The organism is Aestuariibacter sp. GS-14 (genome assembly GCF_006494365.1).
Classification (GTDB): domain Bacteria; phylum Pseudomonadota; class Gammaproteobacteria; order Enterobacterales; family Alteromonadaceae; genus Alteromonas; species Alteromonas mangrovi.
This window is the reverse complement of sequence record NZ_VHIP01000011.1, coordinates 1-57,671: the sequence shown is the minus strand read 5'-3', so window position 1 is coordinate 57,671 and position 57,671 is coordinate 1. Positions and strand designations below refer to the sequence as shown.

At 48.2% G+C, this 57,671-nt stretch carries 55 protein-coding genes (1 of these 55 running past the window's edge); 34 read left to right on the top strand and 21 right to left on the bottom strand.

Going from position 1 to position 57,671, the window contains the following annotated elements; translation table 11 throughout:
* From lon to FJ444_RS15490, 3 genes are all read left to right on the top strand, one after another.
* A protein-coding gene (lon, locus tag FJ444_RS15500; protein WP_140959742.1) for an endopeptidase La crosses the window boundary here: on the top strand, positions 1-1,707 show its 3' portion. The gene continues 651 nt to the left of window position 1, outside the view; the window shows 1,707 of its 2,358 coding nt (coding positions 652-2,358); its start codon lies beyond the left edge, outside the window; its stop codon occupies positions 1,705-1,707.
* Positions 1,708-2,034: 327 nt separating this feature from the next.
* On the top strand, positions 2,035-2,307 hold the full coding sequence (hupB, locus tag FJ444_RS15495; protein WP_140959740.1) for a nucleoid-associated protein HU-beta: 273 nt from the start codon (positions 2,035-2,037) through the stop codon (positions 2,305-2,307).
* A gap of 188 nt (positions 2,308-2,495) precedes the next feature.
* The gene (locus FJ444_RS15490; protein ID WP_140959738.1) at positions 2,496-4,382 is read left to right on the top strand and encodes a SurA N-terminal domain-containing protein; all 1,887 of its coding nucleotides are present in this window, start codon (positions 2,496-2,498) and stop codon (positions 4,380-4,382) included.
* A gap of 310 nt (positions 4,383-4,692) precedes the next feature.
* Here the strand turns inward: FJ444_RS15490 and FJ444_RS21410 are convergent, their stop codons facing one another.
* The 9 genes from FJ444_RS21410 to rpsT all read right to left on the bottom strand — a co-directional run bounded on the left by FJ444_RS21410 (position 4,693) and on the right by rpsT (position 11,741).
* Positions 4,693-4,866 (bottom strand): hypothetical protein, encoded by a 174-nt coding sequence (locus FJ444_RS21410; RefSeq protein WP_181405189.1) that lies wholly within the window; start codon positions 4,864-4,866, stop codon positions 4,693-4,695.
* Positions 4,867-4,963: 97 nt separating this feature from the next.
* A complete protein-coding gene (locus FJ444_RS15485) occupies positions 4,964-5,479 on the bottom strand; it encodes a DUF6265 family protein (protein ID WP_140959736.1) in 516 nt (171 codons plus the stop codon).
* A 9-nt stretch (positions 5,480-5,488) separates the two neighbouring features.
* Positions 5,489-6,628: an acyltransferase family protein gene (locus FJ444_RS15480; protein ID WP_140959734.1), complete on the bottom strand. Its 1,140-nt coding sequence runs from the start codon at positions 6,626-6,628 to the stop codon at positions 5,489-5,491.
* 325 nt (positions 6,629-6,953) lie between these two features.
* Positions 6,954-7,355, bottom strand: coding sequence for a VanZ family protein (locus tag FJ444_RS15475; protein ID WP_140959732.1), 402 nt, complete (start codon positions 7,353-7,355; stop codon positions 6,954-6,956).
* Between the two features lie 137 nt (positions 7,356-7,492).
* Positions 7,493-7,801: a DUF1272 domain-containing protein gene (locus FJ444_RS15470; RefSeq protein WP_140959730.1), complete on the bottom strand. Its 309-nt coding sequence runs from the start codon at positions 7,799-7,801 to the stop codon at positions 7,493-7,495.
* Between the two features lie 203 nt (positions 7,802-8,004).
* A complete protein-coding gene (locus FJ444_RS15465) occupies positions 8,005-8,427 on the bottom strand; it encodes a polyribonucleotide nucleotidyltransferase (protein WP_140959728.1) in 423 nt (140 codons plus the stop codon).
* A gap of 245 nt (positions 8,428-8,672) precedes the next feature.
* Positions 8,673-10,391: a lysophospholipid acyltransferase family protein gene (locus FJ444_RS15460; protein WP_140959726.1), complete on the bottom strand. Its 1,719-nt coding sequence runs from the start codon at positions 10,389-10,391 to the stop codon at positions 8,673-8,675.
* Between the two features lie 86 nt (positions 10,392-10,477).
* Positions 10,478-11,278, bottom strand: coding sequence for a UDP-2,3-diacylglucosamine diphosphatase (locus FJ444_RS15455; protein WP_140959724.1), 801 nt, complete (start codon positions 11,276-11,278; stop codon positions 10,478-10,480).
* A 199-nt stretch (positions 11,279-11,477) separates the two neighbouring features.
* Positions 11,478-11,741 (bottom strand): 30S ribosomal protein S20, encoded by a 264-nt coding sequence (gene rpsT, locus FJ444_RS15450; protein WP_140959722.1) that lies wholly within the window; start codon positions 11,739-11,741, stop codon positions 11,478-11,480.
* A gap of 341 nt (positions 11,742-12,082) precedes the next feature.
* On the opposite strand from rpsT, the gene FJ444_RS15445 reads away from it, so the two are divergent.
* The 7 genes from FJ444_RS15445 (at position 12,083) to ispH (ending at position 20,051) form a co-directional block, all read left to right on the top strand.
* Positions 12,083-12,535, top strand: coding sequence for an HPP family protein (locus tag FJ444_RS15445; RefSeq protein WP_140959720.1), 453 nt, complete (start codon positions 12,083-12,085; stop codon positions 12,533-12,535).
* 127 nt (positions 12,536-12,662) lie between these two features.
* Positions 12,663-14,231 (top strand): murein biosynthesis integral membrane protein MurJ, encoded by a 1,569-nt coding sequence (gene murJ, locus FJ444_RS15440; protein ID WP_140959718.1) that lies wholly within the window; start codon positions 12,663-12,665, stop codon positions 14,229-14,231.
* A 75-nt stretch (positions 14,232-14,306) separates the two neighbouring features.
* On the top strand, positions 14,307-15,242 hold the full coding sequence (gene ribF / locus FJ444_RS15435) for a bifunctional riboflavin kinase/FAD synthetase (RefSeq protein ID WP_140959716.1): 936 nt from the start codon (positions 14,307-14,309) through the stop codon (positions 15,240-15,242).
* A 50-nt stretch (positions 15,243-15,292) separates the two neighbouring features.
* Positions 15,293-18,115 (top strand): isoleucine--tRNA ligase, encoded by a 2,823-nt coding sequence (gene ileS / locus FJ444_RS15430; RefSeq protein WP_140959714.1) that lies wholly within the window; start codon positions 15,293-15,295, stop codon positions 18,113-18,115.
* Positions 18,108-18,632, top strand: coding sequence for a signal peptidase II (lspA, locus tag FJ444_RS15425; protein WP_140959712.1), 525 nt, complete (start codon positions 18,108-18,110; stop codon positions 18,630-18,632). The genes ileS and lspA overlap by 8 nt, the downstream gene beginning before the upstream one ends.
* Before the next feature lie 3 nt (positions 18,633-18,635).
* Positions 18,636-19,088 carry an FKBP-type peptidyl-prolyl cis-trans isomerase gene (fkpB, locus tag FJ444_RS15420; RefSeq protein WP_255439227.1) on the top strand — a complete coding sequence of 151 codons (453 nt, stop codon included), beginning with the start codon at positions 18,636-18,638 and terminating at the stop codon, positions 19,086-19,088.
* 18 nt (positions 19,089-19,106) lie between these two features.
* A complete protein-coding gene (gene ispH, locus FJ444_RS15415) occupies positions 19,107-20,051 on the top strand; it encodes a 4-hydroxy-3-methylbut-2-enyl diphosphate reductase (protein ID WP_140959710.1) in 945 nt (314 codons plus the stop codon).
* A 48-nt stretch (positions 20,052-20,099) separates the two neighbouring features.
* Here the strand turns inward: ispH and FJ444_RS15410 are convergent, their stop codons facing one another.
* Positions 20,100-20,474 (bottom strand): type IV pilin protein, encoded by a 375-nt coding sequence (locus tag FJ444_RS15410; RefSeq protein ID WP_140959947.1) that lies wholly within the window; start codon positions 20,472-20,474, stop codon positions 20,100-20,102.
* Positions 20,475-21,371: 897 nt separating this feature from the next.
* Here FJ444_RS15410 and FJ444_RS15405 point away from each other — a divergent pair.
* Positions 21,372-21,761, top strand: a complete 390-nt coding sequence (locus FJ444_RS15405; RefSeq protein ID WP_140959708.1) for a hypothetical protein — start codon at positions 21,372-21,374, stop codon at positions 21,759-21,761.
* A 45-nt stretch (positions 21,762-21,806) separates the two neighbouring features.
* Here the strand turns inward: FJ444_RS15405 and FJ444_RS15400 are convergent, their stop codons facing one another.
* From FJ444_RS15400 to FJ444_RS15380, 5 genes are read right to left on the bottom strand one after another with little or no spacing between them, the layout of a single operon-like run.
* Entirely contained in the window at positions 21,807-22,727 is a 921-nt protein-coding gene (locus FJ444_RS15400; protein WP_140959706.1) for an alpha-E domain-containing protein, read from the bottom strand.
* 1 nt (position 22,728) lies between these two features.
* The gene (locus FJ444_RS15395; RefSeq protein WP_140959704.1) at positions 22,729-24,180 is read right to left on the bottom strand and encodes a circularly permuted type 2 ATP-grasp protein; all 1,452 of its coding nucleotides are present in this window, start codon (positions 24,178-24,180) and stop codon (positions 22,729-22,731) included.
* 24 nt (positions 24,181-24,204) lie between these two features.
* Complete coding sequence (locus FJ444_RS15390) at positions 24,205-25,086, bottom strand: transglutaminase family protein (protein WP_140959702.1); 882 nt, start codon at positions 25,084-25,086, stop codon at positions 24,205-24,207.
* 3 nt (positions 25,087-25,089) lie between these two features.
* On the bottom strand, positions 25,090-27,585 hold the full coding sequence (locus FJ444_RS15385) for a circularly permuted type 2 ATP-grasp protein (protein WP_140959700.1): 2,496 nt from the start codon (positions 27,583-27,585) through the stop codon (positions 25,090-25,092).
* 12 nt (positions 27,586-27,597) lie between these two features.
* A complete protein-coding gene (locus tag FJ444_RS15380; protein ID WP_140959698.1) occupies positions 27,598-30,897 on the bottom strand; it encodes a DUF2126 domain-containing protein in 3,300 nt (1,099 codons plus the stop codon).
* A gap of 451 nt (positions 30,898-31,348) precedes the next feature.
* Here FJ444_RS15380 and FJ444_RS15375 point away from each other — a divergent pair, with 451 nt between their 5' ends.
* From FJ444_RS15375 to FJ444_RS21500, 4 genes are read left to right on the top strand one after another with little or no spacing between them, the layout of a single operon-like run.
* A complete protein-coding gene (locus FJ444_RS15375; protein WP_140959696.1) occupies positions 31,349-31,939 on the top strand; it encodes a hypothetical protein in 591 nt (196 codons plus the stop codon).
* Complete coding sequence (locus FJ444_RS15370; protein ID WP_140959694.1) at positions 31,929-33,071, top strand: hypothetical protein; 1,143 nt, start codon at positions 31,929-31,931, stop codon at positions 33,069-33,071. Before FJ444_RS15375 ends, FJ444_RS15370 begins: the two co-directional genes overlap by 11 nt.
* Positions 33,072-33,080: 9 nt before the next feature.
* Complete coding sequence (locus FJ444_RS15365) at positions 33,081-33,671, top strand: prepilin-type N-terminal cleavage/methylation domain-containing protein (RefSeq protein WP_140959692.1); 591 nt, start codon at positions 33,081-33,083, stop codon at positions 33,669-33,671.
* A 51-nt stretch (positions 33,672-33,722) separates the two neighbouring features.
* A complete protein-coding gene (locus tag FJ444_RS21500) occupies positions 33,723-33,890 on the top strand; it encodes a hypothetical protein (RefSeq protein WP_219993906.1) in 168 nt (55 codons plus the stop codon).
* A 347-nt stretch (positions 33,891-34,237) separates the two neighbouring features.
* Here the strand turns inward: FJ444_RS21500 and FJ444_RS15355 are convergent, their stop codons facing one another.
* On the bottom strand, positions 34,238-34,759 hold the full coding sequence (locus tag FJ444_RS15355) for a GspH/FimT family pseudopilin (protein WP_140959690.1): 522 nt from the start codon (positions 34,757-34,759) through the stop codon (positions 34,238-34,240).
* A 280-nt stretch (positions 34,760-35,039) separates the two neighbouring features.
* On the opposite strand from FJ444_RS15355, the gene FJ444_RS15350 reads away from it, so the two are divergent.
* From FJ444_RS15350 to FJ444_RS15325, 6 genes are read left to right on the top strand one after another with little or no spacing between them, the layout of a single operon-like run.
* On the top strand, positions 35,040-35,660 hold the full coding sequence (locus FJ444_RS15350) for a pilus assembly protein PilV (protein WP_140959688.1): 621 nt from the start codon (positions 35,040-35,042) through the stop codon (positions 35,658-35,660).
* Positions 35,657-36,505: a PilW family protein gene (locus FJ444_RS15345; RefSeq protein WP_140959686.1), complete on the top strand. Its 849-nt coding sequence runs from the start codon at positions 35,657-35,659 to the stop codon at positions 36,503-36,505. The genes FJ444_RS15350 and FJ444_RS15345 overlap by 4 nt, the downstream gene beginning before the upstream one ends.
* Positions 36,502-37,074 (top strand): PilX N-terminal domain-containing pilus assembly protein, encoded by a 573-nt coding sequence (locus tag FJ444_RS15340; protein WP_140959684.1) that lies wholly within the window; start codon positions 36,502-36,504, stop codon positions 37,072-37,074. Before FJ444_RS15345 ends, FJ444_RS15340 begins: the two co-directional genes overlap by 4 nt.
* Positions 37,074-41,144, top strand: coding sequence for a PilC/PilY family type IV pilus protein (locus FJ444_RS15335; protein ID WP_140959682.1), 4,071 nt, complete (start codon positions 37,074-37,076; stop codon positions 41,142-41,144). Before FJ444_RS15340 ends, FJ444_RS15335 begins: the two co-directional genes overlap by 1 nt.
* A 1-nt stretch (position 41,145) precedes the next feature.
* On the top strand, positions 41,146-41,607 hold the full coding sequence (locus FJ444_RS15330) for a type IV pilin protein (RefSeq protein ID WP_140959679.1): 462 nt from the start codon (positions 41,146-41,148) through the stop codon (positions 41,605-41,607).
* A 9-nt stretch (positions 41,608-41,616) separates the two neighbouring features.
* Complete coding sequence (locus FJ444_RS15325) at positions 41,617-41,940, top strand: hypothetical protein (protein ID WP_140959677.1); 324 nt, start codon at positions 41,617-41,619, stop codon at positions 41,938-41,940.
* A gap of 352 nt (positions 41,941-42,292) precedes the next feature.
* On the opposite strand, the gene FJ444_RS15320 is transcribed toward FJ444_RS15325, so the two are convergent.
* Positions 42,293-42,835: a GspH/FimT family pseudopilin gene (locus FJ444_RS15320; RefSeq protein ID WP_140959945.1), complete on the bottom strand. Its 543-nt coding sequence runs from the start codon at positions 42,833-42,835 to the stop codon at positions 42,293-42,295.
* A gap of 207 nt (positions 42,836-43,042) precedes the next feature.
* On the opposite strand from FJ444_RS15320, the gene nadE reads away from it, so the two are divergent.
* Positions 43,043-43,876, top strand: a complete 834-nt coding sequence (nadE, locus tag FJ444_RS15315) for an ammonia-dependent NAD(+) synthetase (protein ID WP_140959675.1) — start codon at positions 43,043-43,045, stop codon at positions 43,874-43,876.
* A 6-nt stretch (positions 43,877-43,882) separates the two neighbouring features.
* Positions 43,883-44,221 carry a P-II family nitrogen regulator gene (locus FJ444_RS15310; RefSeq protein WP_140959673.1) on the top strand — a complete coding sequence of 113 codons (339 nt, stop codon included), beginning with the start codon at positions 43,883-43,885 and terminating at the stop codon, positions 44,219-44,221.
* 61 nt (positions 44,222-44,282) lie between these two features.
* Here the strand turns inward: FJ444_RS15310 and FJ444_RS15305 are convergent, their stop codons facing one another.
* Together FJ444_RS15305 and FJ444_RS15300 are read right to left on the bottom strand one after the other, a co-directional pair.
* Complete coding sequence (locus tag FJ444_RS15305; protein WP_140959671.1) at positions 44,283-44,768, bottom strand: peptidylprolyl isomerase; 486 nt, start codon at positions 44,766-44,768, stop codon at positions 44,283-44,285.
* 35 nt (positions 44,769-44,803) lie between these two features.
* Positions 44,804-45,772, bottom strand: coding sequence for a folate-binding protein YgfZ (locus FJ444_RS15300; protein ID WP_140959669.1), 969 nt, complete (start codon positions 45,770-45,772; stop codon positions 44,804-44,806).
* Between the two features lie 256 nt (positions 45,773-46,028).
* Here FJ444_RS15300 and FJ444_RS15295 point away from each other — a divergent pair, with 256 nt between their 5' ends.
* Genes FJ444_RS15295 through FJ444_RS15285 form a run of 3 tightly spaced genes read left to right on the top strand, consistent with a single transcriptional unit; the run spans position 46,029 to position 47,538 of the window.
* The gene (locus FJ444_RS15295) at positions 46,029-46,280 is read left to right on the top strand and encodes a succinate dehydrogenase assembly factor 2 (protein WP_140959667.1); all 252 of its coding nucleotides are present in this window, start codon (positions 46,029-46,031) and stop codon (positions 46,278-46,280) included.
* Positions 46,258-46,686 carry a protein YgfX gene (locus FJ444_RS15290; RefSeq protein ID WP_140959665.1) on the top strand — a complete coding sequence of 143 codons (429 nt, stop codon included), beginning with the start codon at positions 46,258-46,260 and terminating at the stop codon, positions 46,684-46,686. The genes FJ444_RS15295 and FJ444_RS15290 overlap by 23 nt, the downstream gene beginning before the upstream one ends.
* Complete coding sequence (locus FJ444_RS15285) at positions 46,687-47,538, top strand: MaoC/PaaZ C-terminal domain-containing protein (protein ID WP_140959663.1); 852 nt, start codon at positions 46,687-46,689, stop codon at positions 47,536-47,538. It abuts the gene before it with no gap.
* 9 nt (positions 47,539-47,547) lie between these two features.
* Here FJ444_RS15285 and FJ444_RS15280 read toward each other — a convergent pair whose 3' ends face one another.
* Together FJ444_RS15280 and nadB are read right to left on the bottom strand one after the other, a co-directional pair.
* Positions 47,548-48,291 (bottom strand): sulfite exporter TauE/SafE family protein, encoded by a 744-nt coding sequence (locus tag FJ444_RS15280; RefSeq protein ID WP_140959661.1) that lies wholly within the window; start codon positions 48,289-48,291, stop codon positions 47,548-47,550.
* Between the two features lie 44 nt (positions 48,292-48,335).
* Positions 48,336-49,979, bottom strand: coding sequence for an L-aspartate oxidase (gene nadB / locus FJ444_RS15275; protein WP_140959943.1), 1,644 nt, complete (start codon positions 49,977-49,979; stop codon positions 48,336-48,338).
* Positions 49,980-50,261: 282 nt separating this feature from the next.
* Here nadB and rpoE point away from each other — a divergent pair, with 282 nt between their 5' ends.
* The 8 genes from rpoE (at position 50,262) to era (ending at position 57,573) form a co-directional block, all read left to right on the top strand.
* The gene (gene rpoE, locus FJ444_RS15270; RefSeq protein WP_140959659.1) at positions 50,262-50,840 is read left to right on the top strand and encodes an RNA polymerase sigma factor RpoE; all 579 of its coding nucleotides are present in this window, start codon (positions 50,262-50,264) and stop codon (positions 50,838-50,840) included.
* Positions 50,841-50,935: 95 nt separating this feature from the next.
* Positions 50,936-51,520 (top strand): sigma-E factor negative regulatory protein, encoded by a 585-nt coding sequence (locus FJ444_RS15265; protein ID WP_140959657.1) that lies wholly within the window; start codon positions 50,936-50,938, stop codon positions 51,518-51,520.
* Between the two features lie 8 nt (positions 51,521-51,528).
* Entirely contained in the window at positions 51,529-52,617 is a 1,089-nt protein-coding gene (locus tag FJ444_RS15260; RefSeq protein ID WP_140959655.1) for a MucB/RseB C-terminal domain-containing protein, read from the top strand.
* Positions 52,614-53,069, top strand: a complete 456-nt coding sequence (locus FJ444_RS15255) for a SoxR reducing system RseC family protein (protein ID WP_140959653.1) — start codon at positions 52,614-52,616, stop codon at positions 53,067-53,069. The genes FJ444_RS15260 and FJ444_RS15255 overlap by 4 nt, the downstream gene beginning before the upstream one ends.
* A gap of 194 nt (positions 53,070-53,263) precedes the next feature.
* The gene (lepA, locus tag FJ444_RS15250; RefSeq protein WP_140959651.1) at positions 53,264-55,060 is read left to right on the top strand and encodes a translation elongation factor 4; all 1,797 of its coding nucleotides are present in this window, start codon (positions 53,264-53,266) and stop codon (positions 55,058-55,060) included.
* Entirely contained in the window at positions 55,060-55,962 is a 903-nt protein-coding gene (lepB, locus tag FJ444_RS15245; RefSeq protein WP_140959649.1) for a signal peptidase I, read from the top strand. The genes lepA and lepB overlap by 1 nt, the downstream gene beginning before the upstream one ends.
* Positions 55,962-56,645: a ribonuclease III gene (gene rnc / locus FJ444_RS15240; RefSeq protein ID WP_140959647.1), complete on the top strand. Its 684-nt coding sequence runs from the start codon at positions 55,962-55,964 to the stop codon at positions 56,643-56,645. The genes lepB and rnc overlap by 1 nt, the downstream gene beginning before the upstream one ends.
* Positions 56,638-57,573, top strand: coding sequence for a GTPase Era (gene era / locus FJ444_RS15235; RefSeq protein WP_140959645.1), 936 nt, complete (start codon positions 56,638-56,640; stop codon positions 57,571-57,573). The genes rnc and era overlap by 8 nt, the downstream gene beginning before the upstream one ends.
* The last annotated feature ends 98 nt before the right edge of the window (positions 57,574-57,671 follow it).

Below are 57,671 nucleotides of genomic sequence, written 5' to 3'. Positions count from 1 at the left end.
AAAAAGCAAATGGAGAAGTCGCAGCGCGAGTACTATTTGAATGAGCAAATGAAAGCCATTCAAAAAGAACTGGGTGAACTGGACGACGCGCCTGACGAGTTTGAAGCGCTGAGCAAAAAAATTGAAGAAGCCAAAATGCCGGAAGAGGCAGAAGGCAAGGCCCGGGCAGAACTGCAAAAGCTGAAAATGATGTCGCCTATGTCAGCCGAAGCAACGGTAGTCAGAAGTTATATCGACTGGCTAACCAGCGTGCCATGGCATAAGCGGTCAGCAGTGAAAAAGAATCTGGCCAAAGCCGAAGAGATTTTAAACGCCGACCACTACGGGTTAGAAAAAGTGAAAGAGCGGATTATTGAGTATTTAGCCGTGCAACAGCGTGTGCGTAAGCTCAAAGGACCGATTTTGTGCTTGGTTGGGCCTCCGGGTGTAGGTAAAACGTCATTGGGGCAGTCTATTGCCAAAGCCACGGGTCGTAAGTACGTGCGTATGGCACTTGGCGGCGTGCGTGACGAAGCGGAAATTCGTGGCCACCGCCGCACCTACATTGGATCTTTGCCGGGTAAGCTGATCCAAAAAATGGCCAAAGTGGAAGTGAAAAACCCACTGTTTCTGTTAGACGAAATCGACAAGATGTCGTCAGATATGCGTGGTGATCCTGCGTCAGCGTTATTGGAGGTACTGGATCCGGAGCAAAACAGTAGCTTCAGCGACCATTACCTGGAAGTGGATTACGATTTGTCCGATGTGATGTTTGTTGCCACCTCTAATAGCATGAACATCCCGGGACCGCTGCTCGATCGTATGGAAGTCATTCGTTTGTCTGGCTACACCGAAGATGAAAAGCTTAACATTGCGAAGCGCCATTTGCTGAGTAAACAAATGGAGCGTAATGGCCTGAAGAAAAACGAACTGGAAATCGAAGACTCAGCCATTATTGGTATGATCCGTTACTACACTCGTGAAGCTGGTGTGCGTTCACTTGAGCGCGAGATTTCCAAAGTGTGTCGCAAGGCTGTGAAAGACATCCTGTTAAACAAATCTACCAGTAAAGTTGTGGTGAATCAGGACAACCTGAAAGACTACCTGGGCGTGCAGCGCTTTGATTACGGCAAAGCCGATAAGAACAACCAGATTGGACAGGTGACCGGTTTGGCGTGGACTCAGGTAGGTGGTGACTTACTCACCATTGAAACAACCTCTGTGCCTGGTAAAGGCAAAATGACATCAACCGGCTCATTGGGTGATGTTATGCAGGAGTCGATTCATGCAGCGATGACCGTCGTACGCTCTCGCGCTGAGAAGCTGCGAATCAACGGTGACTTCTACGAGAAACGGGATATTCACGTGCACGTTCCTGAAGGTGCTACTCCTAAAGATGGCCCCAGTGCAGGTATAGCCATGTGTACGGCATTGGTGTCGTCGTTAACCGGTAATCCGGTGAAATGTGATGTTGCTATGACCGGTGAAATTACCCTGCGCGGTGAAGTGCTGGCGATTGGTGGTTTAAAAGAAAAACTACTGGCGGCGCACAGAGGCGGGATTAAAACGGTGATTATCCCTAAAGATAATGAACGCGATCTGGAAGAAATTCCGGAAAATGTTAAACGCGACCTGTCTATTCACCCGGTCCAGTGGATTGATGATGTACTGGATTTAGCATTACAGGAACCTGTAGAAAGCTTTGAACCCGTTGCGTTAAACGGCTAAAACTTATCCATGTAAAAACCATGCCGCGCCAGTCTGCACAGGGCTTGCGTGGCTTTTTTGTTTGTATTTGTTTAAAAAGTGTCCAGATGGCGTATTAAAAGTCATTTTTTTTAACTTTAGGGGCTTCAAAGTCAGAAAAGTTGTGTTACCTTAACTGCTGTATTCGCTTGAAGCCTTGTCACTAAAGGGATGGCAGCGATTCAATAATAAGTTAAAAAATTGTAAAGCTTGGCTTGATGTTACTGATTAAGCTTGCTATAACGTCTGTGCATTGAATTAATGTTTTTGCGGACGAGAGCATAATAACAAACGAAGGGGATCTTAAAAGTGAACAAGTCTCAACTCATCGATAAAATTGCTGCTGGTGCAGATATTTCTAAAGCTGCTGCTGGCCGTGCATTAGACGCTTTTACTGACGCGGTAACTGACGCGCTGAAAGATGGCGATCAAGTAGCACTGGTTGGTTTTGGTACTTTCTCTGTAAGAGAGCGCTCTGCACGCAGTGGTCGTAATCCTCAAACTGGTGAGACTATCGAAATTGCTGCAGCTAAAGTGCCTTCTTTCAAAGCTGGTAAAGCACTGAAAGACGCTTGTAACTAATAAGCAGTCAGATTTTTGAAAAGGCGATGGAACTCCATCGCCTTTTTTATTGGTATCGACATAAGGAATGTCGTTCCAGCATTCTATCCGGGTGAATGTTAGGCTATAATCCCGGCTTATTTTGCCGAGACTGCAATCATTGTGGTGTGGACTCGGGTAGCGGTATGTAACGGAGTTAGAATCGAGTCATGCTAGAAAGAATCAGAGAAGGTTCTCAAGGCCCTTGGGCGATGGCTATCATTGTACTGATAGTGTTGAGTTTCGTTTTGGCAGGCGTTAGCAGTTATGTCACATCTTCAGGTGTGACTGCGGCGGCTGAAGTAAACGGTGAAGAAATTAGCCAACAAGATGTTGAGCGTGCCTACCAGTCGCAACGTGCGCGTCTTGAAGCGCAATTTGGCGAAGGTATTGGCGCCTTGTTTAGCGATGAAAATTACCTGCGTGATTTTCGCTTAAACGTGCTGGACCGCTTAATTGCCGATACGCTGGTATTGCAAAAAGCAGATGAGTTGGGCTTACGTGTATCCGACAAGCAAATTCGCGAAGCGATTGTGCAGATGCAAGAGTTCCAGACTGCGGGCACTTTCGACAACGAACGTTATTTAATGCTGTTGCGTCAGAATGGTTTCCAGCCTGCAACGTTCAGCGATTACATGCGTCAGCAGATGACCCGCGAGCAATTGGCTCGTGCAGTAAGTGCAAGTGACTTTGCCTTGCCAGCCGAGATTACACTGGCTAACGCGCTGCAACAGCAAACGCGCAACGCAGAATACCTGATTGTTGATTCCGCGCCATTTGCGTCATCGGTTGAAATCACCGAAGAAGATGTGAATACCTATTACGAATCGAATCTGGCTCAGTTTGACACCCAGGAAAAAGTGGATATTGCCTATGTGGTATTGTCTGTGGACGACCTGAAAGGCGATGTCACTGTAACTGACGGCGAGATTGAGCAGTATTACACTGAAAACAGTGCGTTGTATAAAACCACTGAAGAGCGTCGGGTATCACACATTCTAATTGAATTTGGCGACGACGAAGCGGCTGCGAAAGACAAAGTGGAAGCTCTGGCCGCAGAGCTGGCGAATGGGGCTGATTTTGCTGCATTGGCAATGGCTAATTCTGCAGATACATTCACTGCCGATAATGGTGGTGACCTGGATTTTCTGACTCAGGGTATGATGGACCCAGCGTTCGATGATGCGGCTTTTGCCCTTGCGAATGTAGGCGATGTATCAGACGTAGTTAAAACAGAATTTGGTTATCACCTGATTAAACTTACTGATATCAAGCCAGAAGAAGTTACTCCGCTGGCCGACGTAAGCGACGACATTCGCGCGCAACTGGCAACGGACAAAGCTACCGACCGTTTCTATGCCCTGCAATCTGAAATGGCGAATCTGGCCTTTGAAGTTGCTGATACGCTGGAAGATGTTGCTGGTGTGGCTAATAAGTCGGTGCAAAAAACCGGATTGGTAAATGCGCAGATGGTACCTGCGCCGTTGAATGTGCCTGCGGTAACCAGTCGCGTATTTGATCCCGCGTTTATCGAGGAAGGTTTGAACAGTGATTTGATTGAGCTGAACGATGACACAGTGGCGTTTGTTCGAATCGCTGGGCATGAACCTCAGCGCACTCAATCGCTGGATGAAGTGCGCACTCGTATTCTGGCGCAACTGCGTGCAGACAAAGCTCAGCAAGCGGCAGTAGAATGGGCCACTAATGTGGTTGAACAGCTGAAAGCTGGCGAGACGCCATCGTTGGAGCTGGGTGATGTTACCTTGTCATGGGAAAGCAAAGAAGCGCTTACCCGTAATAGTGGAGAGCTGCCTCGTGCCATGGTTGAAACCTTGTTTACGCTGGGCAACACCGCACCAAACAATATCGACATTGCGGAACTGGGTTCAGGTGATGTAGGCATTGTTAAGGTAACCGCGGTTAATCAGCCAGCAGCGCTCGCGGAAGAAGACAGCGCTGCATTAGCCCAGCAAATTGCTACCGCTAATGCGCAAACCGGCTATCAGGCGTTTATTGACGCACTGCGTAATGCCGCAGACGTGAAGATTAATTTATAATCGCAACACACGTGTTTAACAACAAAGGCCACCTTCGGGTGGCCTTTTGTTTTGGTGCTGTTCCCACTAATTTTAACCACACGCTTTTTTATCGTAGAAACTGCGCCAGAACACATGCGCCCAGCAAACTCATCCATATACAGGTAAGTAGCATGATTGGGCGGGCAAAGACGATGATAAAGGGAGCCCCGGTCAGGCTTGCTCACACCGGCTCCTTTATGTGCGCGGAAACACCGGTTTCCTGTTTAAAGCCCGGCATTGTACCTATAACCCTTGGCGAATCACCATATGCGGCGGTTATTATCTGGCGTTAACTTTGAGTAACGAAATACATCAACGTAAAAAAGGCTGCAATTACCGAAGAGAAAATAAAAATATATTTAAAACCCTGTTTGCCATCAGCCAGGCTGTAGCGGTTAAATTTCAAATAACCAATCCAAACCAGGCTTAATATTAATGGCAGCAGAATAATGATTCTTAACATAATTATGGATTAACCTTTTACCAGTGCTCTTTGTACGAACAATACGTTAATTCAGATTGCTAATGTGCAGTCTATTCTGCGCGATGCGTAACGCATTCTACGGCGTACTTACGCGCGTGTAGTGAAACTTATGTTCGGTTATTTTGTCATTATCTTCAATGGCAACATAGATATTCATGGTGTTGTCATCCATGCGCTCAAGGGTTAAACCATTAAAGTAGGCTGTGCTATCGGTAAGTTTAACCAGCCGAAAGTCGACCGACTCTTCTTTTTCTTCCCAGCCGGTCAGGTCGCCGCTGAAATGCTTCAGCCGAAACACCAGCGACCCTTCTTGCTCTACTATGGTCTCAAGTTCGTAGAATTCCACTGTGTCATCTACAACCAGCTTAAATGCGCCCATCATGGAGTCGCCAAGGGGAGTGGACCACACTTCTTCAACTACGCCACCAAACGCATTACCGCGCCAATGACCAGCCAGCCATGCAACTGCCTCTAATGTGGCAGCCGGAGAAGGGGTTTGATTGTCTACCTGCATCACATTGGGCAGCGGCTCGTGTGCTTCGGCATCGACGTTCAATAAACCGATAAACAACACAACCAGCAGGGCTCTCATTTTATTGTCCTAATGTTGAGCAGGGGGTAATGGTTTCATGCCAAATAACCTGCGTGTAAGTGTAAACGGTCGAATTATAACGTAACAGCTTGCAGCACAAATAGCGGATGAGACTACTAACAGCGTGATTGATTTAACGGAAATCGTAGTTGGCCATTGAACAATATAATAGGCCAGCGCCACAATAACGGTTTGATGCAATATGTAGAAAGGGAAGATGAGTGAATTGGCAGTACGAAGCCAGGCTGGCGAAGATGTGCAATACGCACTGGCATAGCCGGTGAGGGTTAGCATTGCTGACCAGGATACCAATGAACACATAACCCACCAAAGCGCCCAGCGGACTTCCAGAGACGCATAATTGCTAAAATCAATCAGGTAATAGGCATAGAATAAACAAGAACACACAGCCATTGCTGTGGCACTGGTTCGCCTGTGTAGTGCGAGAGATTGCCAAAGGTTGGGACTACTCATAAATAGCAATCCTGACAGGAAAAACAGACCGTAGAAGGCAGAGAGCGCCAGGTTGTCGATACCGTGTCCCTCATTGACTGTTGTTGCTTTGAGCCAGCAACGTATGGCTATAATGAATAATACCAAAGCAAATAAGCCTAATCGAAAGCGGGCTATACGCGCTATCCACATGGTAAAAGCACCTCCCATTGCACTCCTGAGCCAGGCATTCACCGGGATCGCAATGCACATAAACACGATTAGGAATTCGAGAAACCACAAGTGATTCGGCTCGAATGCCAGTAATCGCTGGCGGTAGGCATCCATTAAGCCGTCATACTGTTCAGGGTGTTCGAAGTATTCTTGAGGCGGCACAATCAACATCATGCCAACAAAAAACGGTACCACCAGCCGTAAGAGCTTATTTTTTAGAAACGCCCAGACGGATGCACGCTGCAACAATAAATAGCTTCCCGCACCAGCAATAAAGAACAGCACGGGCAATCGAATTTGCTCAAAATACACCATAATGTCGTCCAGTAATTTACTGGAATCGGTATTAGTAATGTGCCAGTCGTCTCCATTAAACGGCATAAAAACGTGATGAAGGAATACCGCCAGGATCAGTATTACCCGCAACCAATCCAGTTCGTAGTAGCGTTTGCTAGCCCGAATGGGCAGGGTATTGCTGCTCATATTCCAATCCTTGTGTTAACACTGATTCCAGGCTGTACTATACCCACTTTTAATTTACGGTAACGTATTGAATTGTTCGGAAATAATTCAAAAGTTCTGTTTTGCTGTTAAACAAGCGAATAACGCCACTATGCATCCGGATGAGCTACGTCTTATAAAGTGAATCATTATGCCGCTAAAACGGTAACATTGAAGCCAACGTTAGACATGGAATCTATTGGTTTGGCGGCAATGTCGATTTGGCGCTACGGATTTATTTGTAGGATGGCTAAGCAGGGGCAATCAACAAGCAAAACCGGAACCGCAGAACCCGAATAATCAGGCTTCATGACTGCCAGGGCGGTATGTTATCCCGACAGTCACGGTAGAGTGAATATGCCAATGATGCAGCGGCAATACCGGCTGCATCTGCAAGCCAGTCTACTATGTCGAATGTTCGGGTTGTAATAAACAGCTGGCTCAATTCTTCGCCGGTTACAAACAGTGTGACAATCGCGCTGGCAATAAATATCTCGCGTCCGGCCAGGAGAATAGTTCGCCCGCCTGATGCGGCTATCAGTAAAAATGACAAGGTGCCAAACAGCCCGAAGTGGCCAAGCTTATCTCCGAATGGAATACGCTGAACAAGTTCAAAAAACACGCTGTGTGCACCAGTGTTGGCTAAATAAATAACCCACACAATAAACCCTGTACCCAACACACTTAACAACGCAAAAAATTTACTCATAACTCACCTGTATAGCTGTTTATGCATGTCATACCAATTTGCATAGTAGGCAGTAAATCGGGTGCGTTTATGGCGCAATTCAGGCAATTCGGAGTGATTGTAGGGTCATGCGCGTAATATTATGAGTATGCGTGACATCACCTGTGTTCAGGGCGAATGTGCTTTATGCCAGATGCGAAATCCCTGAGCTCATCAATAGAATATTCGGTATGCACTCGCATTGTTGACGCGGGTTTGTGCGCAAGGCTTACGCCAGTCCTTCTGGCTATTGTCGGGCGAATGGGTCGTGGCATAAACCCGCCACCACAATTGGGACACACATTGGCTAAAATGTCAGTAACACAGCGAGTGCAAAATGTGCATTCAAAGCTACAAATCATTGCCTCTGTTGAATTTGGCGGTAGATCGATATCACAACACTCACAATTAGGACGTATTTCCAACATGGTTACTCCTTACCCAGGGTGATTAGCACGCAGTCGCGTCGAATGAATTCACATCATTATTTCGCGGTAATCAAGTGGGGTAAATCGTTGAAGCAGACAAATATCGATAACATTCGGACAGACATCCTGCCTCAGAGTCTGACTGGTTTGTGGGGGAGGGTGGTGGCGAAACGCATTCGCGCGTATCGCCAGTTAAACAAGCGTTACTGCATTGCAATAAGCTGAGGTGAGTATGTTTTCAATAAACTTGCAATATGGCTTGCATCATTGAGTGACGTTACTGTTAACGGTTCATCAGGGATGTTCAGAGCCGTCTTATTACCAATAACGGCTTTGAGTTTTTGTTCGTCAACTTTGCCGTTTGTGGTAACAGACTCAAGTTCGTCCTCGGTGAGTTGCTGCGTATAACCGTCAGGCAGGTAAATCGTTCCATTTGAAAAATCTACCGCAAACGCAATGACACCAGGTACAAAAAAGAAAAGTAAACCAACCGCATCGAGCAGTACAATACCCGCATCCAATCGGCCGCTCGACTGGCCCTTGCGCTCCGGGTGCAAAATTGTCCCGCAGGCGGTTAAATTAAGGATTAATCCTGTTGAAATCATCATCGCCATTAACTTTTTCATGTTGCATTCCTCGTTTACTTAATCACGCTGTCTATTATCTTTAGCAAATATCTTTAGCAAACGCAGTGCCAGTTGGTTTGTTGTGTAGGAATAAGTAATAAAAATCAATGCGTAGAACAAATGTAACGAGATGTCGTTAGATACGAATACACCGGGATACAGGCAGTAATCGGAGTATTTTTCACAGGATGTGTAATATTTGCGATACGCGTCAGGGCAGTACATGACTGCCCAATTGGGGATGACTAAGCGCTTTCAGCTAATTGGTGAGATTGCAGGTAGCGTTTGCGTTTTTTCGGCAGTAGCTTATCGGTATCAACTACCACTAACCCATCAATACAATCACAGAAGTCAGGATCAATGTTGAAATCGAGGAAGGCTACGCCATCGTGCTCGCATACTTCGGTGTATTGCTTGTAAAGAGTAGGTACGTTTACGCCCATGTTGGCTAGTAAGTGCTTGAGTTGAGTGAACTCTTTTTTGTAATCATTACCCGAAAATTCTTTAAGGCTATCGCCAGGCGGTGCAAATGGGATCCTGGCGGTTGCTTCCCCAAATTTTGCCGGGAAATAGGTTTGATAAAACTGCACTATTAAATGCTTGGCTGGCAGCGGATAGCTGTTGCTCAAACTCACCGGGCCGAACAAATACCGGTAGTGAGGGTAGCGGCTTAAAAACGCCCCAATACCAAACCACAGATAATCCAGGCTGCGTTTGCCCCAATAGCGCGGTTGCACAAAGCTGCGGCCAAGTTCCAGTCCCGATTCGAACAGGGCTGGGTTTTCGCTGGCGTAGTTGAATAATGTAGCAGAATACAGGCCGGTCTCGTGCCCTGGCTGCGATAATCGCTGAGCATCACCAAAGCGGTAAGCACCCACAATTTCAAGGTCCTGATCGTCCCACAATATCAGATGGTAGTAATGGTTATCGTATCGGTCGATATCGCGCCGTTGCAACGTACCTTCACCCACGGCCCGAAATGCAATTTCACGCAGGCGACCAATTTCGCGCATGATCACCGAACTACCTTTATGCAGGTACAAATAAATGTGTTTGCCGTCTGACGTCTCGCCCAGGTGCTCACACTGGCGAATCGCACGGGACAGCTCCTTTCTGTCTTCAGGCATGGCAATCGCTGCCTGCGTTGTGAATACCCCTTTTCTGTTAGTACCCACACTGTACAAATGGCGCTTAAACAATTTTACCTGGTCGGGCATTGGGATCGACATAGACTGGAAGCTGCTGTAGGGAATTAATTCGCCAATACGCATGGGCAGGGATTTACGACGCTGGTTAAACATTTCTTTTACCAACAACGCGGTTGCCAGTGGCTTATAAATCATGGATACACCGTAAAACAGCGGTGAATTCTTGGCATCTATGAAAATAGGCAGTATCGGCGCTTTGGCGTGGCGGGCTATGCGAAGGAAGCCACTGTGCCAGCGAGTATCCCGCACGCCCTGAGGACGTAAGCGTGACACCTCTCCGGCCGGAAAAATCAGCACTGCACCGTCATTCGCCAGGTGCTCGTGAATCGCGGAGAGATGCTGCTTTGGTGTGCCGCCTTGCATATTATTCACTGGTAACAACATGTTCCTGAGTGGCTCAATTGCCATCAGCATTTGGTTGGCAACCACCTTGAGGTCGTGACGAATTTCCGAAATTAGCTTAATTAAAGCCAGGCCGTCTATCGAACCAATCGGGTGATTGGCAATAATAACCACGCGACCTTCGCTGGGGATACGCTCCCGCTCGTTATCTCTGATGGAGGTACTTACATTGAAGTATTCCAGCACCTGTTCTACAAAATCGATGTCGTGATAGTGCGGATAGGTGCGTCCGAATTCTGAAATCTCTCTTTCGTGCAGCAGGTGACGTAGAACAAAACACAGGGGTTTGTTCAGGATGCGGTTGTTGGCAACCTGCGGATAATACTCATTGATTAGACCGTCTACAGTAAACATATTCAGTACACCTTTGCTATTTTCGCCACACGATATCAACCTAATGTGACGAAAAAAGCACAGTTGTATGTCACTTATTTTACAGCTTAAGCTGCCTGATTACCGTTCACAAAATCAGCAAGTACCGATACCGTCGCCTTTTGCTTGAGGTATTCGTTAAAGTGGATCAACGACAATTCTCCACTCATGTCTTCCACCAGTGCTGAACAGTTTTCAATCCAATCGCCATCGTTAATGTAATGAATGCCATTTACCATTAGCGATTCCGGGTGATGAATATGGCCGCAAATTATGCCATCCAGACCTTTTGCCTTAGCGTAATCACATCCTGCGGTGCGATAGCGTTCAATGGCTTTATTGGCCCCTTTAATGTGTTGCTTAATATAGCCAGCCAGTGACCAGTAATGCCTGTTGCGCCAGGCACGGAATCGGTTGTACCAACGGTTTAAAAACAGCAGTAAATCGTAGCCCTTATCGCCAATCCAGGCATGAAATTTACCCAGTGTCACATCGGTATCAAATTGGTCGCCATGCAACACCAGATATTGCTTGCCTTCAGCCGTTACGTGTACAATTTCCCGCTCTATTTGAATATCGCCAAATGTCATACCGGCGTATTTCTGTATAGGTGCATCGTGATTGCCTGGCAGATATATTACGCGAGTGCCATTGTTGCTCATGTACATGATTTTATGCATCACGCGGTTATGGGCTTCCGGCCAGCGAAACTGCTTTTCCATCTGCCACATGTCTACAATATCGCCCACCAAATACAGTGTATCAACAGAGATATTGTGAAGAAATTCAAGTAAGTATTCTGCTTTACAGTCTTTGTTGCCCAAATGAATATCAGACAGCCATACTGCTTTGTAATGGAGCTTTGGCATCACGTCACCCTGCTGGTTTAATGTGGTTTCGCTGGGTTTACTTTAGTGGAACCAATTTACAGTTAAGTGACGTCTGTTTGACGTTTCGGTGACGAGTTATTGAACGTTACGTGACACCGAATGGAAGGGCAGAATGGGTGGTAAACAGGCATAAAAAAAGCGCCTGAAGGCGCTTTTTACACTGTTCGTTAATCGTGGATTAACCCAACGCTTTAACTTGCGCAGCCAAACGGCTCTTGTAACGAGCAGCTTTGTTTTTGTGAATCAAACCTTTAGTAGCCATTCTGTCAAGAATTGGTGTGGCAGCAACCAGTGCAGCCTGCGCAGCTTCTTTATCGCCATTGGCGATAGCCGCTACTACTTTTTTAATACTTGTACGAGTCATGGAGCGACGGCTGGCGTTATGCTGGCGACGCTTTTCGGCTTGAATTGCACGTTTCTTAGCAGACTTAGTGTTAGCCAAGGTGTAACTCCCAGAAAAAATTCATGTCAAAAACGAGGGTGCGGATTGTGCCTAGCTATCGGCTATTTGTCAAACAATTTCTTAAATAAGCCTTGCATTAATCTGGCGGGCGTTACAATACCTGTACCGCGGCTAAAATAAAAGCCTTTAAACACGTGTACATAGCATTATGGCCCAGGAAAATGGCTGTTGTTCTGCGGAACGGGATTTTTTGTGAAATTAGCTGTGTTTCGGAACCTGCGGAATTGATACAGGTCACAACGTAAGAGTCTGTGTATGCGTACACTGTGGAACAGAAAAATACGTAGCCAGCAAGCGTTGAAATCTGGCTAACGAAAAAAATGAAAGGATTAAATATGCTTACTGTTGCCGATATCATGACCTGCCCGGTGCTTCAATTACACGAGGGTAATACCCTCCACGATGCCCATTACATTACGCGTCATCGGGGCATTCGACATCTGCCAGTGGTGAACAAGGACACCAAGGCAATTGTGGGAGTGGTTACGCAGAAAAGTCTGGTTGCAAAAGTCATGAGTTTACTGGTGTTATACGGTAATGACGCGCTGGAACAGCACGAAAAAGATACCAACATTATGGAAGTTGCTGTGTTGGATTTTGACACCGTGAAGGCAAGCGATTTCATTCGCGATGTCGCGCCGTTCTTTTTGCGTAATAAACATGGCTGTCTGCCGGTGGTTGATGATCACAAGCAGGTTATTGGTATCGTTACTTCTACCGATTTCGTAAATTTATCGATGATGTTGATCGACAAAATGGATAAGCTCGGATAATCCCATTCAATCTGGTTGATAAATGGCACTGCTTGCACAATGAGCATTAGCTTAACCTGCTGACTTTACGCTAGAATGGCGATACTTGTTGGTATTGGTTGGGCGCTTCGCCCTGAATGGAACTGCTGTGTCGAGGAAGTTAATTAAGTCAGGCCTGATTGTTAGCACGATGACCTTGCTGTCTCGTGTGCTGGGCCTGATCCGTGATGTGGTTATTGCAAAATTGATGGGCGCCGACGCGTCCGCCGATGTGTTTTTCTTTGCCAATAAAATCCCCAACTTTTTGCGACGACTATTCGCCGAAGGCGCATTTGCCCAGGCCTTTATTCCGGTACTGACTGAAGTACACGCCGAAAAAGACGATGCCAAATTAAAAGCGTTCGTAGCCTATGTTTCAGGAACGCTGGGCGCTATCGTTTTTGTAACAGCCCTTATTGGGGTGGTGTTATCGCCAGTGATGACCGCGCTGTTCGGTACAGGCTGGTTCATTGATTATCTCAACGATGAACCGGGTGGCGAGAAATTTGAACTGGCAAACACCATGTTAAAAATTACCTTTCCGTACATTGCGTTTATTTCGTTAACCGGTTTGTCGGGCGCCATTCTCAATACTCTCAATAAGTTCGCGGTAGCCTCGTTTACACCAGTATTACTGAACGTGTGTATTATCGGCTGCGCCTGGTTACTGGCTCCGCAAATGGAGCAACCCGCCTTTGCTCTGGCCTGGGGCGTATTCCTGGGCGGTATTGTGCAACTGGGGTTTCAGTTACCCTTTTTGTATCGTGCAGGCCTGTTGGTTAAACCTAAATGGGGATGGCATGATCCCGGTGTAATCAAAGTGCGCACCCTGATGATCCCTGCGCTGTTTGGTGTGTCGGTGGGGCAAATTAACCTGTTACTCGACACCTTCATTGCCAGCTTTTTGGTAACCGGTTCGATTAGCTGGTTATATTATTCAGACCGCCTGCTGGAATTCCCTCTTGGCCTGTTTGGCATTGCCATCGCCACGGTAATTCTGCCTACCTTGTCGCGCAATCACGTTGGCAAAGACGAAAGTGGCTTTTCCGGTAACATGGACTGGGCAGTGCGCATGATTTGTTTGCTGGGCATTCCTGCCGCCACCGGATTAGGGGTGTTAGCCGAGCCCATTCTGGCGGTGATTTTCCAGCGCGGAGCCTTCACTGCCGAAACAACCCGCATGGCGTCGTACAGTCTTACCGCCTATTCCTTTGGATTACTGAGCTTTATGTTAGTAAAGGTATTGGCGCCAGGTTATTACTCACGTCAGGACACCAAAACACCGGTAAAATACGGCATTTGGTGTATGGCAGCCAATATGGTGTTAAACCTGATTTTTGCTATTCCTTACGGTTACATTGGTCTTGCGATTGCTACCAGCTTGTCGGCAACGCTGAATGCGGGGTTGTTATATATGGGCCTGCATCGTCAAAACGTATACCGATTCAGTCGGTTAACCCGGGGATTTGTGCTGCGGGTGATGGTAGCTACCTTTGCGATGACGGGGGCTATAGTGTGGATGCAATACGGCGTGGCCTTTACTTCGCTGGTTTTCGAAGAGCAGGTTATCTCGCTGATCCTGACAATCTGTCTCGCCGTTGCGGTGTTTGGCGGCAGCCTGTTTGCGATGGGGATTCGCTTCCGTCATTTTAAATCCCGCAATTTTAACCCCGCTTAGCGATTGGTATTGCGGGCTGGGTAGTTTATAATCGCCGGCTTTGTAGCTTAGTCATCAATAAGGTTGTAGTGCATTGTGGAGCTAATTCGGGGCCTGAATAATCTGAAAGCCAGTCATTTTGGTTGTGCATTAACCATTGGCAAGTTTGACGGCGTTCACCTTGGTCATCAGGCGGTACTGAAAAACGTTATCCAGCAAGCGCGACGCCTCGGTTTGCCAGCTACCGTAATGGTGTTTGAACCGCACCCTGAGGAAGTATTTACACCCGCTATCGCACCAGCCCGAATCAGCCCACTGGCTGAGAAATATCAGTTGCTGAAAGCGCAAGGGGTTGATCGCTTGTTGTGTGTTCGGTTTAATGCGCAATTCGCCGCACAATCGCCCCAATTGTTCATTGAAAAATGGCTTGTTGGCAAGTTAGGCGTAAAGTTTCTGGTAGTTGGCGATGACTTTCGCTTTGGCAAAGCGCGTCAGGGCGACTTTGACATGCTGGCAGCGGCGGGCACTGAGTACGGTTTTGATGTGGTCAGCACGCAAAGCTTTCGCATGAAAGATTGCCGGATAAGTTCTACCGCCGTGCGTGAAGCGCTGGCCGACAGCAATTTTGAGTTGGCCGAGGATATGTTGGGGCGGCCGTTTTTTATCAGCGGGCGGGTTGTGCATGGCGAGAAAAAAGGCAGAACCATAGGCTTTCCAACCGCCAATGTATTGTTAAACCGTTGCCAAACCCCCATAACAGGCGTGTTTGCAGTTAAACTTACCGTTGCAGGACTAGCGTACAATGGCGTGGCAAACATCGGCTCACGTCCAACGGTGAACGGACAGCGCAAGCAACTGGAAGTGCATATATTTAATTTTAGCGGCCATTTGTATGGTCAGCGTATAACGGTAGTGCCGGTCGAAAAAATTCGTGACGAGCAACGGTTCGATGGATTGGCGGCGCTACAACAACAGATTGCCCGTGATGTTGCCCAGGCACAGCGGATTTTAAAAATGAATACCGACCTGTAAAGGTCTGAAACGGGAACCTCCCGATAACGCGGACGGAAATAACAAACGCTATGAGTGATTACAAAGCCACACTGAATTTGCCGGAAACCGAGTTTCCGATGCGTGGAAACCTGGCCCAACGTGAACCCGAAATGCTGAAAAGCTGGGAACAGCAAGGTTTGTATAAGCAAATTCGTGAAGCCAAAGCCGGTAAAACGCCTTTTGTGCTGCACGACGGCCCCCCGTATGCCAATGGTAATATTCACATTGGTCACGCGGTAAACAAGATCCTCAAAGATATTATTGTAAAGTCTAAAACCCTGTCTGATTTTGATGCGCCTTATGTGCCTGGTTGGGACTGTCACGGTCTGCCCATCGAATTGATGGTAGAGAAGAAAGTGGGCAAGCCCGACGTTAAGGTAACGGCGGCTGAGTTCCGTCAGAAGTGCCGCGACTACGCACAACAGCAAATCGACGGTCAAATGGCAGACTTCAAACGTCTGGGCGTTCTGGGTGAATGGGACAACCCTTACAAAACCATGGATTTTGCCTCAGAAGCCAATATTGTTCGTGCATTGGGCAAAATCATTGAAGCTGGCCATCTGGAAAAAGGGTTTAAACCTGTTCACTGGTGTACAGACTGCGGCTCAGCACTTGCCGAAGCGGAAGTGGAGTACAAAGACAAAACCTCGCCTGCCATTGACGTGAAATTCCCGTTGGCAGACGTAGCAGTATTTGCTGAGGCATTTGGCGTTAGCGCAGATGAACTGCAAGCGCATAACGCGGGTGTGGTAATTTGGACCACGACCCCATGGACACTGCCTGCTAACCTTGCGGTGAGCTTACATCCGGAATTAGAGTACGCATTGATCGCCCTTGAAGGCGTATCAGATTGGCTGATTGTAGCCAGTGACTTGGCTGAGAGCTGTGCCAAGCGTTACGGTAGCGAGTCGTTCAAGGTGGTAGCAACCTGTGTAGGCAGCGCATTAGACAAAGCGCGTTTACAGCATCCATTCCTGGATAAAACCTCTCTTATCGTACTGGGTGAGCACGTTACTACCGACTCAGGTACAGGCTGTGTTCATACTGCGCCTGCACACGGTGTTGACGACTTTAACGTGTGTAAACAATACGACATTGAAGTGTACAACCCGGTTGGCAATAACGGTGTTTATCTGGAAAACACGCCACTGTTTGCTGGTCAGCATGTGTTTAAAGCGAATCAGTCGGTTATCGACACGCTGGTTGAGCATGGCAATCTGGTACTGAACGTGGCGTACGAGCACAGCTATCCGCACTGCTGGCGTCACAAAACACCCATTATTTTCCGTGCCACGCCACAGTGGTTTGTTAGCATGGATAAACTTGGCTTGCGCGAGCAGTCTTTAGAGCAAATTCGCAATACTCAGTGGATCCCGGAATGGGGCGAAAACCGCATCAGTAAAATGGTGGAAGGGCGTCCAGACTGGTGTATTTCCCGTCAGCGTACCTGGGGTGTACCCATTCCTCTGTACGTACACAAGGTATCTGGTGAGCTTCACCCCGACACATCTGCGTTAATTGAGCAGGTTGCCGCAAGCATCGAACAATCAGGCATTCAGGCCTGGTGGGATATCGATGATGCAGCGCTGTTAGGCGCAGATGCTGATCAATACGAAAAAGTAACTGATACCCTGGACGTTTGGTTTGACTCAGGTGTGACGCATTTCTTCGTGGTGGATTGCCGTGATGACATTCCTGCGTCAGCGGATTTGTACCTGGAGGGTTCCGACCAACACCGCGGCTGGTTTATGTCGTCACTAATGACTTCTACCGCCATGCACGGCCGTGCGCCGTACAAGCAAGTATTAACTCACGGCTTTACTGTAGATGCTCAGGGCAAGAAGATGTCCAAGTCGCTGGGTAACGTTGTTGCGCCTCAGGAAGTCACTAACAAGCTGGGTGCAGATATCCTGCGTTTGTGGGTAGCATCAACCGATTATCGCGGTGAAATCGCAGTATCGGACGAAATTCTGAAACGCGCCGCCGACAACTATCGTCGTTTGCGCAATACCGCCCGATTCCTGCTGGCAAACCTGAATGGCTTTAATCCGACTACTGATCTGGTGGCAGAGCAGGATATGGTTGCGCTGGACCGCTGGATGGTGACTCGCGCTAAACAACTGCAGGAAGAATTGATTGCCGCCTATGAACGTTATGATCTGCTGGTAGTATCGCAAAAGCTATCGCACTTCTGTTCACTGGATTTAGGCAGCTTCTATCTGGATATCATTAAAGACAGACAGTACACCGCTAAACAAGACAGCGTAGCCCGCCGTTCATGTCAAACCGCTTTGTACCATATCGCGGAAGCGCTGGTTCGCTGGATGGCGCCAATTACCAGTTTTACTGCTCAGGAAATCTGGCAGGAAATGCCGGGTGAGCGCGGTAAATTTGTGTTTACTGAAACCTGGTACAACGGCTTTAACAGCTTTACGCAAGATGGCGCGCTGGACGATGATTTCTGGCAACAGATCATGCTGGTAAAAGATGCGGTTAACCAGGCGCTTGAACAGGCCCGTAAAGCCCAGGTATTGGGTGGTTCGCTGGAAGCCGAGATTACCCTGTACGCCGATGAAGGATTAAAAACGCAACTTAACCTGTTAGGTGATGAACTGCGCTTTGTGTTAATCACATCGGGTGCATCGGTAAAAGCCCTTGCAGACAAATCTGACGATGCTGTGAAAACAGACGTCTCCGGGCTGTATGTTAGTGTTGCGAAAACCGCTGGTGAAAAATGCGTGCGCTGCTGGCATCACCGTGAAGACGTGGGTACCCACGCAGCACACGAAGAACTGTGTGGACGCTGCGTAACCAACGTAGATGGCGACGGAGAAGTACGTCACTATGCTTAATGTGGTAAGCCAGACCGGGCTGCGTTTTTTATGGATCAGTGTTGTAACGATTGCGCTGGATTTGTGGAGTAAGTATGAAGTAATGGCCACCATGGATTTGTATGAATCCATTCAGTTAGCGCCGTTTTTCAACTTTACCTATGTACACAATTACGGCGCAGCGTTCAGCTTTTTACATGGCGCTGGTGGCTGGCAACGCTGGTTTTTCACGGCAATTGCTATCGCTGTGAGCGTTGTGATCCTGTGGTGGCTTAAGCAAACACCTAAGCAACAGAAGTTGCTGCCGGTGGCCTTTAGTTTCATTCTGGGGGGCGCCATTGGTAATGTTTACGACCGTATCGCACACGGTTATGTCATCGATTTTCTGGATTTTTACGTAAATGATTGGCACTGGCCGGCGTTTAATTTAGCCGACAGCGCCATCTTCGTTGGTGCCGCGCTACTCATTTGGGACATGTTAACCAATAAGTCCGACAGCGCCAGCGATACGACAACCCAATCTGCAAGTGAGAAATAAACCGTGAGCGAACAAGCCTTACCGGTCATTGGCCAAAACAGTCAGGTTATTATGCATTTTGACCTGAAATTATCCGACGGTTCCGCCGCTGATAGCACGCGGGTAAATAAAAAACCTGCAAAGCTGGTTATGGGCGATGGCAGTTTAACGCCTAATTTTGAAGCCTGTTTACTGGGATTAAAAACCGGCGATAAGAAGTCTTTCGAGTTAGGCCCGGACGATGCGTTTGGACAATCCAATCCCGACAATATTCACCATATGGATCGCAGCCGGTTCAGCAGTGATATGAATATTGAACCGGGTACCATCATTGCTTTTGCACAACCTGACGGCAGTGAAGTGCCAGGGATCGTGCGCAGCGTGGCGGGGGATTCGGTTACCGTGGATTTTAACCATCCGCTGGCTGGACAAACTGTGGTATTTGATGTTGAAATCATCGACGTGATCAACGCATAGGCCAGGGAGCACTGTGGTATGCAAATTCATTTAGCCAATCCGCGTGGTTTTTGTGCCGGTGTTGACCGGGCCATTACCATTGTTGAACGCGCACTGGAAATCTTTCAGCCGCCAATTTACGTGCGTCACGAGGTGGTACACAACCGCTTTGTAGTAGATGGATTGAAAGAGCGCGGTGCGATTTTCGTTGATGAACTTACTGAAGTGCCCGACGACAATATTGTGATTTTTTCTGCGCACGGCGTATCTCAGGCAGTGCGCCAGGAAGCAGAGCGCCGTGGCTTAAAGGTATTCGATGCTACCTGTCCGCTGGTAACCAAAGTGCATCTGGAAGTTACCCGTGCCAGTAAGCGTGGCACTGAATGCGTGCTAATTGGCCATGCTGGTCATCCTGAGGTAGAAGGTACTATGGGGCAGTACGATAACCCCAAAGGCGGGATATATCTGGTTGAATCGGTAGCCGATGTAGATACGCTGGAAGTGAAAAATCCCAATGCGCTTTACTATTGCAGCCAAACTACCTTGTCGGTTGATGACACCGCCGACGTGATAGATGCACTGCGTGCACGTTTTCCGAAAATTGAAGGCCCGCGCAAAGACGATATTTGCTATGCCACACAGAATCGCCAGGATGCGGTGCGTGAACTGGCACAGGATTGTCAGGTGTTGCTGGTTGTAGGGGCGCAAAACAGCTCAAATTCCAACCGACTGCGCGAACTGGCCGAGAAAATTGGTGCAAAAGCCTATCTCATTGCAGATGAAGCCTGTATCCAAAAAGAGTGGCTGGACGGTGTTGAACACATTGGTGTTACCGCCGGGGCGTCTGCGCCTGAAGTACTGGTTAAACGCGTCATTCAGCGTTTATTAGACTGGGGTGCGGTTAAATCGTCAGAACGCCCGGGCCGCGAAGAAAATATTGAATTCGCGGTACCTAAAGAACTGCGTATTAAGCAGGTTAGCTAGTTAGCTAACCTACTATCCTCATACCCCTGCCGAAACGTATTCATAGCCTCACCAGCACGCTGCTGGCTGCCTGAACATCGATTGGTCAATGGTGAGGCTGGCGCAGCCTTTGTCTTGCTTTTGCGTGCCTGTAGCCTTTGCTGTGAGCAAAAACGTTTGTGACGTAACATTGGCAATAGAAAACTGATAATAATCTGAATTGGGCAGGCCTAGTGCTTGCCCGCTCGCAAAACTCGGGTTTTGCAGTCGGTACGCTTGCTGATCGATATGTAAACTCAACAATTGCATTTTTACGGCGTCTCGACGCACCTTTCGCAGTTGCTCCTGATACACTGGCATTGCCACCGCACTCAAAATGCCCACAATTGCCAATCCAATCATTAATTCCAGTAAGGTAAATCCCATCATTTTGCTGTGAGTCATGGTGCTGTTTCGCCTATCCCTGATTACCGGATAGTCAGGCTACTAAAACACGCAGGGCAGACCAACGCCCTTTGGTACAGGATGGTAAAAACCGTTAATAAGGCCAGTATTACGATTGGGGCGTAATGGAGTTTCATGCTCCTTTCGTCATCCCTGAATAACGAAGCGATGTCAGGTGTTTCTCTGCGTCATCCCTGAATCACGAAGTGATATCAGGGATCTCCCATAAAAGCCTTGTGAGCCGTAAACACCCCCTTTTTAGCTCAACCTCAATAATTCATTGGCAACCAGTCATCAATCAGATTAAGGTATTGTTATCAATAAATTATGTAGCGAGTTCAAGGATGAGTAAGACCGTGTGTTACTGTGAATTCTCTAAAAGAAGACGTTAGGTTCTGAGGGGGATCTGTTTGTGCAACCAGATTATTCGAAATATTCAAATTTAGAACTGCAGGAGGCGATTGATTCTATCGATAAAATAAAGTACCCCGAACGCTACAGAAAATTGGAATTAGAAATAAAGTCACGTAGTAACGAATTTGAGAAAGACCTGCGCAAAGCGAAACAAGATAATAAAGACTTGTGGGTTGCGATTGGGTGTCTTTTTTCGTGATGACGTTAATTACGTTTATTGGCATTGACGCAATTATTACTGGTGAATTTACTCTCAAAAACTACGTATTTACCAGAGAAGAATACCTTGTTCTTTTCATAGCACACGTAGTTTTTTGTTTTGCCAACGTTCTTTTGTTAGCGGTAGGCTTATTTAAAATGTCCCGTAGTCGCACTTAACAAAAAATCATTTCGGGGAGTTGGCTAAGACACAAATAACCAGGCTGCTTCGCTATTATGCCCGACGAGATTGTGCCCCCTATTTTAGAAAGTAAGCATACAAGTATGGAAGATCGATTAGCGAAATACATTGTGAACGTGGCGGGAGCGTCGTATCTATTAATTGGGGCACTATTTTTTAGCATTCTATTTGTCGGGGAAGATAATCCCTTTGAGGACTCACTTTTTGTACAGTCACTCATTTTTCTGATTGTATACGCAATCTCCCTCGTGCTAATTCACGTGAGCAAAGGTAAACCAGTACGTTCCAAAGCAATAATGTGGGGTATTAGCATTGTGCTCCATTTGGGTCTAATGGGTTATATCATTTATCAGTTTGGAGACATTGCAGCTCTGGTATTTATGGTAGCAGAGTGCGTAATATTGGTTTTGCAGCTTATCGGCATTTCCAGTATTGGCTTTCAAATTTATAAAGGTGCCAGGCAAAATACATAACAAGTCAAAGCAGCGAAGCATCAGTTGCCTGATGCTTCGTTATCGTTAAACCAGAAAATACTGTTCAGCAAATTGGTTGTGGATGTCTGCTAAATCAATTTGCAGTTCATCAATGTATTTGTGCAAGGCAGCACCTTGTAAATCGGAGGATTGCACTTTGTTCAGCTCTGTAATGCTGTGGTCGATACGCTCCAGCATAGTTGGGCTGTTTGGAATGGTGATCAGCAAACTGCGCATTTGATTCAGGCAGAATAACACCGAACGCGGGAAGTACGGGTTATGCAGCATAAATTCCAGTACGTCCTGTGGAGTCACTTTCACGCCCATTTGCTGGCGATACATTTGGTAAGCACTTAACGAACGCAGTACGCTCATCCATTGTAAGTTCTCGTAAGGACTGTCATTGGTTAATGAGCCCAGTACGGCGGAACGCACATCAATAATCCGCGATGTCATGTCTGCGCGTTCAAGCAAGGAGCCTGAGCGAATAAATACGTAGCCCGCATCGTGGTTAAGGGTGGATTCCAGCGCACCAAAGAATAACTGAATCCCTTCAATTACATGCGTTAAGCTGGCAAAGCGGTCGCGTTTACTCAGAAAATCATTGGGTTTTTCTTTGGCCGTTTGGTACAGATTGTTGATGGTTTCCCATACTGGTCTGGGTACCACTTCGCGTACGGTACGGGTGTTGTCGCGGGCCAGTTTTAACGCATTAACTATAGAAGACGGGTTACGGCTATCCACGGTCAGGTATTTCAGTACGTTTTTCTCGGAATAATCAGAGTAGTACTGCGTGAACGATTCACGATGCCCAATAATATCGATTAAGGGGGCCCAACCAGGCGACACGCCGCGTGGCAAATCCATCATCAGTAAATTGTTAACGTTGATCAGACGCGCCAGGTTTTCAGCCCGCTCTACGTAGCGGGCAGTCCAATAAAGTGTTTCAGCTACACGTGACAGCATCTCAGGCTTCCTCCTCTACGATCCAGGTATCTTTACTTCCACCACCTTGTGAGGAATTTACCACCAATGAGCCTTTCACCATGGCAACCCGGGTTAATCCGCCTGTTGTAACATAGGTAGACGTGCCTGAAGATAAAATAAAGGGGCGTAAATCAACGTGACGTCCTTCTATTTTGTCGTCAATCAGGGTTGGTACAGTCGACAGGCTTAATGTGGGTTGCGCAATCCAGTTACGGGGATCGGCTTTCACCTGTGCAATGGTTTCCTGTTGTTGTTTTTTGGTGGACTTAGGGCCGATCAGCAACCCATAGCCACCCGATTCGTTGGCCGGTTTAACCACCAGTTTATCGATGTTTTTGATGACATAATCCAGTTGCGAAGGCTCATAGCAGCGATAAGTTTCCACATTGGGTAACTTCATCTCTTCGCCCAGATAGTATTTGATCATCTCAGGTACATAGGTGTACACCACTTTGTCATCGGCTACACCGGCACCAGGGGCGTTAACCAGCGCCACATTACCGGCGCGCCAGGCGCGCATAATACCGGGAACACCTAATTGTGAGTCTTTATGGAATACTTCGGGATCCATAAACATGTCGTCGATACGACGATAAATCACGTCTACCCGTGTTAAACCATTAATGGTTTTCATGTACACACAATCGTCATCATTCACCACCAGATCACGACCTTCTACCAGTTCGCAGCCCATTTCCTGAGCCAGATAGCAGTGTTCAAAATACGCTGAGTTGAATATGCCTGGGGTCAGTACCACCACTTCGGGTTTGTCCTGAGGTCTGGGCGACATTGCGGCCAGCATATCGAATAACTGTGATGGGTAATCATTCACCGGCAGAATATCAATATTCTCAAATACTTCCGGGAAAACGCGTTTAATTACTGAGCGGTTTTCCAGCATGTAACTCACACCAGAGGGTACGCGAAGGTTATCTTCCAGCACGTATATAGTGCCATCATCATTGCGCACTAAATCTGAACCGCAAATATGCGCCCAGATATTATTTTTAGGTGTTATGCCAACGCATTGCTTGCGAAAGTTAACCGACTTTTCCAGTAATTCACGTGGGAAAATACCATCCTTAATGATTTTCTGGTCGTGGTATAAGTCGTGAATGAAATGGTTTAACGCCTCAGTACGTTGAATCAGGCCATCCTCTACCTGTAGCCATTCTTTTTTCGGAATGATGCGTGGAATGATGTCGAATGGCCAGGCGCGGTCGATCGAGCTGCCCTCGCCATACACGGTAAAGGTGATTCCCATTTGTTTAATGGCTAATTCAGCAGCCGAACGGGCTGATGATATTTCGTCAAAACTCAGTCCGTTGAGATAATCCAGGAGCTGCTTACCGTGTGGTCTCGGCGTACCATTTTCATCCACGAGTTCATCATAGAATCCCTTAGTGTCATATTGCATCCTATTCAAGACCATTGGTTACTCCTGTTGGTATTTTTATTAATTTTCGATTCGATTCATGTCTACCGCTACAGACAGACTATGTGATCCACCACCAAACATAATGCCTTTCAGAGGGGTAATGTCGGCGAAATCCCTGCCTGTGGCTAAGGTGACATGTTGATCGGTCGGGATCAGGTTGTTAGTTGGATCGTAATCGAGCCAACCCAAGCCCGGAATATACACCGCAAACCAGGCGTGTGTTGCATCTGCACCGGTTAGCTTTTCCTGACCTTCGGGCGGAATGGTTTCTATATAGCCACTTACATATCTGGCGGCTAAGCCGATACTGCGCAGGCAGGTAAGGGCAAAATGTGCATAGTCCTGACACACGCCGCGCCGATGCTGAAATATATCGGTAACCGCCGTATTGACGGTTGAGAATTCCGGGTCAAAGGTGAAGTCATCAAAAATTCGCTGCATCAGGTCGTTGCAGGCCTCCATGATCGACCGTCCTTCGCTGAATGATTGCAAACAGTATTGGCGAATCTCAGCGGTTGGGGTGGTCTGACGCGTGGGCAAGCTGAATTCAGCAGCATGAATTTGCTGACTGTCCTGTGGTGAGCGCAATGCATCGCGAACGCTTTCCCAGGCCACATGCGCGGCAAATAACTGCTGTTGCGGCCGGACAAGAATTTCAACTTCACTGTATGCGGTAACAATCATTTCTTCGTGCAGGCTGGGTACTTCAAACACCGTGACCTGGTTGTTGAAATAGTCAGTAAAGTCAGATGTGTAATCTGCGTCCGGACTGATTTCCAGGCGATGCGTAAGGCAACGCTGATAGTCATTGGTTTGTGGAATCAGGCGGGCGTGATTCTGACTCAGACTAACTTTGTCTGCGTAGCGGTAAGTGGTGACATGTTTAATACTGTAACGCATAAACTATTTACCTCGCTCCGCGCTCCAATTGCGTTTTTGCGCCGACTTGGTGTGCGAGAAGTATTGGGTCTGTACGATTTCTTTGAATGCATTAAACTGTGCTTTCAAATCCTGACATAACTCGATGAGCGCCAGCCGTTTACCGTCGGTTGCCTCAGACAATTCATTTTGATGCAATTTGTGACACGTGATTTTGATATTGAGCAATGCTTTTTCGATTGGCTCAACAAAACCCGCGCGGGTTTTAATTGGCAAGCGACCGCACAAGCTATGTAATTGTTCAATTTGATACGCCAGCGAGCGCGGATATTCGGTGTCCAGTAATATGAGCTCCAGCCCTGTATTAACACTCTGATACATGCGGTAACGACGACGGTGCGTGATTGAACTCACCTGCACAATTAGCAGGGCTTCCAGCACGCTTTGTTGCTCCGCCTCTGGCAATTCTTTTTGCAACAGGGTTTCCAGCATGGCGATCAATTGAATGGCGCGCTCAACACGACGACCAATTTCCAGCATAAATGACCCGTTGCTGTTGGACATGGTGTCTACAATCGAGCCGTTAAACGCCATTAGCAATCCCATTATGCGGTCTAAACTGGACTGCAATAAGTGGGTGGCCGATGAAGGATGGGTCTTTTCCAGCTTGCGTAATTCAGTATCCAAATTCTCTACGATACGCAATGAATCGTAAGACAGTAGCTCGCGTACCTGAGTTGAACTGCCAATGATACTGCTCAGGGTAGTGCATAAACTGCCCGCCATGGTCTGGTCATACAGCACCCGGTGGGATAACTGCTTATAACTATTCTCAGACGGCTCAATGTGTAATGTATCAATGCTGGTGTAAGGGTAAATAATGGCGTGTTTTTCCAACCCATCACGCATCATCAGCAACGAGTCTAAATGACGTACATCCGGATACATCGACAACTCAGTAAAGCGGTCGATGAACAGACGCACCAAACGGCAAACGCTCTCTGCTCTTTCCAACGCACTCCCAAGCCAAAACAGACTCTCTGCCGTGCGGCTGGGAATGAGACCTTCAACCAACGCCATGTCACCCGCTACGCGCATGGTTTTCGGGAGTCTTGGCAGATCGCTGGGGAGGCCGGTAGGACTCTGGATCCAGGTATCCTTTATAGTTACTTTGCCCATACTGTGATCGCTGGACAAGGTAGTACACAAGGCAGAGGGCAAAATGTGCACGCCTTGTTCTGTCACTAACGCATAACAGCGCAACATGACCTTTTTCGCCACTAGCTGTTTGCGTTGCCAGAATGGCGCCTGACTAAGCGGTACTTTACGCCAAAAGTAATAGTCGGAACTGCCACTTTGCAGCAGTGAAGCAATATCGGCCCGATCGATTTCTCCATCCAATTTAACCAACGGGTCTACATAGCTGCGCAATTCGCAGCCTGCCCACTGGCTTGGATCAAGTTGTGCAGGTGAGAGCGTTTCCGGTTCCTGCAGAATCAATTCTTCACCAAAATACTGGCGCGCGATATTCGCATAGTTATTTTTTACAGCCGGGATTTGCAGAATACTGTTGCCAAATGGATTGATCAGTTGCACTGAACCCACTCGCACAGCCTGCAGCAGACCGGGAATACCGTGTTCAGAAAAATCAGACTGCTCCAGTGAATCCAGATAGCGGTCTTCAATCCAGCGAATAATGACATCTACCTTGTGCAGGCCATCCAGGGATTTTAGCCATACAGTGCCGTTACGCACGGTTAAGTCTGCGCTGCGCACCAGGGTGTAACCCAGATAAGTAGCCAGATAGGCTAATTCCGAATAGTAAGGATCTTCAGGACCTTTGCTTAGCAGTACAACGCGTGGATCGCGTAAATGCTTGGTGTATTCATTAACGGTTTGCTGGAATTCCTGAAAAAAGCCAGCAATGCGTTGAACGCCGCACTCGGCAAATTCTTCGCTCATTACCCGCCGGGCAACGATACGGTTTTCTAACAACAGGCCCAGTCCGCGGGGGAATTGGCAGTGGTCATTTAACAGGAATAAATTGCCTTGTTCGTCACGTCCAATATCCATGCCGAGCAAGCACAAACCGCGGTTTTTTATGCTCAGATTAAAGGATTCGCGCAGGTATTGCGGATGGCGCATTAAATATGAGGGCGATATAAACCCACCGCTTATCAGTTCTTTTGGGCCTTGCAAATCATTGAGTACAAATTGCAGCAGCCGAACGCGCTGCATAATGCCGTCATTTAATTTCTGCCATTCTATTTGGGTTAGCAAAAAGGGTAAGGGATCCAACTGAAAACGTCGGCTTTCGCCGGCTTCAATAAAGCCGCCGTTGCGCAGCAAGCGCCTGATTTCCTGCGCTCGCTGACTAATGTCTTCGCCGTTCAGTTTACTCAGATGCTCAAACAAGGCTGTCATGGATGAGGGCACTGTGCCGCTGGATGGGCCATCCACTAAAAAACTGGATAGCCATGCGGGTAAACTCGGTGTGTTGGGTTTGTTTATTTCGGTCATAGGTTCACAACATTAGGTGGCCTTGCGTCGCAAATCTAACGTATTGGGGTAATCCGCATTGATTGGCTCTTCCGCAGGAAGAACGAAATCGGATAGTCCATCGTGTTCCGTGATGCGATGCGAGGTGCTGGCAGCTGACCAAACCGGCATAGCTGCATCTACTTTTGCAGGAGTATGACCGTGATCCCAGAATCGTGCAATACGACGCCCTTCGGCTTCGAATGAATTGACCGGGAAGGTGGAGAAGTTTCGACCACCAGGGTGACTAATGTGATAGGTAAAGCCACCAATTGACCGTCCGGCCCAGGTGTCGTACACATCAAATACTAATGGCGCATGCACACCTATAGTGGGGTGTAAGGCTGATGGCGGCTGCCATGCACGGAACCGAATGCCTGCCACTGCTTCGCCTCTAACTCCAGTGTGACGCAATGGCACGCGACGCCCGTTACAGGTAATGACATAGCGGGTTTCGGGCATGTTTGTAACGCGCAGTTGCACCCGTTCCAGCGATGAATCAACAAATCGGGACGTTCCGCCACCATTGGCTTCTTCACCCAATACATGCCAGGGCTCTATGGCATTGCGCAGTTCCAGATGAATATCGCCGACATCGCGACGTCCGCAGGTAGGGAAGCGGAATTCAAAGAAAGGTGCGAACCAATCTAACTTAACCGGATAACCGCTTCTTTGCAGGTCGAAGCAAACCTGACGAATATCTTCTTTTACATGGTGCGGTAACAGGAATTTGTCATGCAACTCTGTGCCCCAGCGCACCAACGGACGATGATAAGGCTCCCGCCAGAACCACGCCAGCAGCGTGCGTAACAGCAACATTTGCATCAGGCTCATTCGGGCATGAGGAGGCATTTCAAAGCCACGGAATTCTACCAGACCTAAGCGACCTGTTGCGGAATCCGGATTGTACAATTTATCAATACAGAATTCGGCGCGATGGGTGTTACCGGTCAGGTCAGTCAGCAGGTGGCGCAGTAAACGGTCAACCAACCAGGGCTGTGGTACTTCACCATAGGGCATTTGTGAAAAGGCGATTTCCAGTTCGTAAAGCACTTCATCCCGCGCTTCATCAACCCGTGGTGCCTGGCTGGTGGGTCCGATAAACAAACTGGAGAACAGATACGACAAGCCAGGATGATGCTGCCAGTAGGTAATGAAGCTGCGCAGAATGTCCGGACGACGCAGGAATGGGCTTTGCGGTGGCGTGGGGCCACCCATGGTAACGTGGTTGCCTCCGCCGGTACCCGTATGGCGGCCGTCTAACATGAATTTTTCAGTGCCCAAACGCGACTCGCGAGCCAGTCCGTACAGGCGGGTAGTGTTTTCAACCAACGCAGGCCAACTGGTAGCCGGATGCACGTTTACCTCGATCACACCCGGATCAGGCGTCACCGCAAATTTTTCAACGCGACTATCGTAGGGTGGCGTATAGCCTTCAAGTACCACAGGGATCTGGCATTTTTCTGCAGTGGCTTCGATGGCACTGAGTAACTGCATATAGTGTTCAAAATGCGAAAGTGGCGGCATGAAAATGTGTAACTGATCATCACGGACCTCTATACACATAGCGGTTTTAATCATGTTGCTGCCCACATAACCCTTTTGTGTAGGGGTATCGGTAGCGAAGGTTGCGGGAATATCGCAGGGGTCTCTATCGGGTAATGCACCTGGCGCGCCTAAACTGGCTAAAGGCAGGCGATAACCCATCGGGGAGTCACCTGGCAGCAGGAAACACGCCGCGCGTCTGAATTGCCATACACAGGACTGCCACCCATTGAAGGCGAAATCCCACTGAATCGGCAATATAAAGCCAACTGGCTTATCCAGTCCTTTTTCTAATTTCTTTAAGAAACCTTTACGGGTCATGGCGTGAAGCAATTCAGGCACTTTGGCATCCGGATCAACCGGTAAATTGCCTTCCTGCCACAAGTGATAAAGCACATCTTCATACGCGGTACTCAGCGCATCCGGCGAAAGGCCGAGTTGAGTGGTTAGAGTTTTGGCAAACAGTTCGCCTTGTTCCAACGTGGTGGAGCCCACTTTAGTTAAATCTGCCAGCAATGCCTGATTGTGCCACATGGGGGTTGAGTCTTTGCGCCAGTAGCAGGCATATTGCCAGCGCGGCAGTGGCTCACCGGGATACCATTTTCCCTGCCCATAATGGCGGAATCCGCCCGCCGTGTAAGCATTCTGCATCTTTATAAATAACTGGTGTGCTAACTGACGTTTGTCTTCGCCATCGGCCTCGGTGTTCCACTGCGGGCTTTCCATATCGTCTATCGAAATAAACGTCGGCTCGCCGCCCATAGTTAAATCGATACCCAATTCATCCAACTCTTGATCGACTTGTAAGCCAAGCTGGTTGATTTGTGCCCATTCAGCATCTGAGTAAGGCTTGGTTACCCGCGGTGTTTCATGAATGCGTTTTACTTTGTTATAAAAATCAAACGTGCTTTCGCACTTGTCTACGGCACCGGTTACCGGTGCGGCAGATGAAGGTTCTGGGGTACAAGCCAAAGGAATATGGCCCTCACCGGCAAACAAGCCTGAAGTGGGGTCAAGCCCAATCCATCCAGCACCCGGAATATAGACCTCGCACCAGGCGTGCAGATCAGTGAAATCCTCTTCCGGGCCACTTGGGCCGTCGAGTGACTTTTCATCGGACTTGAGTTGGATAAGGTAACCGGAGACAAACCGGGCCGCCAACCCTAAATGGCGGAAAAGCTGTACCAGCAACCAGGCAGAATCGCGGCAAGAACCCGATTTTAAGCTGAGTGTTTCATCGACCGACTGAACGCCCGGCTCCAAGCGAATACCATACGCCACCATATCAAAAATGGCCCGGTTGACGTCTACCAAAAAGTTCACCGCGGCAATCGGCTCTTTGGGACGCACTTTATCAATTAACTGTTGGAATTGTTCTGACGCCGGTTCCGCTTCGAGATAGGGTAATAAGTCTGCTTTGAGTCTTTTTTCGTAGTCGAAAGGGATTTTTTCGGCGTAGCTTTCGAGGAAAAAGTCGAACGGATTAATCACCGTCATTTGCGCGACTAAATCAACAGTGAACCAAAATTTCGTTGTTTTCTCTGGGAAAACCACACGGGCCAGATAGTTGCCAAACGGATCCTGCTGCCAATTAATGAAGTGGTTTTCCGGAAAAATTTTTAGCGAGTAACTTTGGATAGGTGTTCGGCTGTGCGGTGCGGGGCGCAACCTGAACACGTGTGGACTCATATTAATGGCTTTGTCGTAGTGATATTCCGTGTGGTGCGTAATGCCAACCGTTATGGTCATAGTTATTCGTCCTGCTTATCCCGACTGAGAAAATGAATTGTCATATTAATTCCATCGTAACGATGAATGCAGACGACCTCTAGTTATTTATGTGTTGGTCATCACATTCGCGTCTTGCACTAAAATGGTGAGCTTTAGTGTTTCCAATGTGCAAGTTGGTGCAACTTTCCACAACAACAGACAAGTAAGTCGCGACCCGGCTACTTCGTCACTGACATAAAGCAAGTAACAGGCCAGTAAAAGCGGCTGCCGTACCAGAAAGAACAGGCGGGATTAAAGGGATAAGCCAAGCGTACTTATATTAAATAACGCCCTTTGAAACCGGGTGAATTAAAAACTGATAAGAAGGCCAGTGTTTCCTGGTGTTGCCTTGATGCACACTGTTTTCTACGGATGATGGATTCAGGAAGCAACACAGATGAATAGGCGTTGGCTAAGCGGGATGGCACTAATGGAACTCCTGATCGTGATGGGCTTAGGGAGCGGCGTTTTACTGGCATTAACCAGTATGGTGGCTGGCTCTATGGTGCTAAACAGCCGGTTACTCAACAGCGCTCGCCTGCACGAGGAGTTGGGTAATGTATTTGCGTTAATTCAGGCTGACATTCGCCGTGCCGGATACAACGGGGATAGCCTGTATTTAATGCAAAACGGGCCGGCTAACGGGGTGTTTAGTCAGCATCTGGTGTTCGATGCCTACAGCGGAGAGCGAGCTAATTCCTGTGTTACCTTTCGTTACGATGTGAATGGTAACGGTGCACTCGATACGCTGTTGCCAAATGAACAGTTTGGCTACCGGATGCAAAATAACACTGTGGAAATTCGTAAAGCCGGTGCCAGTTGCAAAGCAAAAGGTTGGGAGGATGTTACCGACAGCGATGTGGTGAAGGTAACCGCGCTGGAATTTCAGCCAGTCACTCAGTTTCTCAACGGCGTGCCAGTTACCCATGTCGCCATTACCTTGTCGGGTTACTTAAAAGCCAATCCAGCGCTATCGCAAACCTATCACACTACAGTATTGGTGAAGAACCATGTGGGCTAACAAGCAATCAGGCTTTTCCTGTCGTGGTATGGCCTTATTTAGCAGTACACTGCTGCTACTTATCCTGGCGACGCTGGTAACTGGTTATGTTGCCAAAGTTAAATCGCTGGAAAATCAGATTGTAAATAACGAGCAGAACAGAAAACAGGCGTTGAACGCTGCCAGTACCGGCTTATATCAGGCCCTTGCTACTTTACAGGTTGCGCCAGACTGGGTATCGGATGGTTCTGCTCAAACGCTTACATCTGGAAGCCAATTTGCAATGCTAACAACCGATATTCCAAGCATACCGGGTACATCTTCTTATCGCGGCGTCGCGGTGATGTCGGTTGGCACAAGTACCGACGGACTTACTCAGGCAAACGTATCGGCAGATGCAATTATTTACCCCTTATTGGCTCGTGTTCCACCGGTACCCGTTATGATTGGCGGAGGGGCATCTGCATTATCTCAGGCCAGTGCAACCGGGAGTTCACTGACTATCGGGTCCAATATCAATGGTGCAGGGCAGGGAATGCCGTTATCGGTTTGGACATCGGCAACATTGTCGTCTTCACAGAGCAGCATAACGAGCTGTCTGCCCGCCAATTTTTCAGCCGCTGGTTGCAACGGCAATCTATTAAGCAGCGGGGGCAATAAGGGCACAGATATACTCGACGCCGACAATCTCTTTCCTGCCGACCTGTGGCAGTATGCATTTAATTTGACTACACCTCAGGCGCTTGTGCTGGAGCAAGAGGCAAGTATTAGCGATGTTGATTGTTCAGGACTGTCCAGTCAGTCAACCGGAATGATCTGGATAACCGGTAATTGTGTGATTGCGCCCGGTATAACGGTGGGGAGTGTTAATGAACCCGTATTACTTGTTGTGGTTAACGGCAATCTGTCGCTACAAGCCAGTGCAAGCATTTACGGCATGGTGTTTTGGGCTTCCTCACCAACGGGAACAGGTGCCTATCAGCTAATTATGGGGAGTGGCGCCACCATTGAGGGGGCTTTGTTATCTAATCAGCAGATTGACACTGCCAGCACCGATTTAAGGGTTGTGTACGAACCCGCCGCTTTACGCAACCTACAGCAGCCGCCTTTTACCCGCGTTGCTATGGTGCCGGGTAGCTGGCGGGATTTTTAAGGACACACAATGCGGGGCTTTTCTTTTATTGAATTGTTAATTGCTACTGCCTTGGTTGCACTCTGTGGTACGGGCATGATAACGCTGCAAGCGCACTTAGGGAAAATGGATGAAGAGCGGGTGATGCGTACGCATGCCTGGTACCTGGCACAGGTGAAGCTGGATGATTTGTCGCAGTTTCAGTGGCTGAGTTCAACAGGAAATCCCGCTGATGATTTTATTAGCATTGCAACCAATACAGGCGGCGCACTGCCGCCAGGCCCGTTTAGTCATCCACTATCAAGTACGGTATCTATTGGGTTTCAGCGCAACTGGCAAGCCCAGGACCGCTATTTTGTGGATACCACTGGCGACGGCATAACTGATACCTGGGTGAAAGCAAGTCAGCTTTCACCCGGCCATAGTGCACATCAGTTGCCTGTGCAAGCTAAGCAGGTAATTGTTACTATTAGCTGGACAGACCGCGATGGTTCGTTGAGGCAGGTTGAAGCCGAAGGGTTGGTTGCACCATTACTCGCCGTCAGGGCAGCGGCTGCACTCACGCCTTATAATACACCGATTCCAGTCCCGTTTTCTGGCAATGCTTTACCGGGTAATTGAACATTCGCAGATTGCTCGGCTTTTAGATACAACGCGAAAAAAGGAAGAGCAATGCAATTATTGGATCATGTATCTATTTCAGTACGTAACCTGGCAAGCTGCGTTGATTTTTATAATGCTGTAATGCAGGCATTGGGCTGTGAAAAAGTGTATCAGACTGCAACATCTTTGGGGTATGGTGAACCGCGTAACGCGTACGGTGTAACGCGTACGGTGTAAGGCGGGCGAGGAAGGGCATACCTGCCTTGCCGTATACGAATCAACTAATGCCAACACGGATGATGCCAGACACTGGTGCTTTAAGGCGTTATCACGAGAAGCGGTGACATAATTTTATGCACGTGGTATCGAACATGGTGGGCAATGCAATGGTGCCCCCGGGATTCGGCCACACTACTCCGAACACTAACACGAACACTATTTTGGCGCGTTTTTGTTTGACCCATCAGGCAATCGGGTAGAGGCCGTATATCATGGCAAGCCTGTTGGCCAGCACGGCGGTTAGTTATTCAATAATTTGAATTACATTCAATGCTGTTAGCTATTCACCGATAACAAAACAGCAATTAACAGCTCTTAAAAGGTGAAAATGGGGGCGTGGTAGTGCATATCCGTACCCGGCCAATGTTACTTAAAATTACCTTTAGTGTGTGCTCGCCATTGGTAAATTGCAAGCTGCCGGCAAAACCTGTTGCCATCCCTCGTGGCGGTAAAAAGCGGCTTTGAGGCGGGTTGCCAAATGATACACTGGCAATATTTACGCTGGGGTATTCAGCATAATCAAGCACCTGTTGTTGTTGGTTCACTAAACAGCTATTGGCAATATTGCACTGACAGCCCGGCTGTTCGCTTAGCCCCAGGCAGGCCGCGCCGGTTGCATGAATATCGACGTATATAGCGGCGTTATCGCGAATACTCTCACTACGCGCCTGTTGCAGGAAAAAATAGCTCGTTTGCGCCGCGCCAATCAACTGTTGGCGCTTCTGCATGGCCGTGTAACTGCTTATCCCCTTGGTGAGTAAAATGGATATTACCAACAGGCAAATAAGCAGCTCAATTACAGATCGTCCCCGGTGATTTGTTTGCATGAGCAGTCCTTTATGTGCGTTATGACTCAACCATAGCGCATTCCTTCCGATAATAATGCTGGGCTCAGGTGCAGTTGGCCGGTGGAGCTGGAACAGTTATTCAAACTCATACGAAATCGCCGCCACAGCTACCCTAATCTCATGCAATTCTCTGCGAATTTATCTACTATGCTAGAACGTAATAGTGGATGTTGTTAGGTACAACACGGAATCCAGGGATATCTGGCAATGTGTTAACACCCGCAACCAGCAACCACTCTGATCAAAACAGGTATTGGAAATGATAAGACAACGTCCTACAACCCAAACCGGCGTCGGTATGATGGAGATTTTAGTCAGTCTCTTTGTGCTGTCTGTTGGGCTGTTAGGTGTCGCCTCTTTGCAGTTTACCGGTACCTTTAACAACGTGCAGTCGGTCAGCCGCAGTCAGGGTGAGCTGGTGGCGCGTTACGTAGCGGAGCAACTTGTTGCCGTGGCAGAACCCTCCAGCACCGATGATGGCTGGGAAATTGACGATGCCTTTTTCAATGCCAACGTGTACAACTTTCAAAACGTGTCCTGTAATGCCAGTAGCAATAATTACCAGTGTCTTTGTTTAACCCTACCCGCAGGTATTCCCAATTGCCGTGGGGCGCAGTGTTCCGTAAATGATCTTGCTACCTTTACCGGTTGGGAAGCGAGCTGCCAGGCTGTCCGGAGTAACCCCAATATGTGGCTGAGTGTTACCTGCAGCGATCGGGATGCAGGCGATGCTAAATTGTGTACTTCTGGTTCTCTGGTCAGTATCGCGGTTAGCTGGCCGGTAAAATCCAGCACCGGTAATAGTGTGCAGGCCGATTCGCGATGTGCAATAACCGGCAGTACTAACCGGGCTTGCGTAATTAAGGAGATCACCCTGTGAAAACGCAGTCCGGCTTCTCACTGGTTGAGTTAATGATTTCCATGCTGTTAGGGCTGGTGTTAACGGTGGGCGTTATTCAGGTTCTGGTAAGTACTCGGGCTACTAATACGTTGAATCAGGCGATTGCCGAGGTGCAGGAGTCTGGCCGCTATATTTCGATGCGCTTGCAGGAAGAGTTGATGGAAGCGGGACGCTACGACACCACGGTAGCCAGTGTCGACAATTCGGTAGATTTACTGCTGGAAGCCAGCTTTGTAAAAAGCCAGCCTGTAGCATTACCTGGCGATTACAATGCGCAGGGCAGTGTAGGCAGTGCCGAAGGAAGTACCACCAGCAGTGATGAAGTGGTGGTGAATTTACTGGCTGGCGAAGATTGTACCGGCAATACATTCGGGTTAGTGGCACCACAGGAAATGCATGTGGTGAATCGCTATTTTATCGACGGCGACCAATTAAAGTGTATTGGCTACAGTGGCCGGTACTTACGAGGGTTGGTGGGCAATACAACGCCCAGCAGTGAAGTGGTCATTTTAGACAATGTTGCCAGCTTTCAGGTGGAGTACGGGTTGTCTGATGATGTAAACAATAACAACAGTCAGGTAGTGCAGTTTGTTGATGCCAGTCAGCTGGCAGCAGCAAGGCTGGCGAATCAGCAAGTGGTTAGTATTCGTATTGAACTGTTATTGAAAAGCGATCCTACCAATATTCAAAATACGGCAACCAACCAGGTCAGGTTGCTATCCGAAGCCCCGTTAACCCTTGATGTAAAACATTATTACCAGGTTTTTGCGGTGTCTGTTGCGCTGCGAAACAGCCTGAATTATGTGGGGAGTGCTGCGTTATGAAGTCTCAGCAAGGTGTAGTGCTGGTAATTGCACTGGTGTTTTTATTGTGCGTTACCTTGTTAGGGATAGCGGCAGTAAGCAGTAGTGTTAGTCAAACAAAAATGGCCAGTTCTGTGCAGGCTCAGGGCCTGGCATTTGACGCGGCAGAAGCCGCTATAGCGGGAGTGATATTTGAGTCTGAAGACGACACTATTTTAACCGACGACAACATTGACGATCCGCTTACTGCCGCGCGACAAGGGACCCAGTTTGACCCGGCTAATGCCAATCTTGCCTGTGACAACAGTGCAGACTGGACAAACCGCCAGTTAACCGCAAGTGGTTTGTCGAAAGGGCAGCAGCACACCGCAACCGGGCAGTTTCACACTCAGCCCAATGTGGATAGCTGGTCGCGCACGGCGTTTGTGGTAGAGCGGCCATGCCGGGGATCCAGCAACGTTATTGGCAGCGGTGGATTGCGCTGTCACGTATTTGTAATTCGGGGATGTGGTCAAATTGAAGGAAAACGGGTAACCAAAGCGAATACGCTTACCGTTGCAGTGTTTGGTCCTTCAACGGAGGCTCAATAATGAAATTTCGCAGTGTAAGCTGGCTTTGCAGCTTTTCTCTTATCACCTTTTTGAATGTTGCGGTTGCAGACGACCTGGACATTTTTATTGGTACGTCGAGCAGCGCGCAAACCTATAACCCCAACGTACTATTTATTATGGATACGTCGGGAAGTATGACGTCTATGGACGGGGGCACAGAGTCGCGCATGCTGCGGGTACAAAATGCGCTGAAAACCGCGCTAGCCGAGGCCACCAATATCAACGCTGGGCTGATGCGATTTTCAGATTACGGTGGTCCTATTCTGTATCCGGTTACCAATATTAATCAAACCATCGATGTACAAATGAGTACCTCTACTCAAAGTTCTCAAAACGATGGTTATGAGATGAGTTCAAGTGTTAATACCACTTCAAACGATATCGTGATCAGTTATTCAACCACCCCGGTAACATCTGCTTTTCGTTTTGAATCACTGAATATCCCACAGGGATCGGTCATCACCTCTGCGTATTTAAAATTTACCTCTGCGTCATACAATATCGCAGACACTTCTATTACCATTGCGGGTGAAAGCGTGGGTAATTCGTCGGCACTCACAACCACCTCTGGATCGATTTCGTCGAAAACTCAAACCACTGCAACAGTGGATTGGAGCACGGGTAACGAATTCCCGTCTGCAGGAAGTGACGTTAGTACCCCGGATATCACGCCGGTAATTCAGGAAATTGTTGATTTATCAACCTGGTGTGGTGGTAACGCTCTCACTATTATATTGAATGCTCAGGGCAACAGTACGGCAAGTTCGCGCAAAGCAGTGGGATACGACGATGGTACTGGCAATGCGCCACAACTCATTATTGAATACGATCAAACTACCGCAACCGGTTGTATTGCCGATAGTTCGCAATACCAGGTTACCGATCAGTACGACAACGTAGAAGAAAATACTCAGGGTAATGAATCTACCGGTAAGGAACTGACCTTTCGCAGTGATGCGAACAACTATATTGGATTAAGATTTGAAGCGCTGAATATTCCCCAGGGCGCTACAATTTCCTCGGCTTATCTCGAGTTCACGGCATATGATTCCGACTATGACAGCGGAGCATCTATGTTGATTCAGGGGATTGATGCTGACGATGTGAGTAATTTCCGATCTCACAGTAAACACTATTTGCGAAATGTCGCAAAAACGGCTGGTGTTACCTGGTCTATGCCTGATTTCCGGCGCAATCGTGATTACCAAACCGTCGACGTCAGTAGTATTTTAAATGCCATCGTTGCCCGTGGCGGCTGGCAGGCAGGTAATGCAGTTGGTTTTGTGTTGAGTAACTTTACCAGTGTTCGTGGCGCCTATTCTTACACCGGAAAGCCATCCCAGGCACCGCGCTTATACATTGAATTTAGCGGGAATGCTCAGGCGGGTAGCTCATTAACCATCAGAGACCTGTTGATAAGTAAAGTAGATGACTTGTCTGCCAGTGGTTATACGCCGATAGTGGATACCTTGTATGAAGCGTCTTTGTATTATGGCGGATTAAACGTGGATTACGGGTTGGCGCGTGGTCAGTCGGATACATCGTCCACCGTACGACGTAACACCCGTGTGAGTCATCGTGATTCCTACAGTGGAGCTGACTCGGTTCTCCCTTATGGCTGTACTGCGGATAATCTCAGTGACAGCAGCTGTACCGGGGAATACATTCCCTCTCCTGCAACATACATCAGTCCAATTAAGGATCTCCAGTGTCAAACCAATAACCACATTGTGTTATTGTCAGACGGTGAAGCGAACAGCAACCACAGTGCATCTAAAATTCAAAATTTGCTGAGTACATCGTGTCAGTCTGCCAGTTCAGGTGAACTGTGCGGATTGGATTTGGTGTCGAATATTAGTAAATCGGCCAGTTCGGTGATTAATTCAAAGGTAATTACTCACACCATTGGATTCGCAGCGAACAATACGGCAAATAACTTCTTGTATAAGTTGGCACTCAATAGCGGTGGCGGTTTTTATACTGCCAGTAACAGCACCGATCTACTGGCTGCCTTTCAAACTATTCTGCGCTCGGTAAAAGATGTCAACGCCACCTTCGTATCACCTGGGGTAGCGGTAAACCAGCTCAACCGCTTAACCCATCAGGATGAGTTATATTACGCGTTATTTAAACCTGCCGAAGGCACCTTGTGGCCCGGGAACCTCAAGAAATACCGTATTTCCGGCGATCAGGTTTTCGACCAAAACGGCTTAGTGGCGGTAGATGAAAATACCGGCTTCTTTGCCGACAGTTCACACAGCTATTGGTCGCCTACGCTTGACGGCGCGGATGTACGCGAAGGCGGCGCGGCGTCACTGCTGTATGGCAGTCGGAATATTTACTTCTTTGATGGCCCGGGTGCCATTATCCAGAGTGGTAATCAGATCCATGAAAACAACTCAGCAATTTCAACTGCCGACATGGATACCGATACCGAAAGCAATCCCAGTGGGTTGCGTACTCAATTACTGCAATGGAGCAGGGGGATAGACTTACGCGATTTTGATGGCGATGGCGATTTAACCGAAGCGCGTTTGCAAATGGGCGATCCCATTCATTCGCAGCCCGTAATTGTGAACTACGGTACTAACGACTCGGTTATTTACATTGCCACCAACCACGGTTATCTGCATGCGTTTGACGCAGACACCGGCTACGAATATTTCGCCGTTGCGCCAAAAGAGATGCTGGCCAATGCCAAAGACTTTTATCAGGACGCATCCAGCTATCAGCATATCTATGGGCTGGACGGACACATGGTGCTGCGTGAATTCAATAATAAAAAATACCTTTATGTAGGTATGCGTCGCGGCGGCAGAAATTACTATGTATTTGATATTACTTCTAAAACATCACCAAGCCTGGTTTTTACCATTGAGGGCGGCAGTAGCGGACTGGAAAATCTAGGGCAAACCTGGTCTCGCCCGATTATTACCAAAATGAATATGGGCGGCACCGTATACAACGTCATGGTAGTGGGCGGCGGCTATGATGTCGGACAGGATACCCACCCAACCAGAACGCCGGATGTGGTTGGCAATGCCGTAATGATATTTAATGCTGATACTGGCGCGCTATTGTGGGAGGCGTCTAACGGCAGCGCAGACTTAAATTTGTCGGATATGACCTATTCAATACCGGGTCATGTTGCGGCAATTGATCGCGATAACGACGGACTGGCCGATCACCTGTATGCAACCGACATGGGCGGGCAGGTATTCCGCTTTGACGTATATAACGGTAAGTCCGGCAGCGATTTTATAAAAGGGCAGCGTATTGCGGATTTGGCGGGTAGTGCAAACGGCGATAACCGTCACTTCTATTACGGGGTTGACGTATCCGAAGTCACCTTGGGCAGTCAGAATTTTTACGCTGTGGTAATCGGCAGCGGCTGGCGAGCCAACCCCTTGGATCAGGTAGTGAATGATCGCTTTTATATGATCAAGGATACCGGGGTGTTTACGCTGGACTCTGGCGGCGAGTTTACCTTCCCCAGCACCATTACCGAAAACGATTTGTTTGATGCCACCAGCCATGCGTTAACGTCCAGCGATGACGCTACCCGCAGTGTTGCAATCAGCGAATATGCGTCGAAACAGGGCTGGTACCTTCAATTGCAAACGTCTGGCGAAAAAGTGTTGTCGTCCCCGGTTATTGTTAATTACAAGGTGTTCTTTACTACCTATGTACCGGCAGCCAGCAGCACAAGCTCGTGTGCTCCGCCAGCCGGTAACAGCCGTGCGTACCTGGTTAACCTGCTCGATGGCAACGCCGCAGGTGATTTAAATGCCGACGGCGATCTGACTAATGACGACCGTTTTATAACGCTAACGCAAACCGGTATTGCACCGGACACTAAAATATTGATTGAAGATGCGTCTAACCCCACAATATGTTTGGGTACAGAGTGTGTATCGGCCGTAGTGTCTGTAGACGACCAAGGCAACGAAGAAGCCTGTACGTCGGCATTTGAGTGTTTGAGTCAGAACATATTCGGTCGCTACCAGCGGGTTATGCGTGGCAGCTGGTCGACAGAAGTGGAGCAATAATATGAAACGCCAGTCAGCGTTTACCTTAATCGAGTTAATGATTGCTGTGGTAATAGTGGGTATTATCGCGGCGGTGGGTTACCCCTCTTATCAATCCATGATGGTAAGCACTAACCGTGGCACTGCCAAAGCAGACTTAATGAGCCTGGCTGCGGCAATGGAGCGCCACTATGCAACCACATTCAGTTATAACGGCGCGGCAAGTGGAGGCGGCAATACCGGCGCGCCCGCAATCTATGCTACCTACTCACCCTCTACCGAGTCGGCTTCTGATAAAAAGTACACACTGACGATTTCCAGTGTCAGTACCGACGGCAACAGCTTTGAACTGCGCGCCATTCCGGTGAGTGGCACTGCTCAGGCCGGCGATGGTAACTTATATATCTTCAGCGATGGCCGCAAAGCGTGGGACAAAAATAATGACGGCAGCATATCCGCCGGCGAATATTGTTGGTCTTGCTAGTTATCTTCAATGGGAATCACTCTATTAAGAGAGCGGATTGCGCTTCTTATTTCTGTGCTGATTGCCTTTGGTTTAGCCCCCTTCTTGCCTGAATTTGACTTTACCGTTGGCTTTCTTTGCGGCGCGATTTGCCCTTTCCTCGAGAGTGCTTTAGGCGATCCGGATGCCAACACAGAAGGCAGCGTATGGCTTTTTATTGTGGCCTTTTTTGTTGGCTTGCTGTTATTGTTCAGTGTTTATCGTGCCAAAGGAATGGTGCTGCTTTCTTACAGTACCGGCGCTATGGCATCTCACCTCTACTTGTTTTTACGTGCGAAACGACGCAATGCATAGCACACCCTAACTCAGGTGATAAAACAATTACTGAGGAATGAGAAACTAACAAATAGTACAGGGGGATAACGGAAAATTGCGTAGCCGCGATACCGTCCGTTATCCCGCCACACTTTCCCGATAGGTTGCTTGCCGAAGCGCACATTTAATGGAATTAACGACATCAACAGGCAGTAAAAATAGCTGATACTATTCATGCATAGCAAAAGCAACATGCGGCAGAACAGGTGAGCAACGATACAGTTATTAACTTCATTGAATAATACCGGGTAACATGTGACGTCCGGCTATTTTCAAATGTAGCAAACCGAAAAGTAACTGTTCCTGAGACGGGTTATTGCGTCCGGAGGCCTTAAGAGCAGGCGAGTTTATTCCCTGCGTGATTCTCTTTAATTCCGTCGTCATCACTGTCGGCAGCGATGGCAATTTTGCCATAGCCGTTGATGATTAAACCTACTGCGGCAGACGCTTTTAGGGTTGTATCGCATAGTGTGATGGTGGTGGTGAGATTGGCGCCACCGCGACGGTCAAAGACCAGGGCCTGGGATGGGGCGAATATCTTCAGGCTGCCATGCATTACTTCAGTGGAAGCTAACATGGCTTCGTTGCTGTTTCGTACGCCATCGTCATTAATATCAACAAACGCCATCTTGCCGTAAGTCCAGTTGGTTGAACAATTACTGTAGTCCTGGGTAGGGCACACAATAACATTGGATTGTTCGTCCATGGCTCTAAATCGAGCGAGTCTCGCCATACTACTTAATTCATTGATTTCACTGCTTAAGCGGGTGTGATTCACCAGATCACGGGCACCAGGCACCACCACAGCAATAACAATGCTGAGTACGGCAATGGTAACCATGAGTTCAAGTAACGTATATCCCGATTGGCGCATAACTAATCTGAATTGAATCCTGTAACCGTTAGTGTAACGTATGTGTATGGGTCAAGCTTATGATAATAGACACTTTGGTATGTTTTGCGTATAAACTTGTGCCACTAAGGCGTGAAATTTCATAGACTTTGGTAACTTTTCTAAGCTGACAAAGCCCCTGTATTTAACGTAGACTGTACACATTCGAAAAAGCGTAAATGGTGACTCATGGACAAACAAGCCGTTATAGATGAAATGAAGGTACTTCCGGCTATTGATGTCGACTACGAAGTAACCCGCAGAGTGGACTTTATTAAGAAGCATTTACTGCAATCTGGCATGACTTCGCTGGTATTGGGCATTAGCGGTGGAATTGACTCCTGCACGCTGGGGCGTCTGGCACAAATCGCCGTGGATGAACTGAATGCAGAACATCACAAAGCCTATCAGTTTATTGCTGTGCGCTTGCCGTACCATGTGCAAGCCGACGAAGAAGATGCGCAGGCATCGATTGATTTTATTAAGCCAACTAAAGCGTTAGCGGTAAATGTGCAACCAGGGGCCGATGCTATTCATGCACAAACCTGCGATGCGCTGGCAGGCGCAGGCTTGTTGCCCGCCGATGAAGGTAAACAGGATTTCGTAAAAGGCAATGTAAAGGCCCGTACCCGCATGGTTATTCAATATGAAATTGCCGGTATGGTAGATGGCCTGGTGTTGGGCACCGATCACTCTGCGGAAAACATTACCGGGTTTTATACCAAGTACGGCGACGGTGCCTGTGATTTGGCGCCACTGTTTGGTTTGAGCAAGCGCCAGGTACGGCAGGTGGCTGAACACCTGGGCGCACCATCTAAAGTGATTTATAAAGCACCCACAGCCGATCTGGAGTCGCTTTCACCACAGAAGGCAGATGAGCAGGCGCTGGGACTGACTTACGATCAAATTGACGATTTTCTGGAAGGCAAAGAAGTCGCACCAGAAGTTGCTGAAAAGTTGTTGTATATTTATCAGAGAACACAGCACAAACGTGTACCTATTCCTACTATTTACGAAGAGTAAGCGAACATGAAGAAGATTGAAGCAATAATAAAACCGTTCAAACTCGATGATGTACGAGAAGCATTGGCAGACGTTGGTATTGCCGGCATGACAGTGACTGAAGTAAAGGGATTTGGTCGTCAGAAAGGCCATACTGAATTGTACCGTGGTGCTGAGTATCAGGTGGATTTTCTGCCAAAAGTAAAAATCGACATTATTCTTACTGATGACCGCGTGGATGTGGCGGTTGAAGCGATTTTAAAGTCAGCGAAAACGGGCAAAATCGGTGACGGTAAAATCTTTATTTATCCAGTTGAACAAGCCATTCGTATCCGCACGTCTGAGCAGGATGACGAAGCCATTTAATGGGCTCAATACAATAAAAAAGGGGCAATCATGCCCCTTTTTGCTGTAACTTCATTCACTATTAATGGTTGTGACCGCAGCCACCGGCGCCGTGAACATGACCGTGCAGCAGTTCGTCCGCAGTAGGTTCACGTACTTCAATAATATCGACTTCGAACGACAGTGTAATACCCGCCAGCGGATGATTGCCGTCAATGGTGACCTGATCATCGGTTTTATCAATCACAACAACAGATTGTTCACCGTGGTCCGTGGTTGCGCGAAACGACATACCCACTTCCACATCCAGATCGTTAAACATGGCCAGGGGTACCTCTTGTACCAGTTGATCCAAACGTTCGCCGTAGGCTTTTTCCGGACCAATCGTAACTGAGAAGTTGTCACCGGCTTGTTTACCTTGCAGGGCTTCTTCCAGCCCGCTGATCAGGAAACGGCCGCCTAACAGGGCTGCCAGAGGATGCCCATTGCGAGAGGTATCCAGCTCTGTGCCGTCTTCCGTGCTCACAGTGTAATGCATAACGACTACACTGTTTTCAGATATTTGCATAATGTTACCTTGTATTGATGGTGTTAAGTGGTACGTTATTGTTCAAGCGTATACGGCAAGTCGACAGGGATCAACTGTGAAGCTGGATTTTCCGCCAACCTAAAGACATCTTCCGTAGTGGTATCGTTGCTGAGTACAGCCAGGAGCCAGCTTTCGTCACCCAACGTGGCTGCGTTGAGAATGGTGCCACCACCTCGCCAGTGCTCGCCCAATTGTTTTTCCAACTGTTTGCTGGCAATGTCTTCTATCGGTTCATCAACTCTGAATATAAAGGCGGCGCGTTTGTTTCTGCCCAGATAGCGCGTGCGGGCAACCACCTCCTGACCCATATAACAGCCTTTCTTAAAATCGATGCCATTTAACGCTTGCAAATTAACCATTTGCGGCACGAATTCACCCACTAATTCAGGTCGGGTAATCTCTGGTACGCCCGCGCGAATGAGAATGGCATCCAGTACTTCAGGCGTGTACTGTGTTATTTGAGCCTGCGCCAAAGCCTGATTTAATGAATCAATCTGGTTGTTATGGCACAACACCAACAAACCGTTGTGCGGTAAATCCAGGCGTACACAGATACCAGCGTCACTACTGGATGACGTCATGGGCCGTTCAGGCAGCGCACCCATTACCGATGCGACAGCCGATTCTGCCTGAGCCCCGCTAATGTAATAGGAGGCGTAGTCATTGGTGGCATCGTTGAGTGTAATTTTTGAAAATACGCCGAATTTTTTAAACTGGGCATGCGACGCTTCAACGCCCACTTTGTGTCCGGTGATCAGCAGTGCGTCATTGACAGGCGTTATCAAATTAACGCTCCAGCTTTTCCCTTTAGGATCACAGTGACCGGTGCGCCGCACTTGTCCTGCTTCTAAGTGGACAACATCAACGGTAAGTTGCCCGTGCAAAAACGTTTTGGCATCGTTACCCGATACCAATAACAGGCTGCGGTGATGGGGTATAGCATAGTTGCTTTCAAGCTCGCTCAAGCGATGAATCGTTTGCATTTCTGGTCTGCTTAATCAAAAACTGAACCTTTATAGTGGGGGAGTTTTTACAAACTTCAAGCACTATACAAAACCTGTGTGCACAGACGGATTTGTTGCGCCACATATTAATACGAAGAAAGCGCCCTTTAACTGCCAAAACCTGTGCTAAGTTGGCCCTCGCTATATTGATCTGCGGCGACTTTCGTCCAGTATCAACACCTGCACATCCGTGCTATATTTGCCGCCTGATTTAAGACAGGAATGAACACCGATTATGTTTTCTGAAAAACGCTATGCACGTTTAAAATGGGCATGCCGCCGGGGTATGCTGGAACTGGATGTATTACTGCAACCGTTTGTGGAAGAAGCGTTTCACGACCTTTCAGATGAAGATAAAGAAATATTCGAGCGCCTGCTCACCAGTGATGATCCGGATTTATTTGCGTGGTTTATGGGTCATCAGCAATGTAATGATCCTGAGCTGGCTAAGATGGTAAGTATCATTGTTAACCGAGTTAAAGTATAACTTTACGTTAGCGCCTTCCGGTTACCAACAGGTTTGGCCATGGATTCAGTTGGGCGCTGCCATGTTGTTTTTAACCTTAATCACCCCCGCAGGCTGGCTATGGCTGGCTGGACTGGTGGTGTTCGTTGCAATTCTGCGGCCATATCAGCGTCAGCCCCACTTCACTCGCTTTATTACGCTCAGCGAGAGTGGCGAATGGAGTGAGCGCAGGGCTGAAGACGGCGACGGTGAAGCAGAACACTGGCGGCTCATTGCACAGTCGAAACTGTTGCCGTTTGCGCTGTTTGTGGCTCTCCGTAGTCAATATGGCAACACCACTCGCTATGTGTGGGTATGGAAAGATCAGATTGATGATATGTGTTACCGGCGACTCGCCAGAGTTATTTACCGCCAAGGATTAAGTTGAATGTTGGGACTCTATTTACAAGCTGCCATGAAAAAGGCAAAGCCTTTTTCTCTCGCTGATGCTCAAAGCCTTCAGCGCGCGCCGGTACTATGGGAAAACCTGTTGCCAAACAATAAGCGGTACCAAAAATACTGCGAGTTGGTGGGGTGGACTCAGAGCGATACCTTACATCCGTTATACTGGCAGGCCAGATCATTACCATTACAATTAAAACTGATTACTGGCGCACATAGTCCATTTGCAATGCTGGGGTTAATACATCTCAGTAATCGCGTAACCGACTACACCGAGTGTCGGCCAGATATCCCCTGTGAACTTATTGTGCGCTTCGGGCAGATATTTCAACACCGCCGGGGCTATGCATTTGAAGTGGTGGTTACGGCCTCACAGCGCGGTATACCCGTGTATTCTGCCGTGGGTACCTATTTAGCTCGAATGCCACATTCAGCGACAGGCTTAGCCGATTGGCTAGATGATGAAACCGCGATCCCGGAAGAGGGCAGTGAGCTTACGCCATTAAGCGCCAGTGGTGCCTTGATCCGTCGTTATGCCCGCATTTCAGGTGATTATAATCCTATTCACTTAAGCCAGCTTACCGCGAAGCTATTTGGTTTTAAGCGTGCTATTGCTCACGGTATGTGGACAGCTGCATGTGTAATTAGCGATTTGCAGCAATCTCAACGTCTTGCCGGTCAGAAAATTGATGTGCTTTTTAAACGGCCTCTGTTCTTACCAGGCAAAGCTAACGCGGTAGTAGAACAAACAGCCGGGAACGAGTATACCTTTGCGGTGATGGCCGATGGACGCGCTAACGAAAAATCGGTTTATCTTATTGGTCGTCTTACTGACTAACCCGCAATGTTAAACAACAATAGCGTCGAGTATCAGTTTGGTTCCGATCGCTAGCAGTAATAACAGAATAATGCGGTAAAAGAGCCGGTCGTTTAGTTTGCGCTGGATCACCAGTCCCAGACGTACACCCACCCAGCCAAAGGGCATCAGCAGTGCCGCAATGAGCAGGTTGTCACTGTTAAATTGATTTAGCAGGGTATAGGGGATGAGTTTTATCACATTAATCACGGCAAAAAAGATCACCGCGGTAGCCAGAAACTGCGCTTTGGGCAGTTTCTTCGCCAATAAGTAAATATTTACCGGCGGGCCGCCAGCATGTGCTACAAAACTGGTTAGCCCGGCAATGGCGCCAAACACTCTGCCCGCAAGCCGGGAGCCAAAGGTAACCCGCTGCATGCCATTGCTTAACCCCCACAATGCAAACCACAGCGACATCACACCCAGTACCAGTTTAAGCATGTGTTCGTTAAGGTATTCGAACAACAGATAGCCAACAACGATGCCAGCGATGGCGGATGGGATTAATAGCTTCAGGTAGTGATTGTTCTGTTGTCCCCACCAGGCTTTCACGCTGAAGGCGTCCATCAGAATAAGCAAAGGAAGCATAATGGCAGCCGCCTGAATGGGTGACATAACCAAAGATAATATTGGAACGGTGGCAATCCCTATGCCGCCGGCAAATCCGGATTTAGATATGCCGGTAAGCACCACGCCTGCAATCGCTACTAACCAGAAAGCGACTGAATGTTCCATAAGCGTTCCTTCTCAAATCAAACACTGCTCAAATCACACACTGACTACTGGTCAAATCCGCCAGAAAGATTGCCTGGCGCAGACATGGGGGTGCGTTTTGATGGTACCAAAATTGAAGGCGAAGAATGTTCAGCGCGATCAGGGTAATCCAGATTGTAATGTAATCCCCTGCTTTCTTCCCGCTGCATCGCGCAGCGCACAATGAGTTCAGCTACCGTTACCAGATTCCGCAGTTCCAGCAGGTTATTGCTCACGCGGAAATTTGAATAATATTCGCTGATTTCCTGCTCCAGCAACTTAATGCGTCGCATAGCGCGTTCCAGCCGTTTATTGGTGCGCACAATACCTACGTAATCCCACATGAACAAACGCAGTTCGTGCCAGTTATGCTGGATGATAACTTCCTCGTCGGAGTTCGTTACCTGGCTCTCATCCCAGGGGGCAATCTGTTCGTTACTGGTGGGCTCATCCAATCGCGACAGAATATGTTCGGCAGCAGAACGCGCGAACACAACGCACTCTAAAAGCGAATTGGATGCCATGCGGTTCGCGCCATGTAAACCGGTATAGGCTACCTCGCCCACGGCATACACGTTGTCCAGATCGGTTTTTGCATTCAGATCGGTCATTACTCCACCGCAACTATAATGCGCGGCAGGTACCACTGGAATAGGTTCGCGGGTAATATCAATACCTAGTGCCCGACAGCGGCGATAGATATTTGGGAAGTGCTTAACTATAAAATCAGCCGGTTTGTGACTGATATCCAGATACATGCAGTCGGCACCCAGCCGTTTCATTTCATAGTCGATTGCACGCGCGACGATATCGCGGGGAGCCAGTTCTTTTCTGGGATCAAACTTCTCCATAAACGGTGTGCCATCGGCGTGCAACAAGCGTGCACCTTCACCACGCAATGCCTCGGTGATCAGAAAGTTACGGGCCTGCGGATGGAATAAACAGGTTGGATGAAACTGATTAAACTCCATGTTCGCAACCCTACATCCTGCCCGCCAGGCCATGGCAATCCCGTCGCCGCTGGCCACGTCCGGATTTGACGTGTACTGGTATACTTTGCTGGCGCCACCTGTGGCCAGAGTGATAAACCGGCTGCGGATCACTTCTACCTGCTCACGGCGGCGGTTCCAAACGTACACGCCTTTGCAACTGTCTGGATTATCGGTACTTTTAATCAGGTCAATTGCGTTGTAACGCTCAAAAATATGAATGTTAGGATGTTGTGACACCGCTTCGTTGAGGGTAATTTGCAATGCCTCGCCAGTAGCATCTGCAGCGTGCAGAATGCGACGGAAGCTATGTCCTCCCTCACGGGTTAAATGGTAACGGTTTTCCCCGTCATCCGATTTTTCCTGGTCGAAGGGTACGCCATGTGCAATCAGCCATTCCATTGCCGATTTGGCATTCTGGGCGGTAAATCGCACCACGTCTTCATCGCATAGATGTGCCCCGGCTTCCAGCGTATCTTCAACATGTGATTCAATCGAATCGCGCTCGTCAAACACTGCAGCAATACCACCTTGCGCATAACGGGTTGACCCTTCGTTACAGTCGCTTTTGCTCAGGACAATGATTCTGCAATAGTTGGCCAACGATAATGCCAGAGTAAGACCCGCCGCTCCCGAACCGATGATGAGAACATCGCAGCTGTGTTCGCAGCTGGGGGACATATTATCGTTGTCAGCAGAAGATAATGACGATTCAGAAGAAGTTGGATTTGAATTCATGTGCGGTTAGGGTCACAATGCGTGATTTTCGGCAAGTCTAATAAAAGTCAGGGCAAACGTAAAAGGAAAACGCGGATTTTCGGCGTTTTTTCACACCATTACATCCTGAATAATTCATCGATTGAAAAAAAGATCACAATCTTTGCGAACTTTTTGCAAACCCCACAGTCTACTCATTTGCTTGCATGAGCTGTTTGAGTTTAGTAGGTAGGAGAAATAGCTCGAATGAGCGAGCAGATTACAGACCAACAACTGGTTGAACGCGTCCAGCAGGGCGATAAAAATGCGTTTAACCTGTTAGTAACGCGCTATCAGCACAAAGTGATGCATTTGGTATCGCGCTATGTAAAGAACACCGGTGATGTGGCAGATGTCACACAGGATGCGTTTATTAAAGCCTATCGGGCCTTGCCCAATTTCAGGGGCGAGAGCGCATTTTACACCTGGTTGTACCGCATAGCCGTAAACAGTGCAAAGAACTATTTAGTGGCACAAGGCCGAAAGCCGCCTGCCAGTGATGTTGATGCAGAAGAAGCAGATTACTACGATGGTAGCGATGCGTTAAAGGAACAATCGTCCCCTGAGCGAACGCTACTGTCTGAAGAGCTTGAATCAACCTTGTTTCGGGCTTTAGAAAAACTGCCCGATGATTTGCGTATGGCAATTACCCTGCGTGAAATCGAGGGGTTAAGCTACGAAGAAATAGCAAACGTAATGGCTTGTCCGGTTGGAACGGTACGTTCCAGGATATTCAGAGCTAGGGAAGCGATTGATAAGGTCATTCAACCATTACTGGAGTCGTGAAAGTAGGCAATTTGCCACTTTTGATGTACAGTAGAATTTGAAACGGTAGCCGGTTGTGGGAATAGCAACCAGGTCACACCAGGAAAACGTACTTTATGACGCAGCAACACGAAAAATTATCGGCTTTTATGGACGGTGAACTCAACGAAGCAGAGTTTATCGACAGCGTGAAAAACGATAGTGAACTACAGGCTAAATGGCGTAGTTACCACGTTATTCGCAGTGGTCTTCGTAAAGAAGCGACAGTAATGCCTGAATTTGACATTACTGCTCGGGTCGCCGCCGCGCTGGAAAATGAAGCCACCGTACTGGCGCCAAAATCCAAATGGCGTGCAATTCCGGGTGTGAACAAAATTGTTCCTTTTATGCGCCAGTCTGGTCAGTTTGCGGTTGCAGCCTCTGTGGCCGCTGCGGTAATTCTGGGTGTGCAGCAAATGAATCAGCCTGTGCCTACTGAACCGTTTACTACATTCCAGACCACAGGTACGCCGCAGGCCGGTCTTGCACCTGTGAGCCTGGAGCAGAGCCAGACGCTTCGCAACAACAATGATACGGAAGCGTTGCTGGAAAAACGTCGTCAAATTAATGCGCTGCTCGCTGATCACGAACAACAATTAAAACTGAAACGCGCAGAAGAGCAATCTGAGCAGACGGCAGAAGATAATCCTAATCAGCCATAAGTTTTTATATGTTTTCAACGATTTATCTAATCAAACGCACGGTCGAGACCGTGCGTTTGTTGTTTGTGCTTTTCATTACAGCACTTTCTACAGCCGCAATTGCCCAGCAAAGCGATACTGAGCAAGCCGTATCCACCGAAACAGAGTCCACGCCCGAACAAGGGGCCGATGCACAGGATGAGCAGCAAAATGCGCTGCCTGCGGTTTATTCTCCGGACGAATGGCTGGTGAGGCTTGCACAGGCAAATCGCCACCGCAATTTTGAAGTGTCTTATGTGTTAACCCGTCCCGGGCAAGAAGTGATCCCCTACTTATGGCGCCATGCGGTTTTGGATGACGGTACGGAAGTCGAGCAACTGAATCTCCAAAATGGCCCAGGCCAGGAAATGATCCGAATTGATAACATAGTGAGTGTGTTTGAACCGGATGTGCAGCCCTATAGCATCTATGCAACGGCTATTGCCGGCCCGGTACCAGCTGACTTACTTTATAAGCCGTCAAAACTATCGGAAGGCTATCAGTTTATTACCATTGGCCGCACCAGGGTGTCCGGCAGGGCTGCACAACAAATCCGCATTGTGAGCAGGGACAATAATCGCTACAACTACCAGTTATGGCTTGATGAAGAAACCGGCATGTTGTTGAAACTCAACATGGTGGATTTACAAGGGACATTACTTGAACAGGTTCAGGTAACCGGGGTGAATTTAACCGAAACACCACCGCCGTATTTTAATAAAATTAACCCCGAAGCATTGCCCATGGCCGTCGCAATGACACCGCAGTCCCGTCGACATGAGTGGGATGTCAGGTTTTTACCGCTGGGCATGCATGAAGTGAAACGTGAAACCCGTCGTTTGGCGCTTACCGGGCAAGTGGTTGAATACAAATTATTCAGCGACGGATTGGTTGACGTATCTGTTTACGTGCAACCGGCACAAGACTCACTCGATTCGGATGTACTGCTGCGCAATTCAACTAACACATTCTTGTCGCTTACCAATGGTCAGGTACAAATCACGGTTATCGGTAAAATACCCCCGGCAACAGCTTATGAAATTGCGCATTCGCTGAGCGCTTCGGGAGCCAATGGGTGATCACTGAAACGGCTACCGTTGTTGCGGTAAATGGTGACAAAGTTACCGTTAGCGCTTCGGTGAAAACGGCATGTGGTAGTTGTCAGGCGGCTGAAGACTGTGGCACCAGTGCAATAGCAAAAGCGTTTTCGCCTAAGCAGCAAACCTTCGATTTGGTTTCGCCATTGCCGCTGCAAGCCGGTGATTTGGTTACTCTGGGTATTCCCGAAGCACATTTGCTATCTGCATCATGGATGATGTATGTCGTGCCTTTGCTGGTTTTGATTGGCAGTGCAGTAATACTAAGTGAACTGAGCACACTGCATGAGTTGGCCGTTTTTGCGCTTTCGGGCGGCATTACCTGGCTGACCTTCAGATGGGTAGCATCGCGTTTACGGCGTCAACGCAATGGCCGTTATGAGCCTGTGATCGTAAACAAAATCAGCAACGTAGACACCCCTGTACGGTCGTAAACGACTTAATGGCGATGAATATCGCGTTTTGTTACCTACTACATTCGCTTTTAGTTCAATAAATAGGTAAAATCCGCACCCTTGAATACTGTCTGAAATCATGACGCAAGGCAATGCGCAGCCTTGGTTTGTCCGCGTTGTAATTACTTTATTTCAGACATTACATTAATTTTTTCAGGTAATTTCCAAGCATTATGCAACATAAGCACATCAGAAACTTCTCGATTATTGCCCATATCGACCACGGAAAATCCACGTTGTCAGACCGCCTAATCCAAACCTGTGGCGGTTTATCGGATCGTGAAATGGCCGCGCAGGTACTGGATTCTATGGATCTGGAGCGGGAACGTGGAATTACCATTAAAGCGCAAAGCGTTACGCTGGATTACAAGGCCCGCGATGGCGAAACGTATCAGCTCAACTTTATCGATACACCCGGACACGTAGATTTTACCTATGAAGTATCGCGTTCACTAGCGGCTTGCGAAGGCGCTTTGCTGGTGGTGGATGCGGGGCAGGGCGTGGAGGCTCAAACCGTAGCGAACTGTTATACCGCCATCGAAATGAACATGGAAGTGGTTCCGGTTCTGAATAAGATTGACTTGCCACAGGCTGAGCCAGAACGTGTTGCTGAAGAAATCGAAGACATAGTGGGTATTGATGCGGTTGATGCCGTTCGCTGCTCGGCGAAAACGGGCGTAGGTATCGAAGACGTACTGGAAGTAATTGTAAAGCAAATCCCACCACCGGAAGGGGATTTGGACGCACCGCTACAGGCTCTTATTGTCGACTCATGGTTTGACAACTATCAGGGCGTAGTATCTCTGGTACGCATTGTACACGGGCAGTTAAGCGTAAAAGACAAAATTAAAATCATGTCCAATGGTCAGGTGCATCAGGTTGATAACCTGGGTGTATTTACCCCCAAGGCCGTTGAGCGCAAAGTGCTGAAAGCGGGTGAGGTAGGCTTTATTATTGCCGGTATTAAAGAGATTCATGGTGCACCGGTAGGTGATACCATTACACTGGCAAAAGATCCCGCCGACAAACCTTTACCAGGCTTTAAAAAGGTAAAACCGCAGGTGTATGCAGGATTGTTCCCAGTTAGCTCGGATGACTACGAAGATTTTCGTGATGCACTGGCAAAGCTAAGCCTGAACGATGCGTCGTTGTTTTACGAACCAGAGAGTTCTGCGGCGTTAGGTTTTGGTTTCCGGGTGGGCTTCCTGGGCATGTTGCACATGGAGATTATCCAAGAGCGTCTGGAGCGGGAATACGATCTGGATCTTATTACAACCGCACCAACAGTAATCTATGAAGTACTGAAAACCAATGGTGAAACGATTCAGGTTGATAATCCTTCCAAATTACCCGCAGTGAACGAAATTGAAGAAATGCGCGAACCCATGGTGGAAGCGAACATTCTGGTTCCGCAGGAGTTTTTAGGTAACGTTATTACTCTGTGTATTGAGAAGCGCGGGATTCAATCCAACATGAGCTACCACGGCAAACAAGTGGCAGTTACCTACGAACTTCCTATGGCTGAAGTGGTGTTGGATTTCTTTGATCGCTTAAAATCGACCAGTCGCGGTTTTGCCTCACTTGATTACAATTTTAAGCGTTTCCAGGTGTCAGACATGGTACGTCTGGACATTCTTATCAACGGTGAACGCGTTGACGCCTTAGCCGTGATCACGCACAAAGAGAATGCACCATATCGGGGGCGTGAACTGGTTGAAAAACTTCGTGAACTCATTCCGCGCCAGATGTTCGACATTGCTATTCAGGCCGCGATTGGTAACCATGTTATTGCGCGAAGCACAGTGAAACAATTACGGAAGAACGTAATCGCCAAGTGTTACGGTGGTGACGTGAGCCGGAAGAAAAAGCTGTTGCAGAAGCAGAAGGAAGGTAAAAAACGGATGAAGCAGGTAGGGAACGTGGAATTGCCACAAGATGCCTTCCTTGCAATACTCAAGGTATCTAAGTAATGGCTAATTATTTTTCAATTTTGCTGGTGATCCTAACGCTGGGATCGGGTTTGATTTGGCTGTTGGACGCCGTGTATTTCGGTCCGAAACGCCGCGATCGCTCAAATGCGGTAGCTGGGTTTGGCGAATCGGCTTTACAGCCAGATGACAAACTTCCCTATTTGGTAGATACCGCCCAGCAAATATTCCCGGTCATTGCGTTTGTGTTGGTATTGCGTTCGTTTTTATACGAGCCATTTCAAATCCCATCCGGTTCTATGATGCCCACGCTGCTGGTGGGTGACTTTATTCTGGTAGAAAAATACGCTTACGGTTTGAAAGATCCGGTATTCCGCCACAAATTCATTGAAACCGGTGCGCCGGAGCGCGGTGATGTAGTGGTGTTTAAATACCCAGAAGATCCTAATGTAGACTTCATTAAGCGAGTAGTGGGATTACCCGGCGATACGGTAATTTACCGCGACAAGAAAATTTACATCAAGCCTGCCTGTGTGAGCGGTGCAAAATGTGAAGAGTTTACGGTAATGCCACAAGAGTTCGTAAGCAGCGGTGAATTTGTGCAGCACCTTACGCCACTTCGACGCATGACGGAGCAACTGGGCAAAGTACCTCATGACATTTTGCAGCATCCAACGGGTGAAGCCAGTCCGCGTGAGTTCTTCACTCAGCCCGGTACTAAAATGAACGAGTGGATTGTGCCGGAAGGTCAGTATTTCGTGCTGGGTGATAACCGCGACAACAGCCGTGACAGTCGCTTCTGGGGATTTGTGCCCGATGAAAATCTGGTAGGAAAAGCCGTAGCCATTTGGATTAGCTTTGAGTTTGACCGACCTACCAGCAGTTGGGTGCCGTCCTGGATCCCATCAGGTGTGCGTTTTGGCCGTGTAGGTGGCATTCAGTAATGCTAGGGATTAACCCATATGCCAGGCTGTCCCGTCAAATCGGTTACGAATTTAAAGATAACAGCCTGCTTAAGCAAGCGCTTACGCACCGAAGTGCCGCTAAAGTGCACAATGAACGTCTGGAGTTCTTAGGCGATGCAGTGCTGGGCATGATCATTGCCAAAGAACTTTATGACAAATTTCCGCAAGTACCCGAAGGCAAGCTTACCCGCATGCGTTCCACCCTGGTAAAAGGCGACACGCTGGCCGAACTGGCCCGTGAGTCTGATGTGGGTGAACTTATGAATCTGGGGCCGGGCGAACTGAAGAGCGGCGGACACCGTCGCAGTTCAATTATTGCCGATGCCATGGAAGCCATTATCGGTGCAATTTACCTGGAGGCCGGATTAGCACAGGCCGAAGAAGTGGTACTGCATTTGTGGAAAAGCAGAATTAATAAGCTCGATCCCAATGAACACCCTAAGGATGCCAAAACCCGTCTTCAGGAATATTTGCAGTCGCGCAAGCTGCCTTTGCCACTGTATGAGGTGGTTGAGATCACCGGTAAAGACCACGCGCAAACCTTTGTGGTGCATTGTCAGGTTGCCAATCTCGACGCGCCATTTGAGGGCGTGGGAAGTAGTCGCAGGAAAGCTGAGCAACAAGCCGCTAAACTGGCCTTTGAGACATTAACCAATGACTGATTTTGAACAACCGGATTTACCGGATACGCCAGAAGGTAACACGCGCTGCGGTTTGGTGGCCATAGTGGGGCGGCCCAATGTTGGCAAGTCGACCTTGCTCAACTGTTTACTGGGCCAGAAAGTAAGTATTACCTCACGTAAACCGCAGACTACAAGGCACCGTATCCTTGGTATCGATACCGACGGCAATTGCCAGACAGTGTATGTAGATACCCCCGGATTGCACAGCGAAGAAAAACGAGCCATCAACCGATTAATGAACCGCGCTGCAGCGAGTTCACTGGGAGAAGTCGGACTGGTGTTGTTTGTGGTGGAAGGTACCCGCTGGAACAACGACGACGATATGGTGCTGACCAAAGTAAAGCAGTCAGGCCTGCCATGCATTCTGGTAGTAAACAAACTTGATAAAGTACCCAGCGAAGATGCTTTAATTACTCACCTTCAGGTTTTGCAACACAAGCACGATTTTGACGAAATCATTCCAATGAGTGCTAAACAAACCAAACAGGTTGATCGACTGCGGGATTTGGTGCGTAAACGTCAGCCAGAAAGTGAGTTTTATTTTCCGGAAGACTACATTACCGATCGCTCAAGCCGCTTTATGGCAGCGGAAATTATCCGCGAAAAGCTGATGCGCTTCACCGGTGACGAGTTGCCTTATTCCACTACAGTGGAAATTGAGCAATTTAAGCTGGCTGAAAACGGGGTATACCGTATTAATGGTTTGATTCTGGTTGAGCGTGAAACGCAAAAGCGCATGGTGATTGGGAAAGGCGGAAAGCACCTGAAAACCATTGGTGAGCAAGCCCGACTGGATATGGAGCGCCTGTTCGACAATAAGGTGTTTCTAGAACTCTGGGTAAAAGTAAAATCTGGCTGGGCCGATGATGAGCGCGCGCTGCGTTCACTGGGTTACGGTGAAGATTAAGTAAACAGGCAAATACCAATTCGCATAGAAGTTTACCCACTCAGCAACACTGGCAGGCTTTTTAGCTAGGCTTGGTTGCACAGGTTTGGTGGTTCCAA

What these genes read in the sequence shown, in the direction of transcription:
- FJ444_RS15385 (WP_140959700.1), bottom strand. Translation starts at nt 27,585, where the DNA reads ATGACCGAAATAAACAAACCCAACACACCGAGTTTACCCGCATGGCTA.
- FJ444_RS15310 (WP_140959673.1), top strand. Translation starts at nt 43,883, where the DNA reads ATGAAGAAGATTGAAGCAATAATAAAACCGTTCAAACTCGATGATGTA.
- FJ444_RS15375 (WP_140959696.1), top strand. Translation starts at nt 31,349, where the DNA reads ATGGAACTCCTGATCGTGATGGGCTTAGGGAGCGGCGTTTTACTGGCA.
- FJ444_RS15455 (WP_140959724.1), bottom strand. Translation starts at nt 11,278, where the DNA reads ATGCCAAAGCTCCATTACAAAGCAGTATGGCTGTCTGATATTCATTTG.
- FJ444_RS15305 (WP_140959671.1), bottom strand. Translation starts at nt 44,768, where the DNA reads ATGCAAATATCTGAAAACAGTGTAGTCGTTATGCATTACACTGTGAGC.
- FJ444_RS15465 (WP_140959728.1), bottom strand. Translation starts at nt 8,427, where the DNA reads ATGAAAAAGTTAATGGCGATGATGATTTCAACAGGATTAATCCTTAAT.
- FJ444_RS15445 (WP_140959720.1), top strand. Translation starts at nt 12,083, where the DNA reads ATGAAAGGATTAAATATGCTTACTGTTGCCGATATCATGACCTGCCCG.
- FJ444_RS15330 (WP_140959679.1), top strand. Translation starts at nt 41,146, where the DNA reads ATGAAACGCCAGTCAGCGTTTACCTTAATCGAGTTAATGATTGCTGTG.
- FJ444_RS15300 (WP_140959669.1), bottom strand. Translation starts at nt 45,772, where the DNA reads ATGCAAACGATTCATCGCTTGAGCGAGCTTGAAAGCAACTATGCTATA.
- FJ444_RS15460 (WP_140959726.1), bottom strand. Translation starts at nt 10,391, where the DNA reads ATGTTTACTGTAGACGGTCTAATCAATGAGTATTATCCGCAGGTTGCC.
- FJ444_RS15390 (WP_140959702.1), bottom strand. Translation starts at nt 25,086, where the DNA reads ATGCGTTACAGTATTAAACATGTCACCACTTACCGCTACGCAGACAAA.
- FJ444_RS15265 (WP_140959657.1), top strand. Translation starts at nt 50,936, where the DNA reads ATGACGCAGCAACACGAAAAATTATCGGCTTTTATGGACGGTGAACTC.
- FJ444_RS15340 (WP_140959684.1), top strand. Translation starts at nt 36,502, where the DNA reads ATGAAGTCTCAGCAAGGTGTAGTGCTGGTAATTGCACTGGTGTTTTTA.
- FJ444_RS15395 (WP_140959704.1), bottom strand. Translation starts at nt 24,180, where the DNA reads ATGGTCTTGAATAGGATGCAATATGACACTAAGGGATTCTATGATGAA.
- FJ444_RS15490 (WP_140959738.1), top strand. Translation starts at nt 2,496, where the DNA reads ATGCTAGAAAGAATCAGAGAAGGTTCTCAAGGCCCTTGGGCGATGGCT.
- FJ444_RS15260 (WP_140959655.1), top strand. Translation starts at nt 51,529, where the DNA reads ATGTTTTCAACGATTTATCTAATCAAACGCACGGTCGAGACCGTGCGT.
- nadB (WP_140959943.1), bottom strand. Translation starts at nt 49,979, where the DNA reads ATGTCCCCCAGCTGCGAACACAGCTGCGATGTTCTCATCATCGGTTCG.
- ileS (WP_140959714.1), top strand. Translation starts at nt 15,293, where the DNA reads ATGAGTGATTACAAAGCCACACTGAATTTGCCGGAAACCGAGTTTCCG.
- FJ444_RS15405 (WP_140959708.1), top strand. Translation starts at nt 21,372, where the DNA reads ATGGAAGATCGATTAGCGAAATACATTGTGAACGTGGCGGGAGCGTCG.
- lspA (WP_140959712.1), top strand. Translation starts at nt 18,108, where the DNA reads ATGCTTAATGTGGTAAGCCAGACCGGGCTGCGTTTTTTATGGATCAGT.
- FJ444_RS15280 (WP_140959661.1), bottom strand. Translation starts at nt 48,291, where the DNA reads ATGGAACATTCAGTCGCTTTCTGGTTAGTAGCGATTGCAGGCGTGGTG.
- FJ444_RS15285 (WP_140959663.1), top strand. Translation starts at nt 46,687, where the DNA reads ATGTTGGGACTCTATTTACAAGCTGCCATGAAAAAGGCAAAGCCTTTT.
- FJ444_RS21410 (WP_181405189.1), bottom strand. Translation starts at nt 4,866, where the DNA reads ATGTTAAGAATCATTATTCTGCTGCCATTAATATTAAGCCTGGTTTGG.
- FJ444_RS15475 (WP_140959732.1), bottom strand. Translation starts at nt 7,355, where the DNA reads ATGAGTAAATTTTTTGCGTTGTTAAGTGTGTTGGGTACAGGGTTTATT.
- FJ444_RS15410 (WP_140959947.1), bottom strand. Translation starts at nt 20,474, where the DNA reads ATGACTCACAGCAAAATGATGGGATTTACCTTACTGGAATTAATGATT.
- FJ444_RS15485 (WP_140959736.1), bottom strand. Translation starts at nt 5,479, where the DNA reads ATGAGAGCCCTGCTGGTTGTGTTGTTTATCGGTTTATTGAACGTCGAT.
- FJ444_RS15350 (WP_140959688.1), top strand. Translation starts at nt 35,040, where the DNA reads ATGATAAGACAACGTCCTACAACCCAAACCGGCGTCGGTATGATGGAG.
- FJ444_RS15470 (WP_140959730.1), bottom strand. Translation starts at nt 7,801, where the DNA reads ATGTTGGAAATACGTCCTAATTGTGAGTGTTGTGATATCGATCTACCG.
- lepA (WP_140959651.1), top strand. Translation starts at nt 53,264, where the DNA reads ATGCAACATAAGCACATCAGAAACTTCTCGATTATTGCCCATATCGAC.
- rnc (WP_140959647.1), top strand. Translation starts at nt 55,962, where the DNA reads ATGCTAGGGATTAACCCATATGCCAGGCTGTCCCGTCAAATCGGTTAC.
- FJ444_RS15365 (WP_140959692.1), top strand. Translation starts at nt 33,081, where the DNA reads ATGCGGGGCTTTTCTTTTATTGAATTGTTAATTGCTACTGCCTTGGTT.
- FJ444_RS15355 (WP_140959690.1), bottom strand. Translation starts at nt 34,759, where the DNA reads ATGCAAACAAATCACCGGGGACGATCTGTAATTGAGCTGCTTATTTGC.
- FJ444_RS15325 (WP_140959677.1), top strand. Translation starts at nt 41,617, where the DNA reads ATGGGAATCACTCTATTAAGAGAGCGGATTGCGCTTCTTATTTCTGTG.
- FJ444_RS15380 (WP_140959698.1), bottom strand. Translation starts at nt 30,897, where the DNA reads ATGACCATAACGGTTGGCATTACGCACCACACGGAATATCACTACGAC.
- lepB (WP_140959649.1), top strand. Translation starts at nt 55,060, where the DNA reads ATGGCTAATTATTTTTCAATTTTGCTGGTGATCCTAACGCTGGGATCG.
- era (WP_140959645.1), top strand. Translation starts at nt 56,638, where the DNA reads ATGACTGATTTTGAACAACCGGATTTACCGGATACGCCAGAAGGTAAC.
- FJ444_RS15335 (WP_140959682.1), top strand. Translation starts at nt 37,074, where the DNA reads ATGAAATTTCGCAGTGTAAGCTGGCTTTGCAGCTTTTCTCTTATCACC.
- FJ444_RS15400 (WP_140959706.1), bottom strand. Translation starts at nt 22,727, where the DNA reads ATGCTGTCACGTGTAGCTGAAACACTTTATTGGACTGCCCGCTACGTA.
- FJ444_RS21500 (WP_219993906.1), top strand. Translation starts at nt 33,723, where the DNA reads ATGCAATTATTGGATCATGTATCTATTTCAGTACGTAACCTGGCAAGC.
- FJ444_RS15370 (WP_140959694.1), top strand. Translation starts at nt 31,929, where the DNA reads ATGTGGGCTAACAAGCAATCAGGCTTTTCCTGTCGTGGTATGGCCTTA.
- FJ444_RS15295 (WP_140959667.1), top strand. Translation starts at nt 46,029, where the DNA reads ATGTTTTCTGAAAAACGCTATGCACGTTTAAAATGGGCATGCCGCCGG.
- FJ444_RS15320 (WP_140959945.1), bottom strand. Translation starts at nt 42,835, where the DNA reads ATGCGCCAATCGGGATATACGTTACTTGAACTCATGGTTACCATTGCC.
- FJ444_RS15480 (WP_140959734.1), bottom strand. Translation starts at nt 6,628, where the DNA reads ATGAGCAGCAATACCCTGCCCATTCGGGCTAGCAAACGCTACTACGAA.
- rpoE (WP_140959659.1), top strand. Translation starts at nt 50,262, where the DNA reads ATGAGCGAGCAGATTACAGACCAACAACTGGTTGAACGCGTCCAGCAG.
- ispH (WP_140959710.1), top strand. Translation starts at nt 19,107, where the DNA reads ATGCAAATTCATTTAGCCAATCCGCGTGGTTTTTGTGCCGGTGTTGAC.
- nadE (WP_140959675.1), top strand. Translation starts at nt 43,043, where the DNA reads ATGGACAAACAAGCCGTTATAGATGAAATGAAGGTACTTCCGGCTATT.